Source organism: Paracoccus aminophilus JCM 7686, assembly GCF_000444995.1.
Taxonomy (GTDB): Bacteria; Pseudomonadota; Alphaproteobacteria; order Rhodobacterales; family Rhodobacteraceae; genus Paracoccus; species Paracoccus aminophilus.
On sequence record NC_022041.1, the window covers coordinates 2,456,522 to 2,512,532 of the forward strand.

Here is a 56,011-nt window from a genome sequence, read left to right on the forward strand (position 1 = left end):
ATCGCCGCCGTTGCCCAGACCGGGCGCAATGCCGCCCAGACCCAACTGACGCGCCAGATCGGCACCATGGGCGCGACCGCCGTGCGCTTCCTTTTCGGCCTGCCCTTCGCGCTCTTTTTTCTCGGCGCGGTCGCGCTTTTCGAGGAGATCCCCCTGCCCGGCGCGGCCACGCTTGGCTGGACCGCGCTGGGTGCGGTCGCCCAGATCGGCGCGACCGCCTTCATGCTTCAGGCGATGAACCTGCGCGGCTTTGGCGTCGTCACCGCGCTGACCAAGACCGAGCCGGTGACGCTCGCGCTGATGGGCGCGCTGATCTTTCACGAATATCTCGGGCCGATGCGGCTTGCGGCAATCGTCATCGCCACACTTGGCGTCGTGATGATGTCGGGGGCCACGCAATGGCGCGGCAATTGGTGGCCGATGTTTCTGGGCGTTCTGTCGGGCGCGCTCTTTGGCCTCTCCTCCATCGGCTTTCGCGGCGGCATCCTGAACCTGCCTTCGGGTGATTTTCTGGTGCGTGCAACCACGACGCTGGCGCTCAATCTGACGATGCAGACGGTGCTGGTGCTCTTGTGGCTGGGGCTCGCCAATCGCGCGGCCTTGCGCGGCATGGCCCAGCATTGGAAAAACTCACTCGGGGCCGGGTTCTTGGGCGCTTTCGCCTCGCAATTCTGGTTCATCGGCTTTGCGCTCGCCCCCGCCGCCAATGTCCGCACGCTGGCGCTGATCGAGGTGCCGATGGCGCAGCTCGTCTCGGGCCGGGTCTTCAAGCAAAAGACCTCGCCGCGCCAGCTCATTGGCATGGCGCTGATCGTGCTGGGCGTCGGGCTTCTGATCGCGGTCAGCGTCTAGGACGCGCTTTCGCTTTGCCCAATGGCCCGCGACAGGCTAACAGGGGCGGCATGAGCCTTCCCACCCTCTCCTCCGATCAGGCCGAAGCCTGGGACACCCTTGCCGCCGTGCTTGAAGAGGCCGGCATTGACCTGACCGCCGAAGAGATCCACCCGCCCGAGCCCGGCAAGGGCCGGGTCATCGCGGTGATCGGCAAGGCGGGCTCGGGCAAGACGCTTTTGCTGGCCGAACTGACCCGCGCGCTGAAAGACGCGGGCGTCGAGCTGATTTCGGGCGATTACGAGGGCAAGAAGAAAAAGGACCGCCGCACGGTCGCGGTTCTGGCCCCCACCAACAAGGCGGCTTTCGTTCTGCGGATGCGCGGCGTGCCCGCCACGACGATCCACCGCATCCTTTATACCCCGGTCTATGACCCCGAATATGAGCGGATCGCCGAATGGCTGGTCGGCGTCGGCGAGCGGCCGCAGATCCCCGAGCTGACCGAAGAGGCGCTCGACCGCGCCAAGGCCTCCTATGACCTCCATGCCTCGATCCCGGGCGCCTTGGCGGCGGCGGGCCTGCGCGGCTCGGACTTCATCCGGGGCTGGAAACGGCGCGAGGATCCTTTGGATGTCGGGCTGATCGACGAAAGCTCGATGCTCGACGAGCGTCAGTTCGAAGATCTGCGCGAGATCTTTCCGGTCCTGATCCTCTTTGGCGATCCGGCCCAGCTTGCTCCTGTGGGTCAGTCCGGCGAGATGGTCTTTGACCGGCTGGCGACAAGCCAAAAGCTGATCCTGCACCGCATCCACCGTCAGGCCGATGACAGCCCGATCCTTGATCTCGCCCATGCTTTGGCCGATCCCGCGCTGGATTTCGCCGGGTTCGAGCGCATGGTCCAAGACGCCGCCGCTCGCGATCCGCGCGTGGTCTGGGCCGAGCGCGTTGACAGCGATCTCATGGCGCAAAGCCCGGTTCTGGTCTGGCGCAATGCGACCCGCGTCAAGCTGATCCAGGCCTTCCGCACCGCTTACGGCGCGCCGCCCGATGCGCTTTTGCCGGGCGAGCCCTTGATTTGCGACGGGCTCGAGCTGCCCCTCAAGCACCGCAAGAAGCGCATTGATCTTGAGGCGCGCGGGCTGATCAAGGGCGCGCAGGTCGTCTATCTTGGGCCCGGCCGCAAGCCCGGCTTTTCGCGCCTCCATGTCATCGGCGCCGAGGATCCGCGCCTTTCCGCCGCCTCGATCGTCAAGATCGAAATGCCCGATGTCGAAGAGCCGTTCATCCCCTTCCCCGCACCCATGGGCGCGGCCTTCCTGCATGGGGCGGCGGTGACGATCCACAAGGCGCAGGGCAGTCAATGGCCCGATGTCCAGATCTTCGCCCCCGACATTTCCGCCGCCGCCTGGTCGAACCGGACCGAGGCCGGGATCCCCTTGTGGAAGCGTCTGGCCTATGTCGGCATCACCCGCGCACAAGAGCGGCTTTTCTGGGTCGTGCGCTCGCGGCTGGCGCGGCCCTCGGGACCGCTCTCGATCGAGCATCTGCCGCAGGCGGCGCCGCTGCTGGAACTCAAGGCGCAGAGCGACGAGGACTAGCGCCCCCGGCCCTACGGCCCCGATCAGCGCCGCGCTTCGGCCTTGGTGAGTTGGCGTTTCAGCCGGATCTGATCGACGCGCACGGCAAAGGCCTCGTTCAGGGCCTCACGCGGCAGCCCGGTCTCATGGGAAAGCCGCATCAGCCCGAAATGGACCCGCGCCAGCTCTTGATAGAAGCGGGTGAAGGCATAGTTGATCGAGGCCCCGGCGACGGCGCCAATGATCGGCGTCGCCTGCGCCGCAAGCTTCTGGCCAAGCGAGATCGAGAGCTTCGGCGCGACTTTCGAGATCAGCCCCTGCAGGCTCGGCCCGGTGATCGAGAGCCGCGCGGCCAGTAGACCTAGATCGGTGCCGTCATCCTCGGCCAAGGGCCCGGCTTGGGCAAAGATGCGCAAAGCCTCGTAACGGACCTCGTCGGAATGGGGATCAAAGCCATGCTCGACGGCGATTTCCATAATGGCGCGCAGCAGAAGCGTGATGGTGATCGGCAGCTCGACCATCGCGCCGGGCAAGCCCGCGATGCCGCCCGCCGCGCCCGAAGCCGTCGAGATCAGCCGGTTGAACCATTCGCCGCGATCCCCGATCAGCCGACGCGAGCGGAAGGCCGCGTCGAAGGCGCGCGAGAGCCCGGCCAGAACGATCCGGTCCATGCGCTTCCGAACCGGCCCGGGCAGGCGGTCGAGCAAAACCTCGGCCTTGCCACCGACGGCGCTCATCACCTCCATGGCAAGCCCGCCCGCTGCGAGATAGCGGCGCGCCAGCCGGTCGATTTCGGCGTGAACGGTCGGATCGGTGATCGGCGGCAGAATCGCCGGGTCAGGCCTTGCGGGTCTTGTCTCGGTCATGGGTTGCGGCCTCGGTCCTTTGTCTCTCGGCAGCTGTCTCAGAGCGCAGCGCGGCGCGAGGCTCTCCCTCGATGAAGGCGACCGGCTTGCAAGAGGCGCGCAGACTGGGCGTCTGACCGATCTCGGCAAGCCCGGCGAGCACGTCGGGATGGGTCTCTCGCGTCACGGCGCCCCGCACATCAACCCATGCGCCGGGCTGAAGTTCCAGACCAAGCACACGGTCGGGGTTGGTGGGGGGCGGCATTTCGACGCCCTCGAGCTTGGTAAAGCCGAAACGCTTGTAATAGGGCGCGTCGCCGACAAGCATCACCCGCGCCCAGCCCATCGCTTCCGCGCGGTGCAGGCTTTCGCGCATCAGATAGCCGCCGAGCCCCTCGCCCTGCGCGATCGGATGGACCGCAACCGGCCCGAGAAGCAGCACCAGCGCGTCACCCACGCGCACCGGCCAGTAGCGGATGGCGGCGGTGACGGCGTCGGCTTCATTGCGCAACATCAGGCAGAGTTCGGACACCGGCGGCACGCCGTCCCGAAGACGATAGGAGGACAGCGCCGTCCGGCCCGGCGCGAAGCACAGGTCATAAAGAGCCTCCACCTCCGGCGTATCAGCCGGTGTCTCGGGGCAAAGTTCGTACATTGCGCCTCCCGCTTGGATCGACCCGCCCTATCATGCAATATGCAGCGCGAAAACCGGCGCGGGTCGGCTTGCGCGAATGAATGAACCCCGGCCCAAACGACTTTGGACGCGGTTTGTCAAGCGATGATGCCAAGCCCTAGGCCAGCAAGGAGAAAAGAGGCCATGTTCTACAAACCTCAAGACGGTCACGGCCTGCCTCACAATCCGTTCAACGCGATCGTGGCGCCCCGTCCGATCGGCTGGATCTCGACCCGCAGCCTGCTTGGCGACAATCTCGCCCCCTATTCTTTCTTCAATGCGACGGCCTATACGCCGCCTCAGGTGATGTTCGCCTCGACCGGGCAGAAATCCGACCGCGACGGCAGCAAGGACAGCGTTTCCCAGATCGCAGAGTCGCGTGTCTTTTGCGTGAATATCGCCGATGGCGAGATGCGCGATCAGGTCAATGCGAGCTCGGCCGCCTTTGCGGCGGGGACCGATGAATTCGCGGCCTGCGGCATCGAGAAGGCCGAATGCGAGACCATTGATTGCCCGCGCGTGGCGCGTGCGGCGGCCAATCTCGAATGCCGCATGACGCGAATCATCCGGCAGGCGGGCGAGGCGAATTTCCTCGTCCTCGGCGTTGTCACCGGCATTCATCTGCGCGAAGACTGCATTCGTGACGGCAGGTTCGACCTTTCCGCAAAAGGTTGGCTGGCGCGTCTGGGCTACAAGGATTACACCGCCGTCCGCGAAACCTTCGAAATGGAGCGCCCATGAGCCCCCGCCACGCGCAAAAGAGCGTCAAGGATTACATCCGCACGATTGTCGATTTCCCGAAAGAGGGAATCATCTTCCGCGATGTGACGACCCTGTTTCAAGATGCCCGCGGCTTCCGCATGGCGGTCGATCAGCTGCTTTCACCCTATGCGGGCGAGCAGATCGACAAGGTCGTGGGGCTTGAGGCGCGCGGCTTTATTCTCGGCGGGGCCGTGGCCCATCAGCTGACCGTGGGCTTCGTGCCGATCCGAAAGAAGGGCAAGCTGCCGGGCGCGGTTCTGAGCGAGGCCTATCAGCTCGAATATGGCGAGGCGGTCATGGAGATCCATGACGATGCGATCAAACCGGGCGAGCGCGTGCTGATCGTCGACGACCTGCTGGCCACCGGCGGCACCGCCAAGGCCGCGATCAAGCTGTGCGAGCGTCTGGGCGCCGAGGTCATCGGCTGCGCTTTCGTGATCGACTTGCCCGATCTCGGCGGGCGCAAGCTGCTGGAAGACGGCGGGGTCGATGTGTTCTCGCTGGTCTCTTACGACGGCGCATGATCACAGTTCGGGGCCCGTCCCTTGTGGCGCGGCCCTGACGCAGCTAGGGACAGGGCATGACCGAGAAACCGAAGCTCACCCTCTATCTCGCGGCGCCGCGCGGCTTTTGCGCCGGCGTCGACCGGGCGATCAAGATCGTCGAACTCGCGCTCAGCAAATGGGGCGCGCCGGTCTATGTGCGCCACGAGATCGTCCATAACAAATTCGTCGTCGACAGCCTGCGCGACAAAGGCGCGGTCTTTGTCGAGGAATTGTCGGAATGTCCCGATGACCGCCCGGTGATCTTTTCGGCGCATGGCGTGCCGAAATCGGTCCCGGCCGAGGCGCGTGCGCGCGAGATGGTCTTTGTCGATGCGACCTGCCCTCTGGTCAGCAAGGTCCATGTCGAGGCCGAGCGCCATCATCAGGCCGGGCTTCAGATGGTGATGATCGGCCATATCGGTCACCCGGAAGTGCTGGGCACCATGGGCCAATTGCCCGAGGGCGAGGTCATTCTGGTCGAGACCGTCGAGGATGTGGCGACACTGGCGCCGCGCGATCCCGAGCGTCTGGCCTTCATCACCCAGACCACCCTGTCGGTCGATGACACCGCCGCCATTGTCGCGGCCCTGCAAGCGCGCTTTCCCGCGATCATCGGCCCGGCCAAGGAAGACATCTGCTACGCCACCACCAACCGACAGGCGGCGGTCAAGGCGATCGCGCCGAAAATCGAGGCGCTTTTGGTGATCGGCGCGCCGAATTCCTCGAATTCGCGGCGTCTGGTCGAGGTCGGAAAGGCCTCGGGCTGCGCCTATAGCCAGCTCGTGCAGCGTGCTGAACATATCGACTGGCGTGCACTCTCGGGGATCCGCAGCGTTGGCGTCACCGCCGGGGCGAGCGCGCCCGAAGTGCTGATCACTGAGGTGCTCGATGCCTTCCGCGAGCGCTTCGACGTGACCATCGACATCGTCGAGACCGCGCGCGAGAATGTCGAATTCAAGGTGCCCCGCGTCCTGCGCGAGGCGTGATCGCAACCGATGGGGGCGCTGCCCCCGTCCTTCGGACTCCCCCGGGATATTTCGACATGAAAGAGATGACGCTCTATTCGATGCCCTCCTCGGGCAACAGCTACAAGGTCCGGCTGCTTCTGGCGCTGATTGGCCGCGATTGCGCGATCGTCGATGTCGAGGACAGCTCGCCCGAGATTGCCGCGGCCAAGGCGGCGGGGCGGCTGCCTTTCGGCAAGGCTCCGGTGCTTGAGCTGGCCGATGGGCGGCTTTTGCCGGAATCGAATGCGATCCTGATGTGGCTTGGGCAAGGCACGGCGTTCATTCCGGGCGATGCCTATCAGCAGGCCGAGATGCTGAGCTGGATGTTCTGGGAGCAAAACCAGCATGAGGGCGTCATTGCCGTGCGCGGGGCCTTGCTGTTTTATCCCTCGCGCAAAACTCTGGCGACGCCCGAGCGGCTGGCCGAGCTGTTGGAGCGGGGTTACGGGCTTTTGCAGATCCTGGAGGATCGTTTGGCCGGGCGCGATTGGCTGGTGGGCGAGAGCCTGTCGCTCGCCGATCTGGCGCTTTACGGCTATACCCATACCGCCGGGTCGCGTGGGCAATATGACATGTCGCGCTTTCCCGCGATCAATCGTTGGTGCGACCGGATCGCGGCGCTGCCGGGCTATATCGGCCTTTATGACTGAGACGAGCTCGACATGAGCTTGGCCTGAGCTTGGCCTCGAATTTGGATTTTGACCGATGACGGATTGGCTGTGACTGAACTTTTCGCCTGGACCGATGGCGCTTGCTCGGGCAATCCCGGCCCCGGGGGCTGGGGCGTGTTGCTTCGCGCGATGAATGGCGCCGAGATCGTCAAGGAGCGCGAGCTCAAGGGCGGCGAGGCAGATACGACCAACAACCGCATGGAGCTGATGGCGGCGATTGCCGCGCTTGAAACCTTGGCGCGCCCGGCCGAGCTGACCATCACCACCGACAGCGCCTATGTCAAAAACGGCGTGACCCAGTGGATGTTCGGCTGGAAGAAAAAGGGCTGGCGCACGGCAGACAACAAGCCGGTGAAGAATATCGACCTGTGGCAGCGGCTCGAGGCGGCGCAGGCGCGCCACACGGTCACCTGGAAATGGATCAAGGGCCATGCCGGTCATGCCGAGAACGAACGCGCCGATGAGCTGGCGCGCGCCGGGATGACGCCCTTCAAGCCCGAGAAAGCCGCAGCCGAGCGAGGGGCGTGATGATCTCTGAGGTCGGGTTGTCGGAGGTCCAGATCTTCCTCGACTATGCCTCGGTCTTCATTTTCGCCCTGACCGGGGCACTGGTCGCGAGCCGGGGGCAACTCGATATCGTCGGCTTCATCTTCTTCGCCGTGCTGACCGCTGTCGGCGGCGGCACCGTCCGCGATCTGCTTTTGGGGCGTGAGGTCATCTTCTGGGTGGCGCGACCCAATCTGATTTTGGCGGCGGTTGCGGCGGCGCTTATCGTCTTTCTGACCGCCCATCGGCTCGAGAGCCGCTATCGCACCTTGCTGTGGCTGGATGCGCTGGCTTTGGCGGTCGCAGTCCCCGCAGGCGTCGATTTCGCGATCGGCGCGGGTTATGGCGCGATCATTGTCGCCATGGCCGGGGTCATTACCGCGAGCGCGGGCGGGCTGATGCGCGATGTGATTTCGAATGAGGTGCCGCTGGTTCTCAAGCAGGGCGAGCTTTATCTGACGGCGGCTTTCGGCGGCGCAATCACCGTGCTGGCGCTCGACCGGCTGGGCTTTCCCCATGGTTGGGGCCTGATCGCCTGCGGCGCGGTGACCTTTGGTCTGCGGGCGGGCAGTATGGTCTGGGGCTGGCAATTGCCGGTCTATAAGCGACGCGCGCCGAAGGTGCAGCCGGGCGTTGATCCGCGTGACCCTTAGAGCTGCCGGGGCAGCTCAGACCAGCCGGGGCGGCGCGCTGCCGCGTGCGTGGAAATCCTCGACCCCCATGCGCAGACCCGCGCCGATGCGATGGGCGAGCGCGGACCAGCCCTGCGCGGCCTCGGGCGGCAGGCAGCGGCGCAGGCTTTCATCAAAGAGCATGAGCCAGGGCGCGAAATGGGGCGCGCGGACATCGCCTGCCTGCATATGCGCGCGCATCGGGCTGCCGTCATAACCGCCTTCGCGCAGGATCGCATTACGCCAGAAGGCCGCGATCTTGGCCTCGTGCTCGGGCCAGTCGGTGATATGGCCGGCAAAGACCGGGCCAAGCGTCTCATGGCGGCGAATCGCGGCGTAAAAGACGGCGATGACGCGGTCGATCTCGGCGGGGGTGATGTCGAAACGAGGGGTAACCATGGGCCCTATCTGGGCAGAAAAACCGCTTTTGACAAGCCCGGCGGCGGAGGTCAGAGATTTCAATCTGCGGGGCGAAAGGATATGGTTGCGTCCATCGGCAGAGTGCTGCGGGAGCGCAAGATGGCAGACGGCAAGGCAAAGAAAAACAAGGACAATCCGAAGGCCGGTGCCGCAGCCGAGCCCAAGGCGGGCGCCGGAAAGGGCAAGGCCGCCAAAGCCGCCGCGCCCGAGCGCGCGGGTCAAAATGAGCGCGAGGCGCGCCGCGCCGCGAACCAGGCCGAGCGCGAGGCCAAAAAGGCCGGGCGTCAGGCCGAGCGCGCCGCCAAGAAGGCCGAGCGCGAGGCCCGTCAGGCCAAGGATCCAGCGGGAGAGGCTGCGCCCTCGACTGAGGAAAAGGTCGCGAAGAGCAAGCCCGCCAATGACAAATTCGCCGGGCTGAGCCCCGAAGAAAAGGCCCTGCGCCAGCGCGAATATGCGAAGCTTCGCTTCGAGGAGCAGGAGGCCAAACGCAAGGCGCGCCAGAACAAGCGCCGCGCCGAGCGGGCCAGCCTCGGTCCCAGCGCATCTGCGGCTCCGGTGGCGGGTTTTGCCGCGCCGAAGGCGGCGGCTGCCCCAGAGCCCGCCTCCGTGACGGTGAGCGAGCAGCCGACCCGGCCCACACGCCCGGCGGCTCCTGCGGTCTCGGCCGCCGCAACTCCCGCGCCCTCGGCACCCAAAGCGGCAAAGGCCGCCGCGCCGACGCCCGAGGCTGCTCCGGCCCCAGTTCAAGCCCCCGTTCAGGTTCAGGCTCAGGCCCAGGCGCAAGAACAGAGCTTCAACATCCTGATCGTCGCCCAGAATGGCACGCTTGCCCGTGAGGCGGTGCTGTTTGCGGCCAGCCTGCGGCGCAATTCGCCCAATTGGCAGGGACAGCTGATCGTGGCCGAACCGCTGCCGGAAGGCGCTTGGTCGGGCGCGCGCACCCGTATTCCCGATGCCGAGCGCGCGCTTCTGACCGGCTACGGCGCCGAAATCCTGCCCTTCACCGCGCGCCATTTTGGCCGCGCCTATCCCTATGGCAACAAGATCGAGGCGCTGGCCTTGCTGCCGGCGAAGGAGAATTTCATCTTCTTCGACACCGATACACTGATCCTCGGCCCGCTCGATCAGATCGCGTTCAACTTCGCGCGGCCCTCGGCTTCGATGCGGCGCGAGGGGACATGGCCCGAGCCGCCGCTTTACGGGCCGGGCTATGCCGAGATCTGGAAATCGCTTTATGACCGCTTCCAGCTGCCCTTTGAGACCTCGCTCGATCCGACGCGGTCCGAGGATGATTGGGAGCGCTATCTCTACTTCAACGCGGGCTGGTTCTTCGGCAGCGATCCCGATCTTTTCGGGCGCCGTTTCTTGGATGCCGCGCTGAAGGTTCAGGCCGATCCGGGCGAGGCCTTGGCCTGTCAAAGCCTCGATCCCTGGCTCGATCAGGCGACGCTGCCCTTGGTCATCCACTCGTTCCTGGGCGGGCGTCCGGGGCCAGAGCTCGATGGGCTTGATGGCGCGGTGACCTGCCATTACCGCAACCTCTCGCTGCTCTATGCCCGCGAACCCGAGGCGGCGCTAAGCGAGGTCGAGACGCTTCTCGCCGATCCGAAGATCGCGGCGCTTTTCGCCCAAGACGCGGGCGCACAGAAGCTGGTGGTGCAAGGGGAAGGCCGCAAGGTGCTGCGCCCGCTCTTTGCCGGAGGGCTGCCGCCCTCGGAAAAGGCGATGCGTCAGGTTCTCAAACGCAGCGAATTGTGGTTTCCGCAATAAGGACGCCAAAAAGAAAGGGGCCCGCGGGGCCCCTTTTTGCTGTGCGGGAAAGGTCTGGTGGGCTCAGCCGCCCGCCCCTTCCGAAGATTGCGCCCAGAGGTTCACATCGCCGCAATCGGCGACCAGTTGGTCGATGCGGGCGAGCTCGGCCGCCGAGAAATCGAGATTGCGGATCGCGCCCGCGCAATCGATGACCTGCTCGGGGCGCGAGGCGCCGATCAGCGCCGAGGTGACATGGCCACCGCGCAAAACCCAGGCAATCGCCATCTGCGCCAGCGTCTGCCCGCGCGCCTCGGCGAGATCGTTGAGCCCACGCAGCGCGCCCAAAGCCTTGTCGGTCAGCCATTCCGGGAAGAGCGATTTGCCCTGTGCCGCGCGGCTGCCATCGGGAATGCCGCGCAGATATTTGCCGGTAAGCATCCCCTGCGCCAGAGGCGTGAAGGCGATCGAGCCGACGCCGAGGCTTTCCAGCGTGTTCAGCAGCCCGTCGCCCTCGACCCAGCGATTCAGCATATTGTAGCTGGGCTGATGGATGATGCAGGGCGTGCCGAGCTCGCGCAGGATCGCGACCGCCTCGGCGGTGCGATGCGCATTATAGCTGGAAATGCCGACATAAAGTGCACGGCCCGAGCGCACGATGTGATCGAGCGCGCCCATGGTTTCCTCCAAGGGCGTTTCGGGATCGAAGCGGTGCGAATAGAAGATATCGACGTAATCGAGCCCGAGACGCTTCAGCGAAGCATCGCAAGACGCGATCAGATATTTCCGGCTGCCCCATTCGCCATAGGGACCGTCCCACATCCGGTAGCCCGCTTTCGAGCTGATGATCAGCTCGTCGCGCAGCCCCGCGAAATCGGTGCGCAGGATCTCGCCAAAGGCGGTTTCGGCACTGCCCGGAGGCGGGCCGTAATTGTTGGCGAGATCGAAATGGGTGATGCCGCAATCGAGCGCCGCGCGGCAGATCGCGCGCTTGACCTGATGGGGCGTGTCCTCGCCGAAATTGTGCCAGAGCCCCAGCGAGACCGCAGGCAGCATCAGCCCCGAGCGACCGGTGCGGCGATAGGTCATGCGCTCGTGACGCTCGGGATCGGGCTGCCAACCAGCGACGAGGGGTTTTGCGGGACGTTCAGCCATCAGCTCAAAACCTCATCGCAGCGGGCGCAGGTGCCCGGATGTTGGTGGGTGCCGACATCGGGCAGGATCCGCCAGCAACGCTCGCATTTCTCGCCCTCGGCAGGCTCAAAGACCACGCCGATGCCGGGCACTTCCGAGAGGCGGAAGGCCTCGGCAGGTGCGGGATCAGCGGTCAGCGACAGATCCGAGGTGATGCAGATATCGGCGAAATCGCTCGATTTCAGCGCAGAGAGCAGCGCCGCATCCTCGACGTGGACGACGGGCGCGGCCTCGAGGCTGGCACCGATGGTCTTGTCGGTGCGCTTGAGCTCCAGCGCGGCGGTGACAACGCGGCGGGCGCGGCGGACCTGATCCCATTTGCGCGCGAGATCCGCGTTCAGCCAATCATGCGGCGTTGCCACGAAATCCTGCAGATGGATCGAGCTGTCGTCGCCCGGGAAGCGCGAGAGCCAGACATCTTCCATCGTGAAGGGCAGAATCGGCGCGAGCCAAGTCGTCAGGCGGTGGAAGAGGATATCGAGCACCGTGCGCGCGGCGCGGCGGCGCAGGCTGTCGGGCCCGTCGCAGTAAAGCGCGTCCTTGCGGATGTCGAAATAGAAGGACGAGAGATCCAGCGTCGCGAATTGGAAGAGCGTCTGGAACACGCCTTGGAAGTCATAGACGTCATAGCCGTGACGGACCTGCGCGTCGATCTCGGCGAGACGATGCAGGACCCAACGCTCGAGTTCCGGCATCTCGGCCGGTTCGACCCGCTCGGCCTCGGTGAAACCGGCAAGGCTGCCCAGCATATAGCGCAGAGTGTTGCGCAGACGGCGATAGCTGTCGGCGGTGCCTTTGAGGATCTCTTTCCCGATGCGCTGATCGGCGGTGTAATCGGCCTGAGCCACCCAGAGACGCAGGATATCGGCGCCGTAATCCTTGATGACCTCGGCGGGCAGGATGACATTGCCGAGCGATTTGGACATTTTCATGCCCTTCTCGTCCAGCGTGAAGCCATGGGTCAGAACGCCCTTGTAGGGCGCGCGGCCCTTGGTGGCGCAGGCCTGCAGAAGCGAGGACTGGAACCAGCCGCGGTGCTGGTCGGTGCCTTCGAGATAGAGATCGGCGATGCCGTCGGGCGTGCCGTCGGCACGGTCGCGCAACACGAAAGCATGGGTCGAGCCAGAATCGAACCAGACGTCGAGCACATCGGTGACCTGATCGTGATCGTCCGGGTTCGCGATGCCCTCGAGCACCTGCGCCTTGAAGCCGTCGCGATACCAGGCATCGGCGCCGTCCTTTTCAAAGGCGGCAGTGATACGGTCGTTCAGACGCGCGTCTTTCAAGAGGAAATCGGCATCGGTCGGACGCGCGCCCTTCTTGGTGAAGACGGTCAGCGGCACGCCCCAGGCGCGTTGGCGCGAGAGCACCCAATCGGGGCGGTTCTCGACCATCGAATGGATGCGGTTGCGCCCGGTCTGGGGCGTCCAGCGCACCAGCTTGTCGATCGAGGTCAGTGCGCGGCTGCGGATGGTCGAGCCATATTCGTTCATCCCATCGCTCAGATCGGTGTCGATCGCGGCAAACCACTGGGGCGTGTTGCGATAGATCACCGGCGCTTTCGAGCGCCAGCTATGGGGATAGCTGTGCTTGATCTTGCCTTTGGCGAGCAGCGCCCCGGCATAGGCCAGTTGCTTGATATTGCTGACGTTCGCGCTGCCTTCGGCGCCGGTCGAGGTCAGGATCGCCTCGCCGCCGAAAACCGGCAGGTCCTTGCGATAGGAGCCATCGGGTTCGACGTTATAGGTCATCGGCAGCTTGTATTTCACGCCAAGCTGATAGTCGTCATCGCCGTGGCTGGGCGCGGTATGGACAAAGCCCGTGCCCGCATCTTCGGTCACATGATCGCCCGGCAGAAGCGGCACGTCAAAGTCCCACTCGCCTTGGCCATTCTCGATGCCGCGATAGGGATGGGCGAGGATCAGCCCTCTCAACTCGTCCGCGGTTACTTCGCGCAGTCGATTGAACCCAGTCACCTTAGCGGACTTCAAGACCCCTTCGGCAAGAGCATCCGCGAGAACTAGATACTCGCCAAGTACGGCCGTGGACTTATCTTCAACATCCGTCACCTCATAGAGACCGTAATCAATGTCAGGACCAAAAGCCACCGCGCGGTTTTGCGGAATAGTCCAGGGCGTTGTCGTCCAGATAACGATAGAGGCTTGGAGCAGCTCATCCTTCATATCTTGGAGAACTTCGGCCTCAATCTGGTCGCTCAAACCGGGATCGACTGTGAGACCAGCGCCTTTGGCAATATGAGAATCGCCGCTCGCTCCGACCGGCTTAAACCGCACCCAGATCGTGTGGCTGGTGTGGTCGTGATATTCGACCTCGGCCTCGGCCAAAGCGGTCTGCTCGACCGGAGACCACATGACCGGCTTCGAGCCCTGATAGAGCGAGCCGTTCATCAAAAGCTTCATAAACTCGGCCGCGATCACCGCCTCGGCGTGGTAGTTCATCGTCAGATAGGGATCTTCCCAATTGCCGATGACGCCCAGACGCTTGAACTGCTCGCGCTGGGTCTCGACCCAACCCTGCGCAAAAGCGCGGCATTCCTGACGGAATTCGACGATATCGACATCGTCCTTGCGCTGCTGGCGCTCGCGGTATTGCTCTTCGATCTTCCATTCGATCGGCAGGCCGTGGCAGTCCCAGCCCGGCACGTAACGCGCATCGCGGCCCATCATCTGCTGGCTGCGGGTGATGAAATCCTTCAGCACCTTGTTCAGCGCGTGCCCGATGTGAAGGTTGCCGTTCGCATAGGGAGGGCCGTCATGCAGGATGAAGGGCGCGCGGCCCGCCTCTTTGCCTTTGCGGCGCAGGCGGCCATAGATATCAAGCGCCTCCCAGCGGGCCAGCCAGTCCGGCTCGCGGGCGGGCAGGCCCGCGCGCATCGGAAATTCGGTTTCGGGCAGGAAAACGGTGTCGCGGTAATCGGGCGCGGTCGAAGTCGGTTCGCTCATCAGCGGGAATCCTTTGGCAGACAGTCAGGCAGCAATCATCCCGACGGCGAGGACCCCCTACGCCGTCGGGCGACTAATTCGAATGCTGTGCCCGGTCATATACATGGGTGTGGTTATAGAAACCGCCGGGGCGAGGTTCAAGCGCCGAGAGCAGCCCGCAGCGGAGCAGAGGACGACAGAACGGAAGACTTGGGCCGAATTTGATCTCGGTCAAAGCGCGCGGGGGCAAAGCCTGCGAATCTGTCCAAGACGCAAGCCAAAAACGCTTATGTCCGGCCCCCGTCCTGTTCGCGCAATTCACGGGGGCCGATCCTTTTCGAAAGACGCGGCCTTCCGTCCCAAGAGCCTCGCAGATTCAGCCTGTTGCTTGCGCAGCGGGCCCATTGTCCGTGACGGGACTGTCCCATTAGATATGTCGCAATGCTCCCGCCCTCAGGTTAAACCACCGGGGTGGTAACGAGTGTTTGGTTGGTTGGCCGGGAAGGCGAACAGGCTCGGCCGACATTTCCCTTTGCTTTGGTTGTGCGGCGCGCTTTGGGCGGGTCTTCCTTGCGGCGCTCTCTTGTGGCGCCCTGCCCGCCCCGATGTCGCGCGGCAGGACGGCGCGCGGGTTGCTTTCCGCGCGCCGCGCTTTTCGGGTCGATTCCTGCAAGCCAAATTCTGCGGCACCAACTGCGGATCAGATTCGTCAAACCGGTGCCCACAGGTGGCCAATCCGACGGATGACGGTCCACGACGCGCGCCAAAACACCCGTCCGGTCGCGCGTTTTTTCGCTCTGACGGCCGCTGTCTTCAGCCATAGGGTGGAGGCGACTGCGCAACTTCTTTGCCTTTGCCACTTTATGTTGCTTAACGACTGGTTTATCAGCCCTTGCGCGCGCGCAACTTTCCGCAACCCCTGCCCCTCTAGGGAGAACCATATTGACCATTCTCGACGACAAGCTCGAACCAATTTTCGATGAGGTCGTCCGGCGCAATGCCGGCGAGCCCGAATTCCACCAAGCGGTGCGTGAAGTCCTCGAAAGCCTCGGCCGAGTCGTCGCGAAGCGACCCGACTATCTCGAAGATGCGCTGATCGAGCGCATTTGCGAGCCCGAGCGTCAGATCATCTTCCGCGTGCCGTGGACCGATGACAAAGGCAAGGTCCACATCAACCGTGGTTTCCGCGTCCAGTTCTCCTCGGCTATGGGTCCCTATAAGGGCGGCTTGCGGTTCCACCCCTCGGTGAACGTCGGCATCATCAAATTCCTCGGCTTCGAGCAGATCTTCAAGAACGCGCTCACCGGTCTGCCGATCGGCGGCGGCAAGGGCGGTTCGGACTTTGACCCCAAGGGCAAGTCGGACGGCGAGATCATGCGTTTCTGCCAGAGCTTCATGACCGAGCTTTATCGCCACCTCGGCGAATATACCGACGTTCCGGCGGGCGACATCGGCGTCGGCGCGCGGGAAATCGGCTATATGTTCGGCCAATACAAGCGTCTGACCAACCGCTACGAGGCGGGCGTGCTGACCGGCAAGGGCCTCTTCTACGGCGGCTCGCTGGCGCGCAAGGAAGCGACCGGCTACGGCAACACCTATTTCACCCGCGCCATGCTGCAAGCCACCGGCACCGATTTCGACGGCAAGAAAGTCGTGGTTTCGGGTTCGGGCAACGTCGCGATCTACACCATTGAAAAGGTGCAGGAATTCGGCGGAAAAGTCATCGCATGTTCGGATAGCTCGGGCTATATCGTTGACGAAAACGGCATTGATCTGGCGCTGCTGCAAGAGATCAAGGAAGTTCGCCGTGGCCGCGTCGGCGAATATGCGCGCATCAAGGGCGAAGGCAATGGCGTCTATTTCGTCAAAGCTGCCGATGGCAACATTTGGGACGTGCCCTGCGAGGTCGCCATGCCCTCGGCCACCCAGAACGAGCTGACCGGCAAAGACGCCAAGAAGCTGGTGAAGAACGGCGTGATGGCGGTTGGCGAAGGCGCGAACATGCCCTCGACCCCGGAAGCGATCCGCACCTTCCAGCAGGCTGGCGTCAAATTCGGCCCGGGCAAGGCGGCAAACGCCGGTGGCGTTGCGACCTCGGCGCTCGAGATGCAGCAAAACGCCTCGCGCGACAAATGGACCTTCGACAAGACCGAGGCCCGTCTGGCCGACATCATGCGCGACATCCATGACAGCTGCTACCAGACCGCAGAAGAGTTCGGCGCGCCGGGCGATTACGTGATCGGCGCCAATATCGCGGGCTTCATCCGCGTGGCCGAGCCGATGCGCGCATTCGGCATCATCTGATCTGTGACGACATGACCAGAAAGGGCCGCCTTAGCGCGGCCCTTTTTCTTTGCGGGCAGGATGGGCGCGTTCTCCGGGCGTTCGCGGGTGAGGATGTCGCGGTGAGAGGCCGCCCGTCAGCGCAAGAGGCCAGCGCCTTGGACCCACGTCAAACGCGATCCGCCCAACCTTGGTCCGCGTCAGCGTCGGTCAGCACCAACCTCGGATAGCGGAAACGGGACCGAGAACGAGGGCCACTGGTCCTCAGGCGGGAGTTCCGAAATTGGGCTGAGCGAGCGTTCCTGACAGGTGTTGGCGACTTTGCGGACGAAGCTGCCGTTTGGAGGCGCAGCACCGATGTTGGCTGCATCTCCAACATAATCGGTCGAGCGGGCGGAGAGCTGACTTCCGCGATGCGGCTTGGCGTCCGGATCAGAACAGGCAGAGCGGTCACTCAAGCAGAGCGCGACGATTTGGCCGCGTCAGTGCAAAGAGGGGGCGGAAAGCGGTCCCCGTAGGTGCGGGGAACAGCTCAGCTTCGATAGCCTGCGCGACGACGAGCACGGTTCATCCCCGCGGGTGCGGGGAACCGTAGCCCGGACCCCACTGCACGATCCGCCCGTCCGGTTCATCCCCGCGGGTACGGGGAACAGGCCGCCTTTTTCAGCGCCCGGCGCATCACCGCCGGTTCATCCCCGCGGGTGCCGGGAACAGCTGGCCGCGTCTTTCAAGATCCGTTCGGTGCGCAGTTCATCCCCCGGGTGCGGGGAACAGCAGCGAGTGCGCAGATTTGTTGAAATAAGGGGCGGTTCATCCCCGCCGGTGCGGGGAACAGAGTGCGGTCATGGTGACGGCCGAGCGGTTTATCGGTTCATCCCCGCGGGTGCGGGGAACAGTCTTGTTGCAAGCACCTGTTCTACCAATGCTTTTCGTCTACCGCAAATCCTACCGATTATTCCCGTCATCGCGCGGGAAAAACGACACCAGCTTCAGGCCGTCGAAATCGACCGGCATTCGGCGGTTGCGGCCGGTGGTTTCGAAGGCATCGCCTTGGTCGGTCGGCGCGCTCCAGATCATGACGGCATCGCCCTGCTCGATCCCGCCGGTGACCTGGGACCAGATCATTTCGCGCGTGCGGGCCGAACAGTCGCCGACATAGACGCCGGCACGCACCTCGACCAGTCATGCGGCAAGGCGGCCGCGCAGACGGGGCGGCGGGCGAGGTCTCGGCGCTCAAGGGCGCGCGCTTCAGTTGGACCAGCCCCGAGATCGGCGCGCATTACGGCCTCGGCCCCGGCAAAATTGCCATCCATCTGGCCCTTGAAGGCGCCATCCGCGATGCCAGCGGCGCTGTCACCGGCATCCGCAATCTTGGCGGTGCGGGCGCGGTCTTTGACGCCACCCGCACCGGCCCGGCCAGTCCGCTCAGCGACGGCATGCTCGACTTCCGGGGCGAGGCTGCCACCCATTTTGCCACCGCTCTGCCCGCAGACCTCAATGATGTCACCCTGATGTCGGCCTTCCGATTGGCGGATTTTGCCGTCGCCAGCCGCTGGTTGGGGGCGAACGGTCTGGAGTTCCGTTCCAACCCCAGCGCACAGGGCTGGTTTATCCAGATCTGGTCGAACCTTGGCGGCGGCGGCGGTGCCGGTAATATCATCGGCTCACGTCTGCCCAATATCGACCAGGTGGTCATCGCTGAGCATGCCTTTGCCGCCGGGCGCGTCGTCACCCGCGTCAATGGTGTCCAGATCGGCAGTTCGCCAATCCCGAGCAGCGTGCCCCAGCCCGGCCCGCTCCCGCTGCAATTTGTCGGCAAAGGCTCGGGCAGCAATGGCTTCCGGGGCCTGATCGGCGATGTTCTGGGCATCACGCATGGCCCCAATCTCGCGGGCGTCGAGGCCGTCGCGCGCCGGACCCTTGCGGCAAAATTTGGGGTGGCGCTGTGATCGAGATCATCCGCGAACTTCTCACCCCCGAGGATCACACCGACCCCTATGTCTGGGCGGCCGTCTTCGTCGCCCATGCCGCAATCGGGGTCGCGCTCTGGGCGCTGCTGGCCGGGCTCACCCGCCGCCCGCTGCTCTGGGCTGCGGCTCTTTATGCCGCCTTCGAGGCGCTTCAGGCCACGGTCGCGGGCGAGCTCCTGTTCTGGGACAGCGCCCTCGACTGGACCGGCGTCATGCTCGGCGCGGCGCTCGCCTCGAGCCTCTGGGCCCAGCGCCTCGGCCGCGCTTCGGCCGCGATCATCGCGACCCTGGCCATCGCCGTCGCCGGGTGGCGGAAACGGGAATGAAAACGGGGGCCAAATGGCCCCCGCGCGGGTGTTAGGAAATTGGGCGGTATAGCTCTTCTAGAAGGGAGCCTAACGGCGACAGACTAGCGCGTATGATGGCATGGACTCGATCTGCGATCTTAGCAGCGCGGTGCGCAACTTCTCCAAATTGGTGTCAGACATCAGTTGGACGCTGCCTAATGCAGGGTCGTGCAGCAAGCGGTCTAACATCATATCGACTTCCCAACCGCCGTCCTGAAGCTGGTTGCTGTCAATTTCCGTAACCTGCTCAACACTCCAGCCAGCTTGAGAAAGCAGCGCTATCATCTCAGTTTGAGAAATTGGGGTGCGAATGTTGTCGTCAGGCAGCGGAACTGACAGAGCACGCCGCAGCAACACCGTCAGCAAATGAGGAATCTGCGAAGGGCTCTCGGCCCTAATATCCCACTCCGATAGCAGGAGCTGTCTCGTTCGTCCTGCAAGGCACGAAAAAGTTTCCACGAGGCTGTCCTGAGATGCGAAGTACCAACTGCAATGTGCCATTACAGCCGCGTCGTAGTGTTCAAATGGCAGTGCCAGAGTTGGCGACGATAGGCCGGTGCCCAACTGGACGTTGAGGCGACCACCGAGCGGACCGGCGGTTAGTCGTGCGATAGCCTCGCCCAATGTAACGGGAGCGCCGTAGTCCGGAGATCCCGGATCAATTGCAGTGACATGCCCCGAGGATCCAACCATTGCCGCGAGTACAGCAGTCATATCTCCCTGCCCGCAGCCGAGTTCCAGCAAGCGCTGTCCTTCGCGCACATCCCAAGCTAGGGCGATACGCGCCCGGTGTTGGCTCTGCACCAGTTGGGACTGAAGCGCAGCTTCGCTGAGTTGGAGGCCGGCGACCGCAATTTGAGCGATCTCATCGGGACATCGGGACAGCTCAACCGCTTCGGGCTTCATCATATTTCTCCTCCACTGAACACGTCACCATACCCAGCTGGCTGAATGGACGCCGCGAGCAAGAAGGTGAAAAATTGGCTTTGGATGGGTGTTAGGAAGATTCTGAAATGAAGGCAATTTCAATGCCAGTTGGAACGTCGCCGATCCCGCGGGCAGCGCCGCTAGGCAATAGCCCGAAAACCTTCTCTGACAAAGGCGGCGCCCTTCTAAAGAAGCGCTTCTGGCCACAGTCGCATGCGAGCTGCTCGCCCGGGACAGCGCCCTCGACTGGACCGGCGTCATGCTCGGCGCGGTGCTCGCCTCGAGCCTCTGGACCCAGCGCCTGGGCCGCGCTTCAGCCGCGATCATCGCGGCCTTGGCCATCGCCACAGCCGGGTGGCGGAAGCGGGAATGAAAACGGGGGCCAAATCGCCCCCGCGCGGATGTTAGGAAATTGGGCTGAGAGGGCATTCCTGACGCCTATCGAGTAAAATCCGTCCGGTCCGTTCAGAAATTAACGCCCAGCAACGCTCTCCAGCGAGTAATTACTTGCGTTATACACGCATAGGATGTTCTCATTATCAAAAAAAACAGATGTCAAATGCCGTAAATCGTCTCGAATCGCGAATCCAACGGACGCAGCGATACCTTCCTGCGTCTTGCTAAGGGAAGGGAGAGCTTATGCCTACTTCTGTTACGTTAAACGTTTGGAAATTCGACCCTGCATTCCAGTACTACCCCGACTTGAGACCTGACGATTGGACGGGAGCCCTCCATGGCGGCCCAAACAATGATGGTAATCCTCCCCATGGTTAAGGGGCTGCATAAGTAGAATTTTCTCGTAGCGTGAGCTGAGGAGATTCGAATGAGAAAGAGCCGTTTCACCGAGCCGCAGATCATGGCCGTGCTTCGTCAGGCCGAGAGCGGCGTGGCCGTGCCTGAACTTTGCCGCGAGCATGGGATCAGCACAGCGAGCTTTTACAAATGGCGCTCGAAGTATGGCGGCATGGACGCGTCCATGATGAGCCAGATGAAGACGCTTGAGGACGAGAACCGGCGGTTGAAGCGCATGTTTGCGGACCTGAGCATGCAGGCCGAACTGCTCAAGGAAGCACTAGGAAAAAAATGACACGGCCAGTTCAACGCCGGGAGCTGGCCGAGAAGGCTGTGGCGACGAAGGGGGTCAGCATCGCGCTGGCCTGCCGGGCCTTTGGCGTGAGCGAGACCTGCTTTCGCTACAGCCCGAAGCGCGATGCCGAGAACGAGTTTATCGCGGACCTGTTGGAAGGGCTGACCAAGGTGCACCGGACCTGGGGCTTTGGGCTATGTTTCCTGCACATGCGCAACGTCCAAGGGCATCCTTGGAACCACAAGCGCGTCCATCGGATCTATTGCGAGTTGGAACTGAACCTGCGGATCAAGCCGCGGCGGCGGATCAAGCGTGACAAGCCTGAAGAGCTTAGCGTCCCTGACGCGCCGAACACGGTCTGGTCAATGGACTTCATGGCTGATCGATTGGCCGATGGCCGTCAATTCCGCCTCTTGAACGTGCTGGACGACTTCAACCGTGAGGGCCTCGGCATTGAGGTCGACTTCTCGCTCCCGGCCGAGCGGGTGGTCCGGTCCCTCAATCAGATCATCGAGTGGCGCGGAAAGCCCCTGGCCATCAGGGTAGACAATGGCCCTGAATACATCAGCTCCACGCTGATGATCTGGGCCGAGAAGCAGGGCATTGCCCACAACCACATCCAGCCTGGGAAACCACAGCAGAACGCCTACGTCGAGCGTTACAACAGGACAGTCCGCAATGAATGGCTGGACCTATACATCTTTGAAACCATCGAGGAGGCGCAGGAGATCGCAACCGACTGGCTATGGACTTACAACAATGAGCGCCCCAACATGGGCATCGGCGGCATCACACCCGCCCAGAAACTGAAGATGGCTGCCTGAAGTCTACTTCTGCACCCCGTTAAAACGGGGAGGATTACCGCCGCAGACCGCCTGCGGTGACGGCAGCGATGCGGCTAGCCGCCGTTCGCCTCATCTGTATCATCGAGTTTTTGATCGTGGTGTTGAGATCGCGATATTATGAAGGTTGGTATCGATGATGAAAGCGCGCACTCTGGCTGTTATGTCTCTCGCGATCTTGGCAGGCTGCTCGTCTGAAGACGCAAAGCTGCATAGTAAGACGATTGCCGGCGGCGGTCGTGCGATCTCGGTGCTGGGCAGCACAACATATGAGATGTCTGGAGAGGATTTCGGCAACGGTAACGTCGGGTTGTACAATATTCGATCAGCCGACAAGGGGCCTGTGTCTGGGCGATTCTCTCTGATTAACTGCCAAACAGCAAAGATTACTCGCGTGGAGCTTGTCGAACCTCCTGGAGATATTCGCGATATAATTGAAAAAATAAGAAAAGCAGGGGGACTCTCATCGCCAGCTCGTCTGGCGGCAGACGCGATGAGCTACGGGCTGGCTGCAACTACCGGTCAGGTCAAGCGTGGCGAATATTCACAGGGAACACGGGCGGCCAACGCCTGTACCCTCTTCTACGGTTCGGAGTAGTATAGCCGTGGGTTCCGAAAAGGCTTCGTTCCACCAGGGCCTACCGAAATCACCCTCATTGAGCCGCCTCTGAACCATGCCTCCGCACCTGGAGATCGATAAGTCGATACAACCCTAGGAGCTGAAGGAGATCGTCTCGGGCATCTGAGAGAGATGGGTTCAGAATGTAGGTGGCGATATGTCAATCGGCAGGCAAACTGCCCCCTTATCGGCGTGCAATATTGACCCCGTTGATGCGGTTTGCGGCGGGGCCTGAGCCGACGGAACTGATCAGTGGTGGAGGCGGGTCAGGCCCCGGTCATGCGCGGTTCTTGAAGCGCCATGACTCGTTGCCGGTCTCGATGATCTCGCAATGATGGGTGAGCCGGTCGAGGAGTACCGTGGTCATCTTGGCATCGCCGAAGACGGTCGGCCATTCCCCGAAGGCAAGGTTCGTGGTGACGATGATCGAGGTGCGCTCGTAGAGCCGGCTAATGAGGTGGAACAGCAGCTGGCCGCCTGACTGGGCGAAGGGCAGATAGCCCAGTTCGTCCAGGATGACGAAGTCTAGGCGTGTCAGGTAGTCGGCCATGCGACCCTGCTTGCCATTGCGCGTCTCGGTTTCCAAACGGTTCACCAGATCGACGACGTTGAAGAAGCGTCCGCGGGTGCCGCCCCGGATCAGGGCGCGTGCTATGGCAATGGCGAGGTGGGTCTTGCCAGTGCCTGCGCCGCCGATCAGCACGACGTTGCGCTGGTCAGAGACGAAGCTGCCGGTGCTGAGGTCGCGCACTAGGCCCTCATTGATCGGCGTGCCGGTGAAGTCGAACTCTTCGATGTCCTTCGCCAATGGCAGCTTGGCGACGGTCAGTTGATAGCGGATGGATCGTGCCAGCTTCTCGGCAATCTCCGACTGCAGCAGATCGCCGACGATCCGGGGCGGCTCGTGCTGACGCTTGATGCCGGCGGCCATGACCTCGTCATAGGCGCTGCGCATTCCGTAAAGCTTCAGCGTCCCCATCAGATCGAGGATTTGGGTGCGTTCCATAGTGGCTTGTCCTCTTGAGGTTATCGTGAGCCGCGCGCAGTCGGCCACGGGCTCATGGGTCAGGCGCAGCGCGGTTGGTGTGAGCAGCAAGGGTGGTGGCGCGGGGTCGCGCTGGCGGGCGAGGATGTTGATGACGACCGGCGCGGAATGGACGCCGTGATCGAGCGCTTCGCGGCAAGCGGCCTCGACAGCCTGAAGGCCGTCCTCCGGCACGCAGGCCAGGATCTGGACCATTTGCCGATCGCCATCATCGCTGCCCTTCAACTTGCGGCGGATCGCGGACATGGCGGCGGGCAAGGCCCAGTCCCTGAAGGGCGCGCCATTGCGCAGCGCTCCGGGTTTGCGCGCCAGAACAGGCACATAATGCCAAGGATCATATACGGTTTGGCCTCGTCCGAAGACGCGGGCATGCTCGCCGACCACTACCCCGTCCTGCCGGATAGTGATGCGATCGGCATAGGCATGCACCTCGACCGGACGGCCAACAGCGGTGGCCAGCACCGAGTATTCGTTCCTCAGGAAAACGATCCCCGGATCGTTTTCTGATCTTCGTCACTGTCGAACCGCACTGTGCAGGTCTTCGAGACCGATGCAGGCACACTGTGGAAGCCGTCGAAGGGCCCGGCATAGGGCACGAGATGCTGGCGTTCCGCTTCGAACATCTCCCAGACCGTCTTCTCGCTTACCTCGGGATGACGATGGGTCTTGGCATAGGTCACGCATTTGTCGAGCAACCATGCGTTCAGCTCATTGAGGCTCTTTACCCGCAGGCGCGGCGTGAAGAAGCGCTCCCGCACCAGCCCGACCTGGTTCTCGACCTGGCCCTTCTCCCAACCTGAGGCCGGGGTGCAGGCGACCGGCTGTACCAGGTAATGGCTGCACATCTGCAGGAAACGGCGGTTGTCTTGGCGTTCTTTGCCGCTGAAGATCGCCTCCACAGCCGTCTTCCCTCGCCATGGCCTTGAACCAGTGGCGGCTCATGGCTCGATGTCATAGATCCCGCGTGTGCAGGCCCCCTTCAGGAAGGTGAAGGCACGGTCATGGGCATCGAAGACCATCTCCTGCCTCTCGCGCATATAGGCGCGGGCAAACATCATCCGGCTGTGGCAAAGCCGGAGATGGGCGACCTTCGCCGTGACGGTCACGCCCGAGATCAGCACGACCTCATGGCTCCAGTCGAACTGGTAAGCTTCGCCGGGGGCATAATAGAGCGGCACATAGGCCTCGGCCGTCACCGCCCCGCGGGACTGTGACCAGGTTCGCGCAAACCGGCGCACGGCATCGTATCCGCCCTCATATCCGAGGGCCTGTAATTCCTCGAAGACGCGGATCAGCGTCAGCCGCTCGCGAGAGGCCTTCGACGCATTCGAGGACAGAAACTGTTCCAGCTGCCCCTGCCACGGCCCGATCCGGGGCAACGGCTGGTGACTGCGTTCATAACTGAAATCTGTCTCATCCGACCGCAGGATCTTCCGCACCCCTCAGCCATTGCTCGGACCAATGGCGCAATGGCTTCGATCCGCGACACGTGCAGTTCCCGAACGATCGTCTTCACCGACCAGCCATGAACGTAAAAGGCTCGCCGGACCCGCGCGATCGTATCCACCCGCTTCATCTCCCCCTCCGCTCGCTGACCCTCCAGCGAACGGTCTGACAAAACTTAAGGGGGGTCAAAATTGGGTGCCGAAACCCCCATCTAAGGGGGCAAGATTGCACGCCGAAACACAGATGGGATCCCGGCCTCGTGCCGCTGGCGGGCACCCCGGCCCCGGATTCGGTGCCCGGCGCGCTCGCCTTCCGGGGCACGGTTCTCGGCGCAGCTCATGCGGGCAGCGGGCCGCGCTATGGCATTGTCGCGATCCGGCTGCTCGCCCCAGCCGTCAACACCTCGCGCCCGGTGCTGCAATGGGTCAATGACTTGGCCACGAGCTGGAACGCGCCGTGCATCCTCTTCGAGCTCAATGCCTGGACCGCGCGTTATGCCCTGAGCGACGGCGGCCAAGAGGCCACCCAGGCGGCCTATGCCATCGGCAGCTGGCAGGTGGTCGAGTTCTGGATCACGCCCGAGGCGCTCGGCACGGCAGTCGCGGGGGGCCCGAGCTCGACCGTCGCGCGCGCGGCCCCGATCCCGGCCACAACCGGCCTCATGCTCGGCGGCGGCACCTCCTTCGGAGGCCCCGACAACCCGGCTGACTTCGACCTCGCCGGGCTCTTCCTCTGCGACGGCGTTCCGACCTCGGACCAGCGCGCCCGCCTGCGCGCCTGGGCCCGGGCGCAGATCCCGGAGGTCACATGATCCGCGAGCTCCTCACTCCCGAGGATCACGCCGACCCCTATGCCTGGGCGGCCGTCTTCGTCGCCCATGCCGCGATCGGGGTCGCGCTCTGGGCGCTGCTGGCCGGGCTCACCCGCCGTCCGCTGCTCTGGGCCGGGCTTCTCTATGCCGCCTTCGAGGCGCTTCAGGCCACGGTCGCGGGCGAGCTCCTGTTCTGGGACAGCGCCCTCGACTGGACCGGCGTCATGCTCGGCGCGGCGCTCGCCTCGAGCCTCTGGGCCCAGCGCTTGGGCCGCGCTTCAGCCGCGATCATCGCGGCCTTGGCCATCGCCGTCGCCGGGTGGCGAAAGCGGGAATGAAAACGGGGGCCAAATGGCCCCCGCGCGGGTGTTAGGAAATTGGGAGTAGAGGGCATTCCTGACAGATGGCGGTTGTGATGCGGGACGAAGCTGACATTCAGCCACTGATCGCGATAAAAATATTCCTCTTCGGATCGAACAGCGCAACATTTCCTGCGTGGTCGAAAGAGTTCGTCGGCTTCGCCGCATCAAGATATTCCCATGGATCAGCAGCTTCAGTTGCTCTTTGTATATCTTCGTCCCAGCACTCATTTGATATGGCACGCATTTCGATTGCCTCAGCATGAACCCGTTCCGAAAGCGGAATTGTGCTCCAAGGCTCAAAATTTCCCGTCAGTTCAGGGGGATCTGAAAGTGGAGATGTGCTGTAAACCGCGACCGCGCAGAAAAAGATTCGTGACTCAGCCGCTAGAGGGGACAGCGAGCGCAGGCTTTCATCTGCCAAAAATCTGTCGGCCAGATCCTCGTCCAAGCAGCCTGTTAGGAAGATGATCACAGCAATCGGCCAAAATCTCATGCGACATCCTAAGCTCGATTACATGAACAGACTAGCTGTCAGGCGACCGTCCGCAAGGGGCTCAAAGCGTCTATGACCTGATCCGGCCTCAGAGCCGATTGGGTAAGAAATCTGACGGAAAGCCATCAATACCTGACAGAACATACAGAGGGTGTCAGGTTTCAGAGATTTTTGACTCACGGAGAGAGGCATTGCTGTGCCTGACGGCCGGGACCGCCAGGCACTTCCACCCCAATCGTCAAGCAACGCTGACCCAGTGTGCCGGAGGCACGGCATCTGCTATGCGGCCATTCCGGGCAGTCAGGGAAGCTTTTCGTCGGGGTCATAGTCCTCGGCGCGCAAGGCCAGCTTGGGCTTTGGCGACCCTCCGCCATCCTGCAGAAGCGCTTCGACTGCATGCAACAGACCAACCATGGCTTTGGATACCTCGTAGCCCATTGCATCCTTCAAAGCGCTCTCGATTCCAGCGTCTAGCGCCCAATGAACGTAAGCCCAACGCACTGCCCTTGCGCTTTCAGCATAGGCATTTTCGACAGCTACGTAGAACTCGTCGCGAACTTCCACCGTTGCGGCCTCTTCATCGTATTCGCTGAATACTGGCCGACACTGGCAATGACCGCAATGGGCTCTTAGCGACCAACAGCCTCGCTCAAGAAAATTTCTGTCCGGAAGTTAGTCCACTTTTGTCCGGAAGCTGGCGCCCCGCAACAAGTGTTGCGGGGCGCCAGCTTCGGCAGAAAAGTGCACTAGCTAATGCAGTAGAATTTTTCTGACGGTGTAGAGCGGTGGGCAGCGGCACAGTCTGCTTTGCGGACGAAGCTGCCGTTCATCGTGAGCGCTTGGAAACGCTATTCGTATCGGTCCAGAAGCTTCCGGCCCTCATCGGTCCAGTTTGCGAAGCGCACGTCGTCATTCAGCCAAGTCGCGAGTCCGTGTTCGACCAATACCTCCAATGCGAGTTCACCCGAACTCATGGCCATGTTGTCCAGGACGCCTTCGTCGCGCCCCAAGTATAGATCGGCCATCCAAGCCAAGGCCCTCAATGCTTTCTGTTCCGCGCTCTCTCCCTCGAAGGTCTTCCTCGGGCCTGCCTGCCGCGATCCCGCCATGGGCCTCACCGTCATTTCCAAGTCTGGGTCAGTCTTGGATCAAGAATAGCACGCCCTCGACCGTCAGCTAAGGGCTCTTCGCGTTGATGCTAGCATCCTGCCCCCGCCAGCGGCGCGGGACCAGACTGGAGGCGGCAGCTATGAGGGACGCAGCTGCCGGTCATCTTGATGAGGCAGGGCGCTCGCCCAGGTCTTGGAAGAACCGCAACAGGTAGCCATCAGGATCAGCCACGACGAACTGCCTGTTTCCCTCTTCGACATCGCCAACCCGATACCACCGATCTTCCAGCGGCAAAAATAGCGGATATTTCGCCGCTTCGAGGCGATCCAGCAGCGCGGCTACGTTTGAAACCATGATCTGAACATTCAGGCCCCTGCCAAAGGGATAAGCGTCAGGCAGGTGCCCGCCGTCAAACGTCCGCCCGATCCCGATCTCGTCAATCATGAGTTCAGCACCCTCTACCGACAGATAGCTGAAACCATCTTCTGGGCGCTCATACTCACACTTGAACGCGAGGATATCGCAATAAAATTGCCTTGATTTCCGCCAGTCTTTGACCGCGAACTCAGGAACCAACGCATTTGCCATGGCTTTCGTCCTCTCTGGTGGCTGACAGACAACACGGGGGCGACCGTCCGCTAAGGGCTCTTAGCGACCAACAGCCTCGCTCAAGAAAATTTCTGTCCGGAAGTTAGTCCACTTTTGTCCGGAAGCTGGCGCCCCGCAACACAAGTCGGCCGACCGTCGTCGTGCAGTTCGCTGAACAGAACAAGGCCAGAACGTTGGAAAACTTTCGGGCGCAGGTGGGAAACCTGCGGAATTCTAATTAAATTCAATCACTTAAGAGATGAATGGCGGACAGTGAGGACTTACAATAAATCTCACATCATTATGTTTTTACAATATAATTCACATCTCAAATGCACCTCCCCTTCCCGCAACCCTAGCGCTAGGAAAACTGCATCCCCCGGCATTCCTTGCGGCACTTTTGCTGACGAAGATCGGTCTGCTAGGATCACGCGAGAATCAAGGTGGGGATGACGTGGCCGACGGCCGAGAGATTTCGCAAACCTATGCGGCCCAGCAGCAGGGCCATGACACGCGGTGGACCGCGAGAGGCGGCCTAGGGTCGAACTGCCTAAGAATCAGATCTGCTCAAGCTTGCTGCTTTTCATCGGAATTTCGAACATAGCGCCCCCGCCGACAAGATCGGCCTGCTTTTCGATGGTTTCCCAAAGCGCCATAAGGCGTTCCATCTGCTTGGTCAGCTTGGCTTTTTGGAGCCCTGACGCGAGGAAAAATCCGACCAGCTTCGAACTCTTGAATGCCTGTTGTTCGGCCTTGTTCTTCGAGATCCGGCGGTCTCCAGAGATGATCACCCAGTGGCCTTCAGCGTTCAACGCCCCGATCCACTCGGTATCCTTGACCCCCGCGCCGAACTTTTCTCTCAGGTGAACGACCTCGTGCTTGCCAGCGAAAAGCGCTGCGAGCGCTTTCGCCATGGCCGGAGGCAGGTTTTCATCAACCATCACCTTCAAGCGGCCATTAGCTCCTCATGGAACTTTACTGCATCGTGGACGACCGCCTTCTCGACCTCGTAAAGTGCCGCCACACGCGACATAGATCCTTCGGCCTTTACGGCTTCCGCCAGCACAATCGTCGGAACTCCGGAGACGGATGCGACCGGCTGACCAAAAGATCGTGTTGGGTCGACGACAATGCTGTCCTTGCCTCGATACGGACGCCAGCGCGTTACGATGTCGCCTTCCAAGTCCAGATCCTTGAAGCTCTGCTCGACCACCTGCTTGAAAACATATTGCTTTTCTTTGAGATCGAGCAGCTTCGGTTCTCCAGCGGCTTCAAGGCTCTCGAGAAAGATTGTCTTCCCATCAGTCCGGAAGCGCCCTGACGAAAACGGGCGGTCTGTGTGCATGCACTGCCGCGCATAGTCGAGGCAGTTTCGCACAGCCTTGAGCCCTATGCCCTTCGCCAGAAATGCCCGGACAAATCGAAGCTCGATCAGATCACGGAAGCTCAATTCGATCTGATCGTCAATTTTCGGGATATCGGGCACCCATAGGGGGGGACGTGGCGAATACCGTCGTCCTCCTTGTAGTCATAGCCATCCATCCACCGCCGGAGCTTCCGCGGCGGGGCCTTAAGGAGCTGTGCAGCATCGACCAACGAGTAGAGGCCGACTCCAACAAACTCATGCATGGGCTTTTGATGGTTCATGGTCCCGTTTGTAGCTGGGTTGCGGCTGGAAGCAACAAGAATGGTCTCATCCAATAAGCCTATTCCGATCAAATTTGTATCCGATCAGCGCGATGCGACTGTCTGCGCATTACTTTTCCGCCCACGTTGGCAGCCCCCATCATGGGCGGGCACCGGATTAACCGATCAGGCGATCAGGAGAGCTCTCGCCTCAGCCCAGAGCGCTCCCGAGCCATCGTCCTCGAGGTCGTGGCTGCCCCATGACGTCGAAACCACGATCTTCGCCAAATGGTCCCGAGCATCGGTCGACGGGAGCGCGAGAATCGCGTCGCGCAACGTCCATTTCCGTTCGGCGCCCGCATTGAGTTCCTCCGTCGTCGCGGGCTCGGTGCCGTCGACCCAGGCGGCGGTTTCCTTCCAGAGGGAAAACAGCGTCATGATGGGGCTGGGCGCCGGTCTGGGCTCGGGCGCGGTTCGGAGATCAAATTGAGTCGAGTTGGTCATGGTACATCCTCCTGATGGACTATCGACTACCACAACCGGAAATATTGTAAACTATTGTTTTGTTTGATTTAATCCAACTTTGAGGGAATAGTTGGATACAATCCAACTGGTTAACGCCGAGGCGGCGCGCGAGATCCTCCAGATCCTGATCGAGATGAACGCGCCGCACGACGGCCGCTGAGGCCGCCTAGTCGTCCGCCAGCCCTTCGGGGCGCGGAACCGGCACACGGTCCCTGTGCAGGCCCTGAGCGATCATAGAGAGGCCCCTATCGCGCAACCTGAACCCATGAGATCGGGAAAAACCCCGGCTCGACATGGCGGCATCGAAGCTTCGATGATCGATTTTGCAGCGCAGCCAATCGCCGAGGCCGTGAGCTGTTTCGATGGATCCGAGCGCGATGTACTGGCCCTGCCAGTGCAGCGCGGCGCTGAAAAGCCGGATCTGCGCGAGCGACCAGCCCAAGCGCATCCGCCGCCCTGGTTCATCGTCTGCTACCTCAGGTAGGCCCCAGCCTTCGCGAAGATGATCTTCAAGCGACGGCAAGAACCGAGTGCGCTCTGTGCTGGTGACAAAGCCCGAGGGCCCAACCCGACCTGCAGTTGACCGCGCCCATTCGAGCGCGGCCAGCAAGGTTTCGCCAACGAGTTTTGGCGTCCAGCCCGCGTGCGAAGTCATCGCGCGCGATAGGTCGGATCGAGTTTGAGACGTGAATGGGCACCCGACCCACCGAGTTCCTTATGAACTTCCCTTACTTTCGCGATGTCTCTGGCCCACTTTTCTCGAGCGCGCGCATCTAAGCCGGTGTAGCTGTACAGGTCAGTCGCGGCCTCTTCGACCGGCATGTCGGCCATAAATGCTGCGGCAGCCTCGGCCGGCAGATCGGTTTCGAGCGCCAGCTTCCTTGCCAGCTCGGGGCGATCTTTCGCCTCATCGCTGCCCAGAATTGTGAGAATCCGCGTGCGCTCCAACTGGACGCCTTCGGCGTAGGCCTCAGCAAAGGAATCAGCATAAGCTTCGGGTGCAGTGCAGCCCTCGGGAATTTCGATTTTCATATCTCGCTCCGTTTTTCATTGAGACGTTTGACCGCACCGCGCATCAAGGCCGAGCCCTGCGCATGTGCATCGGGAAGTTTCGCGCTTGCGGGCGGCGATACCGCCGCCGCCGGCCGGATGGCCCGCTCAAGGGTGATGCCGCTTGAGCGAGAGCCCCCGAGTTTGTTCGCCCGCTTGTCGGCTTGGAACTGTGCAAGCACCTCCGGAAAGCTCGCGATCCGATCAGCCAGGCCCGCGGCAACTGCGGCCCTTCCGGTAAACATCCGCGCCTCGGTGGCGCGGACAGATTTTGGCGTCAGTCGCCCAGCCCGGTTTGCGGCCACGCCGTTGACGAAAGTCTTATAGAGATCGTCGACCGAGGCCTGCACATCCGCGCGAACCTCATCGGGCATAGGCCCGAGGCTGTTACCGTCGACCTTGTGGGCCCCGGCGAAGATGAAGGTCGGCTGCCAACCCTTTTGCTGCAGCTCGCCAGACCGGTTGACGTGCAGCACGACGACCCCGATCGATCCGACGATCCCGGTTTCGCTCACGACGATCTCGTCGCAGGCCGAGGCGATCCAATAGCCAGCGCTTGCCGCCATATCGTTCACCACCGCGACCACGCGCTTCGTTTTCCGAAGCTCGACGATCTGATTGACCAGCGACGTGATGCCGCCCGCCTCCCCGCCGCCCGTGTCGATATCGAGGACGACCGTGTGAACGTCCTGATCTGCGGCGGCCTCGCGAAGCTGCGCGGCAATGCCCTCGTAGGACACCAGCCCGGAGCTCGCGCCGATCCACGCCCCCCGGTTTACGAGAGAACCGACGATCGGGATCGCCGCGACACCGCCAGCCGCCCGGTTCATCTTATAGGAACCGTCGTCCCGCTTCTCCGAACCGAAGAATCGGCTCGCTTCAGGGGTCAGCGGACCCGGCCCAGAGCCGTCCACGCCGATCCGGCCCGCCAAGACATCGAGGATGATCGCGGCTTTGTCAGGATGCAGCAGCAGCGGACGGTTCAGTGCGCGGTCGGCAATTTGATACAGGTTCATCGTGCGCTTACTCCACTGCCAGATCGGCCATAGAGGCGCGTAGCGACGCGCCGACATCACGATCAAAGAGCTGCTTCACCCGGCGCGCGATTGTTTCTGCGCTTTCAGACGGGAGCGCAGGAACATTGATCGTCGCGTTGACCGTGATCGGCGCGGCGCCGCCCCCAGAGCCGTTCGGATTGACATAGCCGGAGCGGCTCGGGGTGATGACTTCCGGGCCCTCTTCGCCGACGAGGTAGGTCCCGCCTGCGCTGATCGGCCCGCCCTTGGCGCGCGCACCGTCGAGCTTGAACCCGCCGACACCGTCGCTGACATAGTTGCCCTGAGCACCGCCCCCACCTTGCGATGTGAACTTTGCGCCCGTGCCCTCGGCCGCGACGCCTCCGGTGATCAGGGACGTGAGATTAATGTTGCCGATGGCGCTCTTGATCTTCCCGGGAATTTCACCGCACCACGCGAGGAACTCGTCGAACTTAGCGATTGCCCCATCCCAGAGCGATTGCAGGAGGTCTTTGCCAGCCTGCAAGAGCTCAGCCGCGCCCTCACGGATCTTGGCAGGCAGCTCCTTTAGTTTGGAGATGACCCCCGCAACCAGATCGTGCGCGCGCTGCTTGATCGCCGCGACCTCCTCGGGCGTGAGCACCTCCTTGGAAAAGATGCTCCCGCCGATCGACCTGACGTAATCGACCGCTCCGCTGATCGCGGCTTTAACCCGATCCCACGCCGCGCCGAATGCATCGAGGACGGGCCGGAGCGGTTCGAGCAGCGGCTTAAGCCCCTCGACGACCGGCGACAAAGCCTCACCAATCGCAGAGGCAACACCACTGACGATCGCCGAGATCCTGTCCCAATATTTCCAAGCGGCCCCGACCGCCGCAACCGCTGCGGCGATGCCGACCCAGACGGGCGCGCTGATCGCGCCGATCGCGGACACGACCGCGCCGACGACGCTCGCAACCGTGCGCATGCCCGGCACCGCGCCGATCATGCCGCGCATCCCGGTAGAGATGGTTTGCAGGCCGGTCATTTTCGCGCCCGACATGGCCGCCAGTGAGCGCTGCAGCGCGATTGATGCGCTGGCCGCGCTGAGAAGGCCTCTGCCCGTTCCGGCTATCGAATTTAGGCCGAAGGACAGAAGCGAGAGGACACCGCTTTTTCCGAACAGCCCAACATAGCGAAGGGTCGCCAGCGCAACCCGAAGTCCGATAACACCGCCCGCCACGGCAACAATTGACGCCAGTAGCTTTGGGTTCTTCTGGGCCCAATCGGCGATGGCTGCAAGCACCGGCGCGACGGCTTCAAGAATCTGCTTCATGGCGGGAAGAAGCGACTGGCCGATCGAAATTGCGAGATCCCGCATGACGTTGCGGAAGCGTTGCAGCGCATAGCGCCCTGTTTTTGAACGGATCTCGAACTCCTTTTGAACAGAACCCAGATAGTTCGTCTGATCCGCGAGCTCGCCTGTCGATTTCCGGACTTCATCAAGGTTTGACAAGAGGGGCATAAGAGCTCGTGCCTCGTCGCCGAACAGATCCGACATGGTCGAAATCTGCTCGTGCTGATCGAGGTCCTTGATCTTCTGAAGCACCATCAGCATCTGGCCGAGCGCGTCGTTGGGCATCGCCTTGGCGACCTCCTCCGCGGTGAGCCCGAGCTTGGCAAAGGCGATGTCCTGACGCTTCGTCGCGCTTGCACCGCGGGTTAGAGCCTTACCCGCGTTCCGGAGCGAGGTCGCGGCTACATCAGCCTGCGCCCCCATTGAGATCATGGCCGATCCAAGCGCCAACGTCTGTTCGTTCGTGAAACCCGCAATCTTTCCATCGGTAGCGACGCGGCGAGCAAACTCGACAAGGTCTTCGGCCGACGACGACGAGCTGTCGTCAAGGTAGTTGATCGCGTCAGCGTAACGAGCCGTTTCGTCGATCGTCATGCCGAGGGCTGTCTTGATCTTCGCCAGGCTCTCGCCAGCGTATTGCCCGGATACACCCCATGCGACCGCTGATTTCGCAACCTGTTTTGTGAAAGCCTCAAGGTCCTCATTCGCGATACCGGATTGCGAAGCCGCGGCAGCCAGATCGGCAAGCTCCTCGACCGCGAGCGGGATCTCCGACCGGGCTAAGTTCCGAATGATGCCTTCAAAGCTGCGGAGCTCGTCAGAGCTCATGCCCGAGACCTTGGCGATGTCGGCCATCTCATCTTCGAGGTCCATGGCCGCGCCCATAGTCAGGCCAAAGGCACCCTTGAGCACGATCGCCCCGGCCGCCGCATCGATCATCCCGGCCCGCGCCTTTGCGAGCGACGCATTGTTGCGGGCCATTGCCGCGTCAAGGCGGGTCCGGGCGTTGTCGCCAAGTTCGCCGTAGCCGCCGCTCATTGACCGGAGAGCGGCACCGACGCGCTTTGCCGGGCCGGACACACGGTCCATGAGTTCGACGACTAGCGCGGATCTGAAGGTTCTGGCCATCGCGCAATCCTCAGTTGAGCGAGCGCAGCGGCGGCAAAGGACACGCCGGGGCTGGAAGGGAGGGAGGCGCGGCCGCCGCGATGGCCGCCCAAGCGGCCTCGACCTGCACAGTGACGGCCTGCATCAGAGCGCAAAGATCTGCGGCGGGAAGAGCGGCAACCCGATCGATACTGAGGTCAGCGAGGAGCGCGGACACGGCTTCCATCGCCCGGGCGGCTTCGTCCGGCGAAGCAAGGTCGGCTGCAATCTTCTCGATCGCTTCGAGGTCGCGAAGCGTCGGCTGGCGAATGGTGACGAAGCGAGTTTTGCGCCCGGCGCGTTCTATGGGTTGCGAGAGTTTGACTTTCAACGCGGTGGCTCCAGTCCGGTGCAGGGGGAGAAATCGCCCCCGCCCACCGGTTGGCGGGGACGACCAGAAGCGAGAGCGTGGTCGGCGGGGTCGTTGTCCAAACAGGCCCCGAGTTGCGGATCGTTAGCGCGACCCGTGACCCCCTGACCGGGGGCCAATCCTCCCAGATTTGACCAAGTCAAAACCGGAAAGATTTTTTCAAAAAAACGCACGAAACCCGGGGGCTGCGGACCCCGCCCGCCGTGACCTCCCCTACGGTCCCTACCGGGGGCCCATCCCGGCCCTCGCGCGCCCGCGAGGCCGCGCCCAGGCACGGTGCAGGCGACGCGCGGCGCGGCAGCGAGGAGGCGACGGGTCACGATCTGCGCCTCTCGAAGATGCGGCGCAGCTCGTAAAGAGCTCGGTCGACGATCTCGCCGGATGCATAGTCGAACGCTGCGATCGCTGCGGGGCGCATCAGTTCAGCGGGCACGCTTGGACCCCAGAGCTGGCGGATCGGCAGACGCCCGCTGCCCTCCCGCACAAAGACGTGGCCGCCGAGACTCGCGGAGACGAACGCATGGGGAAAGCGCTGCCACTGCCCCCAAGGTTTAGCGCGGACGCCGAAGGAGAATTGCTTTGCCCCGAAGTATTTGAGGGGGAATGCCTCGCCGCGAGCGACGATAGAGGCGGACAAATTATTGACCGTGGCCCGCGTCCGGCGGATTTGTTTCTGCACGTCGCCAGCGCGAATTCCCGTCGACGACGCAATCACGCGTTTGACGGCGGTCTGCGCTTTTGCCGTTTCGTGGTTGATTGCCCGAGAGAAGGCGCGCGTGGCATGGCCACCGCCGACGCGGTGGACCATTGCCTCGAAGATGATGCGTTGATCGTCAAGCTCGCGAACGCGGAGCACTGTGGTCTTTTCGCGTGCCATTTTGCCCTACTGGTTTCGTGTCTGTTTGGACGCCGCGCCGCAAAGGAGGAGCGGCCGCGTCCTGTCGGGGTTTTGCCCACTCGCCGACTAACGGGGGCTGCCGATGGGCGTACGGGCCAGCCCAGCCCGCGGGGCGCGCGCGGCGCGCCCGAACGTCATACCGGCGGAAGAGCGTGATCGGGTGCCAAAACTGCAGCCGGGTGCGCATCGGGGCGCCGATCGATCACGAGGCCTGCGACGGCGGCGGATCTGATCAGTGCTTCCTCTGCCAGCTCCAGGTCGAAGAGTTCCCGGTGCAGGATAGTCAGCTCCTGCTCGCGTTCGTCCTCGGTAAGGCCCAGGTCGTCGCCCCAGAGAGCGGAAGCCTCGGTTTCAAATGCTGCCAGAAGCTGCGGAGCGGCCACGAGCGCAAGGAGAGCCCGAGCGTCGCGAGCGTCGGTCACCCGGTCAAGGAGATCCCCGCCCACGCCGCTGCGGGCAGCCCGAGCGTGCACGCGTAGGATCGTCTGTCCGATCTCTGCAGCCTCTGCCAGATCACGACGCGCCTTATCGAGGGCAACGGCTTTCGATTGTGGCCGGTTCTTCGCCCGCTCAAGTCGGTCCTCGGTCGCTACGATCTCGGCGCGCAAATCCGCGACGGCGGTTTGTCCGGTGGTCAGGCCGTCAGCGATCCGACGGAAGCGTTTCGACAGCGTGGTAATCATCGGATTTCTCCCGTGGTGGTCGACCACTGCGACCGGTCAAACCGTGCGAGGTCGGGAAGCCGAACGCCGGCTTCGATTGCGTAATCGACACAGCGATCCCGGAGGGCGGCAGCGACCCGATGCGGTGCTTTCGCGATCTCGATGCGGGCGGTTTCAGCTTTGATTTCATCCTGAAGCCGGGCAATCGCGGCCTTAATTCTCGAGATGACGTCGGCGTTGCGGCGCGAATCCGCGTCTTCCCAGCGCAAGAGCTCGCCTTGTTTCGCCAGTAGCTGCTCACGAAGCTGGCCGAGGTGACCGGCGTCAAGCCGACCGTGTGCCACCTCTGCAAGGATGCGATTATTTTCGGCGTGCAGCCCGACATCAGCAACATCGCCCGCTGAAATTATTTCGCGCAGGCGCGCGATGTCGACTTCGATTCCAGGGTGCGAAAACTTTCGTCTTACATTCGGGATTTTCATGGCGCGGCTCCTTTTCACAAAAGATGCCGCGCCACAATTTACCGGGCAATTTGAAAATCAAAGCCGAATTGAAATTCACGCCTCGCCGGATTGACCCAGGTAGCGTGCAACCGTTTTAACGTCGATCAGCTTTCCGGAGCGCTCAAGGGATTTCGTCAATAGGCACCAGTGGCAAAAGTATTCAATCGGGCAATTTGGATATTTTCCAATACTGCGATTAGCAACGAAGCCCTCGGATTGATATCGGCACAGCCGGGCAATTATCGAAGCGGCCGCCTGATGATTGCTGAGATCGGCGAGGTGATCGCGTCGAATCTTTCGCATCCAGGCGACGGCACGGGCGAGGCGCTGGCCTCGCCCATGATCGCCACCTCGGGCCGCTGGCGGGATCAGCAAGGCAGCACCGCGGCGTGTGGCGCCACCGTCCAGCCAGCCCGTAATGCAACCACGAAGATCCTCGAGTTCCGGATGCGTCTCGGCGAGAGCGATCAGCTTTTGCCAATCCCGCAGCCGCTTCGAACGGTTGGAACTCGACATCAGCGAACCTCGCTGCGCTGCCACCGCACGCTAGACGAACGCAGGCCCGTGGTGGCCTTGCGACCGTCATCGGACAGCCAGGTCAGCAGGAAGGACGCCGCGCCGTCGCTCTTGCGCGTGTAAGGCTCCGCGGCAACAAGCACAAACCCAAGTCCATCACGCCGCACAATGCGTGTGCCGATCTCCGGGCAGTGGGTAAACTCGCAAAACCAAGCGCCGCGTGCCGTTGTCGGTGCTTCGAGGCTTCGGGGAAGGTTGTGCAGGAGCGGCCGGAATGCGCCGCTATCGTCTTTGACGGCGAGCCCGCAGGCAACCGCCCGTTCGAGCAGCCACGCAGCCCCAGCGCAGCGCTGCTTGCGGGTCGGCTTTTTGAGGATTTCCGCGCGGTGACCGATCTCTGCGGCCTGCTCCGGAGAGACGCCTCGATCCCCGATGGCACGCAGCAGGTTCACCAACACGATGAGGGTTTCTCGGCGCGTCGTCGGCTGCGGCAACACCCCATCCCCCTCCCCTAAAGGGGAGAGGGGGTGTGTTGCCATGCAAGCACCGTTAGGTGTTTCTGGGTGTTTCCTTGACTGTTGCTCCGCCTGTTTCTCGGCTGTTGCCGCAGACTTCAGGTCTGTTGCGGATCCCGATTCCCGGGTGTTGCGAGTGTTTCCGCCAGAGGTGTTCATGATTTATCACCTAATTTCATACACTTGCCGTCGATCTCGGAAATCATGCCTTGCTCCGCGAGTCGGCGAAGGAGCCGGGCCACGATGGTGGCTCGGCTCTTGTCGCTCGAGCCCTGTTCGACGATCCCCGCGACGGCTGCGATTTCGGCGGCACGCTTACGATCGAACTGATCTGGGCAGGCATTATAGAGCTGCATCGCGCGGGCCAGTCCGTCTGCCCGACTGCGATCATTCTTTGCCCCAAGAACCGCTGTTGCTCGCACGGAATCGCCGCCGGTCTGCATTCCAACGGCCACAGCCTCGTCGTCGACCACGGTAAGCGTGAAAGCCAGCTCTTGACCCTCGACCACGTCATTGGCGCCGGTCACGCGAGCCGTCCTCGCCTTGCCACCCTTCGAAGCCTCTACCCGGAGTTCGAGGTCAGCAGCTGCGAGGATCGCGCTCGATCCGCGCATGTCTCCGCCGCCCTTGACCAGATGATGCAGCACAACAATCGCGGCATTGGGCAGCCGCTGTCGCAGTGCCTCAAGCCCGCGCATGGCGGTTCCCATGTCTCTTGAGCTGTTCTCGTCGAGACCGACCATCGCGCGTGCCCCGGTATCAATGACCACCAGTCTTGCCGCAATGGGAGCGATCGCATCCGCCAGCTCGCGCATGAGAGCTTCATCGCCCAGCGAGATCAGCTCTCCGTCGACGTCAAACACCTGCGTCAGATCGGCTCCGGCCGCTTTGATGCGACGCTTCTGGAGCTCATGCCGTTCGAGGGACAGATAGACAACGGGGCCCCGCGCGACAGTGCGTCCGCAAAACGGATCGTCTCGGGTCACACATGCGGCGAGATGTGCAGCAAGGACGCTTTTACCGGCCTTGGGGTGGCCGGTAAGGAACATGACTTCGCCCTCGGCCAATAGGCCAGCAATGATCTCCCGCCTCGGAGGAGGAGGCGGTAAATCGGCGTATGCAGTCAAAACGAAGCGTGACTTCGGATCATCGAAGAAGCCACTTGTATCAGATTTGGATTTGGCCCAATATCCCTTTGACCTCAAGAAATCAGAGCCGTCCTGCCGCCCCGGTTGGGCGGCTTTTTCGTTTCGCATGAAGGCCCCTCTATTGGGTCGCCTGACGAATAAAGCGATCGTACTCCAACGTGGAAACGAGCGACCTTGATCCGATCTTCGTGATTTTCAGCTTATTTTGACGGGCAAGCTTATGAACCATCGCTCTGCTTACGCGCAATGTGTCTGCGATCTCCTGCACGGTAAAAAATGCATGAGTGTCGGGAGTTTCTATTTGTTTCTGCATGGCACCAACGTTACCTGTATTAATTACAGTCACATATTACCATAGACGCCACGCGGCGCTAATGTGGTATCCGCAAAGACACATTTAAAAATCGAGAAGCGAGTACTTAATCCCCCGGAAAACAGTTGGATTTTACCCAACTGCAGTGGTTCAAATCTGGCAGACCACTTGCGTTATGCTTTCTCGATGGAGAGTTAGTCGTGCTGGATTATCCAGCAGCTGGTGCCTGCAAAGTAAGGAAATTCGCCCAGCGATCAAGCAGCTCTCGCCTTTGTTCGAAAAGATCGGCCCGCAGGTAAGCCTGCACCGTCTGGTTTCCGACGACGTGCGCCAAGCACATCTCCGCCGCCTCGAAAGAAGCACTCCCGTCCGATGCCGCCCAATCCCGGAAAGAGCTTCTGAAACCATGCGGGGTGGCACTCGCAACATTCATGCGCTTGATTACCGCGCTTAACGTCATGTCCGATAATGGCGCGCGCCGCAGGCCGGGGAAGACAAGCGCACCAGAGATATCCTCTGCCCTACGCGGTCGAAGCGGCAACATAGTCTGAACGGCCGCAACCGCAGACGGGCTCAAAGGGACGCGATGCTCGCGACCGGCCTTCATTCTATCCGCCGGTACGATCCACAGACCGCGTTCAAGGTCGATTTCGGACCAGCGCGCGCCGCGCACTTCTCCGCTGCGGCCGGCAGTGAAAATCAAGAACTCTAGCGCGCGCGCCGCAACACCTTCGCGCTCGGACAGCGCGGACACAAAATCGGGCATCTCGGCCCAAGGAAGCGCGGCATGGTGGCCTTTCGCGCCGCGCGCCTGCTTGGGCAGGAGCAAAGCGAGATGACCTTTCCATCTCGCGGGATTGAGCCCGGGCGACCGCCGCCCATCGACCACCGCCGCATCCAGAACGGTCTCGATCCGTTGACGGATGCGATTTGCAGTTTCACGCCGGTCGAGCCACAACGGTCGGATGACATCCAAAACATCCTCGGTCTCGACTTGCGAGATCGGCTTCTTTCGCAGCTGAGAGCAATAGCTGTCGCCCAAGGTCGAGCGCCACTGCGCGCGATGCTTCGGATTGCGCCAGGCGGCCTCGTGAAGATCGACGAATGCATCAGCGAACTCGCCGAATGTCGTACCACGAGCTTCTTCGACCCGGGCCTCTTTCTTGCTTGCACTCCGCGCGTCGAGAGGATCGCCTCCACTTGCCAGGATGCGGCGGGCAGCCGCCGCGGCTTCGCGGGCTTCAGCAAGCGAGACGGCGCCCGGCGCAGCCGACCCCAGTCCCATTTCGCGCTGGCGACCGTCGCGCTTGTAGAGGAAGACCCAGCTGCGCGATCCGGCTTTTGAAATGTTCAGATACAGATTTTGGCCGTCTGCATGGCGGCCCGGCACTGAAATTGCAGCTGCGCCGCGCGCCGTCAGTCGGTTGATGATTCCTGCCATATCCACTCTTCCCTAGCGGGGGAAGGATTAGGTCCGTTCCATCCCTAGCGAAGACCCTACCCGAAAACGGTTCTTCAGGTAACCATCGGCGAACTCGCATCAACTCGCATCATCAAAAAACTGCGCTAAGTTGCTGAATTCAGTAACTTCTGTGTATCTCGGTGAACGTCTGTGAATATGATTTTGGCGGACAGTGAGGGATTCGAACCCTCGAGACGGTTCCCCGCCTACACACTTTCCAGGCGTGCGCCTTCGACCACTCGGCCAACTGTCCGTTCTGCACCGTCTAGCCTGATGGCGAGCCGGGTGCAAGCGCTCCGCGTCAGAGCTTTGAAATTCGTTTCTGCAACTCGGCAAGCTGGCGCTTGATCTCGGTCATATCCTCGGAAGCACCGGGTTTTGCAGCGGAATCTGCTGTAGATTCTTCCTGCTCGGGGCCGCTGGACCCTGCCCAGCCCGAGGTCATCGCCTTGAGGAAAAGCTCTTGCTGGCGGCGCAGGGCCTCGAAACCCGGCATCGAGGACATCGGGTTGGGGAAGGTTGAAAGGTTCTCCATCACCTTCGACTGACCTTCGCGCAGCATCTCGAAACTGGCGGCAAGGAACTGCGGCACCACCGACTGCGCTTGCGTCGTATAGCTGCGCACGAGATCGGTCAGCACATCGAGCGGCAGGACATTCTCGCCGCGGCTTTCATGCTCTGCGATGATTTGCAGAAGATATTGCCGCGTCAGATCATCTCCGGATTTCAGATCGACGATCTGCACCTGACGCCCCGCGCGAATGAAGCCAGCGATATCCTCAAGCGTCACATAATCGCTGGTCTCGGTGTTGTAGAGCCTGCGGCTGGCGTAGCGCTTGATCAACAGTGGCGTGGCTTTTTCGGCTTCGGACATCGACCTCTCCCGAGATTGCATTTGCAGCATGATGAGAAAACGGCCGCAGAAATGCAAAGGAAAACAGCGCGATTTCGCCGCGATCCCGCTTGCGCCTTGTCCAGACATGAAAAAGGGGCGGTTGCCCGCCCCTTTTGCGAAAAGATGTCGTAGGCTCAGGCCTTCGGCGTGGCAGCGGCGGTGGCTTTCGACACGGCGGCTTGAGTGTCACGCGCAGCTTTCTCGGCAACCTTCTGGGTTTCCGACGCAATGTCTTTGCCAGCGGTCAGCATCAGATCGACGGTGTCCATCTGCACTTTCTTGGCGATTTCGGCGAAGGAGGCCAGGTGCTCGGCGGCAGCTTCAGCAGCCGACGAAGCGAAATCGCTGATCGCCTTGGCGTAATCCGAAGGCTCTTCCTTGCCAGCAGCCAGCTCACCGACGCGCGCGATGGTGTCTTTCGCCCATTGCGCCGAAATCTCGGTCGAACGCTCGGCAGCCGAAAGCGAGATCTTGGTCAGTTTCTCGCCCAGAGCCGACTGGGTTTTGAAAGCCTCTTGGATCGACGAGGTGTCGATCGGCAGTTTGGCGAGAACTTCTTGGAAATTCTTGGTGAAATCGGGGGTCTTGGCCATTGTTGCTACTCCGTCAGGGCGGCGGCTCGAATGGTGGAGCTGCCAGTTGCTATATCTTCCACTTGGCAAGCATATACATGCTGCACTGCAGCATTTCAAGATTTTTCTATGCTGCAGTGCAGAAAAATACCATTGCCGAACCGAAGACGAGAAAAGGCGCGGAAGATCCGCGCCTTTCGCGGGCAACTCAGGGCCGTTCGTGGACGAACTGCCCGGGCGCCGGGCCAAAGCCCTCCCCGGGATCGCGCGCCTCGACCCAGCCGCCCGAGCGTGGCGCGAGCCATTGATCCCACCTGCCCCACCAGCTTCCGGGGTGGAAACTTGCGGCATCGAGCCAGCTTTGGCTGTCTCCCTCGAACCCGGCTTCAGAGGTGTAATGACCATACTTCTTCTTGCTCGGCGGATTGACGATGCCGGCGATATGGCCCGATTCCGACATGATGAAGGTGCGGTCGGTCGATCCCATCTGCGCCACGCCGCGCCAGGAATCACGCCAAGGCGCGATATGGTCAGTCTCGCAGGCGATAGCGCAGATCGGCACGGTCACATCCGAGATCTGCACGTTCTGACCCAAGACCGTATAGCCCTCTTTGACGAAGGTATTGGCCTGACACAGCCCGCGCAGATATTCGATTGCCATCTTGCCGGGCAGGTTGGTGCCGTCGCCGTTCCAGTAGAGCAGATCGAAGGCGGGCGGCGCTTCACCCAGCATATAGCTGCGGATCGCCGGTGCCCAAACCAGATCATTCGCGCGCAAAAAGCTGAAGGTCCGCGTCATCAGCTGCGAGGAGAGCACGCCATGGCGTTGGACCTCGGCCTCGATCCCGTCGACGAAATCGTTCTGGAGATAGGTGGTGAACTCGCCCTGCTCTTCGAAATCGGTCAGCGTGGTAAAGAGCGTCGCCGAATTCACGCGATCCTTGCCCTGCTGCTTGAGCAGCGCGAGCGTTAGCGACAGCGTCGTGCCCGCGATGCAATAGCCGATCGCATTGACCTTTTCCTCGCCGGTCAGGTCCTGAATCCGATCCATCACCTCAAGATAGGCGCTGACGTAATCATCAAGCCCGGTTTCGGCATAGCTCACATCCGGGTTCTTCCAGGCGACAACGAAAAGCGTATAGCCCTGATCGACGATCCATTTCACCAAAGAGTTCTGCGGTTTCAGATCGAGGATGTAGAATTTGTTGATCCAAGGCGGAAAGATCACCAGCGGGATCGCATGGACCTGCGCTGTGCTGGGCTTATACTGAATGAGCTCGTAAAGATGGGTCCGGGCAACCACGCTGCCTTCGCTGGTGCCGATATTCTCGCCGACCCGGAACGCGTCGCGATCGGCCAGCGAGACGATCATCTCGCCACCATTCATCTCGACATCGCGCACGAGGTTCTCAAGCCCCTGCACCAGACTTTCGCCCTCGGTCGCCACGGCTTTTTCCAAAGCGTCGGGGTTGGTCGCCAGAAAGTTCGTCGGCGCCATCATATCGATGATCTGGCGGGTGAACCAGTCGATGCGGCGCCGCTCGATATGATCCTCGATATCCAGATCCGAAGCGGCTTTCTGCATCGCCTTGGCATTGATCTGATACTGGCGTTTGACGAAGCTGAAGAAGGGATGGTTGTCCCAAAGCGGATTGGCGAAGCGACGATCCTTCGCGCCGTCCTCGGGCTCGGGCGCCGCCATCAGCCCTTTCGACAGGGCCGCCTGGGTCTCGGCGAAATGGCGCAAGGTCTCGCCCCAATAGCTGACCTGTTGCCCGATGATGCGCGAGGGCTGCTCGGCCAGTTGCTTGAGCCAGGCCGCAGCGGTCGAGGCAAAGAAATCGGGACCCGGAGCCTCAACGCCGGGATTGGGCGCACGGCGCTGCGAGAGCGCAGCCAAGAGGCGCTGATTCAACCCTTCGATGCGCTCGATATTTTGCATCAACTGTTCGGGCAGGTGGCTGTTCGGACCGAACGCGGCTTCCATGAAGGCGGCGGTGCCGCGCGGCGTCGGCTCGGTGTCCGCGGGCTGATCCGCGCGATGCGGCGCGGATTTGGCGGTGTTGGGCGCTTCCGAACGGGCCTGAACGGCGGGGCTTCGCGGCAAAGCGGGCTCGACCAGCGGGGCGACGGGCTCCTTCAGCGCGGCGCTTTCAGCATCTGCCGAGACCTTGCGCGGCGCGGCCTTCTTGCGCGTGGTGGTGCGGGTATCGGCCCGGCTGGCGGTGCGCGCCCGGCTTGTGCTCGGACGGGGCTTGGCCTTGGCCTCCTCGGGCGCCGCGCGCGGGGATGCGCGTTTATCCGCCCGCGCCTCATCACGCGGCTCGTCGCTGGCAGCGGCGGAGGCCCGCGCAGAGGTCGGGGTGGAGGCCTTCGCGGGGGCCGCTTTCTTCGCAGCGGTTCGGCGGGCGGGTTGCGCATCGCTTGCGGGCTTTGCCGCTGCCGCCGCAGGCTTTTTTGCAGCCTCGACAGGCTTTGCGGCAGCGCGATTGCGGCTGCGCGCCGGTTTGGGCGTGGCATCAGATGCGGCGGCGGGCACAGAATCACGCGTGACCGGCTCAGCGGCCACAGCCTCGGTCACCGCAGCCGCCGGAGCCGCGCTTTTATTCTGCGAGCCACGCGATTGCGGGGAAACAGTTGCGGATTCGACGCGATCCGAGGAGTTTTCGCCGCCCTTTTGGCCATCTGTCGCAATGTCCGGCTTGCCCTCACGGCTTGTCATGCGCTCAAATCCTCCCTAACTACCAAATCTATTATGCCTGAGCCCATCGGCAGGTAAAGTGAGTCCGGCCAATCGCGAGGTCAGCCCGACCTTCATAGCGAGGAAAGTTAACGTTTCATGATGTACAAAGGCATGCGTGGCATCATCTCCTATGATGCGATGGAGACGATCCGGAACACGAATGAATGGATGGGCGCAAGCGCGCGGGCTCTGGCCTCTTACCCGGCCTTCGCTCTGTCACCGAACCCGATGTTCAAGCTGATCTCGGCCTGGGGCCGCGTGACCGAGCGCAGCTTCGCGCGCATGGTCATCAAGCCCGATTGGAAGATCCCGGCCATCGCCGGTGAAGGCGGTCAGGACCATATCGTCTATGTCGAGCCGGTGCTGGAAAAGCCCTTCGGCGATCTGGTCCATTTCCGCGTCGCCCGCCGCGATCCGATGCCGCGCAAGGTTTTGGTGGTCGCGCCGATGTCGGGCCATTACGCGACGCTCGCGCGCTCGACCGTGGCCTCGCTGCTGCCCGATTGCGATGTCTATGTCACCGATTGGCACAATGCGCGCGACATTCCGGTCAGCGCGGGCAAGTTCGACATCGAGGATTACACGAAATATCTGGTCGAGTTCATCCGCTTCCTCGGCCCCGATATCAACGTGATCGCGATCTGCCAGCCGGCGCCGCTGACGCTCGCAGCCGCTGCGATCCTTGCCGAAGAAGAACCGGCCGCGCAGCCGCGCACGCTGACGCTGATCGGCGGGCCGATTGATCCCGATGCCGCGCCGACCGAGGTCACCGATTTCGGCAACCGCATGACCATGGGCGAGCTCGAAGAGCTGATGATCCAGCAGGTCGGCTTCAAATATGGCGGGGCGGGCCGCATGGTCTATCCGGGGCTGGCGCAATTGGCCTCCTTCATCGCGATGAATGCCGAAACCCACACCAGCGCCTTCATCGACAAGATCTATTCCGAAGCGCGCGGCGACGGCTCGGAGCATGATCGCCACAACAAATTCTACGATGAATATCTCGCCGTCATGGATATGACCGCGGAATTCTATCTCTCGACCGTGTCGCGCATCTTCAAGGGGCTCGAGATCGCGAAGAACACCTTCACCGTCGATGGCAAGCCGGTCGATCTCGGCAAGATCAAGGATGTCGCGGTGATGACCGTCGAGGGCGCGAATGACGACATCTCAGCCCCCGGCCAATGCGTCGCGGCGCTGCGCCTGCTCACGGGCCTGCCCGACAGCAAGAAGGCCAGCCATCTTGAGCCGGGCGCCGGTCACTATGGCATCTTCGCAGGCAAGAGCTGGCGTCTGAACATCCGCCCGCTGGTGCTCGACTTCATCGACGAACATATGCTCGACCAGCAGCACAGCCGCCGCCGTCGCACCCGTTCGACGCCGAGCCTCGTCGCCAGCAAGGCCGAGGAAACGCCGCCGAAAATCGACAGCTCGCGGATGCCCGTCTAAGCGCGATGCGTTTGACTTGATAAAGAAAACCCCCGCCACGGTGGGGGTTTTCTTTTGTAGCGTGGTGATCCGAACCGTGATCCGCGTGCTTAGCCCGCGACCCGCGCCAGCACCTCTTCAACCTGAGCCTCGATCAGCGCGAGGCAATCGGGCGAGGAAAAGCGGTGATCGGCACCCTTCACCAAGGTCAGGCGCAGATCCGGGCTCGCGGCATGATGCAAGAGCCGCAGCGCCCACTCCTGCGGCACCTCGGCATCGGCGGTGCCCTGAAGCAGCCGCACCGGGAAGGGCAGCGGCAAATGCTGGTCGAAAATCAGGTTCTTGCGCCCATCCTCGATCAGCCGAGCCGTGATGATATACGGGAAATCCTCGTATTCGGTCGGGATGACGATGCGGCCATCGCGCAAAAGCGTCTCGCGCTCGACCGGGCCGAACCCGGCCCAGAAGCCGTTTTCGGTGAAATCGGGCGCAGCGGCGATGGTAACCAACCCCGCGACCTTTTCGGGCATACGCCGCGCCAGCAGCAGCGAGATCCAGCCGCCCATCGACGAACCCACGAGAACCTGCGGCCCCTCGGTCAAGGTCTCGATCGCGGCGGCGGCATCCTCGGCCCAGTCGCTGATCGCGCCCTCTTCAAAGCTGCCCGAGCTTTCGCCATGGCCGGAATAGTCAAAGCGCAGGAAGGGGCGATCCGCGCGCGCGGCCCAGTTTTCAAGCGCCAGCGCCTTGGTGCCCTGCATGTCCGATTTGAAGCCGCCGAGGAACACCACCCCCACGCCCTGCCCGGCCCTGCGGTTATAGGCGATATGGCGGCCCGTTGCCGTCTCGATCATCTTTGTCATGCTTTGCTCCCAATCTGGCGCCCAAGTCTGGACCCTGCTTTGGCCTCGGTGTCGCGCGCCCCAGCACTAGCCGCATTGACACCAGCGGTCAAAGTGTCCAAATCACCGCACGACATAACCCGCAACCGGGCGTTCCGTGGGCGCCAAACCGACGAGGAGCCGATATGGCCGATCTCATTTCCCTTTCATTTCCTGATGGCAGCATCCGCGACTATCCCGCGGGCACGACGGCTGGCGAAGTCGCGGCCTCGATTGCGCCGTCTCTGGCCAAGGCCGCCATTTCGGCCAATCTCGATGGCCATCACATCGACCTGCAATGGCCGATCAAGGCCTCGGGCGCGCTGCGCATCAATACGATGAAGGACGAGGCCCCCGCTCTCGAACTCATCCGCCACGATCTCGCCCATATCATGGCCCGCGCCGTGCAAGAGCTGTGGCCCGATGTCAAAGTCACCATCGGCCCGGTCCGCGATGCCGGCTGGTTCTATGACTTCGACCGCGCCGAGCCCTTCACGCCCGAAGATCTGGGCGCGATCGAGCAGAAGATGAAGCAGATCATCGCCGCCAAAGATCCGGTCAAGACCGAGGTCTGGGACCGCGCCCGCGCGCTGGCCTATTATGAAGAGCGCGGCGAGCCCTTCAAGGTCGAGCTGGTAAACCGCATCCCCGAGGGCGAGGATCTGCGGATGTATTGGCATGGCGATTGGCAAGACCTCTGCCGTGGCCCGCATCTGCAATCGACGGGTCAGGTGCCCGCCGATGCCTTCAAACTGACGCATGTCGCAGGCGCTTACTGGCTGGGCGATGCCTCGCGTCCGATGCTCCAGCGCATCTATGGCATTGCCTTCCGCAACCGCGATGACCTCAAGGCGCATCTGACGATGCTGGAAGAGGCCGCGAAACGCGACCACCGCAAGCTCGGCCGCGAGATGAACCTCTTCCACATGCAGGAAGAAGCGCCCGGTCAGGTCTTCTGGCATCCGAATGGCTGGACGATCTACACCGTCTTGCAAGATTACATGCGCCGCCAGCAGCGTCGCGGCGGCTATGTCGAGGTCAACACGCCTCAGGTCGTGAACCGCAAGCTCTGGGAAGCTTCGGGCCATTGGGAAAACTATCAGGAAAACATGTTCATCGTCGAAGTCGACGAGGATCATGCCCGCGAAAAGACCATCAATGCGCTCAAGCCGATGAACTGCCCCTGCCATGTGCAGGTCTTCAACGTCGGGCTGAAAAGCTATCGCGACCTGCCTTTGCGCATGGCCGAATTCGGCTCGTGCAACCGCTACGAGCCCTCGGGCGCGCTGCATGGCATCATGCGTGTGCGTGGCTTTACGCAAGACGATGCGCATATCTTCTGCACCGAGGCTCAGATCGAGCCGGAAACCAAGAAATTCATCGAATTCCTCTCGGCGATCTACAAGGATCTCGGCTTTGATGATTTCCGCATCAAACTGTCGACGCGCCCTGAAAACCGCATCGGCTCGGAAGAAAGCTGGGACATCGTCGAGGGCGCGCTGGCGGCAGCCGTGACCAAAGCGGGCTATAGCTACGAGCTCAATCCGGGCGAAGGCGCGTTCTACGGGCCGAAGCTTGAATTCGTGCTGCGCGATGCGATTGGCCGCGATTGGCAATGCGGCACGCTGCAGGTTGACCCGAACCTGCCCGAGCGTCTCGACGCCAATTACATCGGCGAAGACGGTGCCAAACATCGGCCCTATATGCTGCACCGCGCGGTCTTGGGCAGCTTCGAGCGCTTCATTGGTATCCTGATCGAATCAAGCGCCGGGAAACTGCCACTCTGGCTTGCACCGCGGCAGGTCGTGGTCGCCTCGATTGTCTCGGATGCTGATGATTTCGTGCAAGAAGTCGTCGAAACTCTGCGTGCTCAGGGAATCAGGGCCGAGGCCGATGTCCGCAACGAAAAGATCAACTACAAGGTGCGCGAGCATTCCGTCGGCAAGGTTCCGGTCATCATGGCAATCGGGATGAAAGAGGTTGCCGAACGCAGCGTCTCCCTGCGCAGACTGGACAAACAGGGCAGCGAAAGCCTGTCCCTCGACGAAGCGGTTGCGCAACTCAAGGCAGAAGCACTCGCGCCCGATCAGCGCTGATCCGCCGATCTCAAAAAATCGACCTGCGCCGGATCACAATTCCCGGCGCAATTTTACTTGTTTTTTTTGGTAGATCGGGCAACATTTCACGCGTGAGCATGACTTTCTACCGCCTCCCTTTACGGGCAGCCGGGCAAAAAACGGAAAGGGCTGCACGGCCTGGGCTGCAATCTCGCACCCGGGAACTACTGAGGAGAGACGGTAATGGCTACCGGCACCGTAAAATGGTTCAACGCCACCAAGGGCTTTGGTTTCATCGCACCCGATGATGGCGGCAAAGATGTGTTCGTTCACATTTCGGCAGTTGAACGCGCTGGCCTGACCGGCCTGAACGACAATCAGAAAATCAGCTACGAGCTGCAGGCTGGCCGTGACGGTCGTTCGTCTGCCTCGGATCTGCAACTGATCTGATCTCATATTTCTCATACGATCGGAGCGGCCCGCTTCGCGGGCCGTTTTCCCTTTCGCGCATCCGTCATAAGCTCCTGAAAGGCTTGCCCGGCAGGAAGGACATAGGCACGGATGACCCTCTACCCCACACAGATGAACCTTGCGCGACATGTGCTTGCCGCAGGTGAGGCCACGCCCGACAAAGCCGCTCTTGCCGTAATCGGCCTTAGTCGGGCCGAGCGTTGGTCCTATGCCCGGCTGATCGCGGCGGTGCGCGGCACGGCGACGGGGCTTCTGCGCGCCGGGCTGGTTCCGGGCGACAGGCTGCTGTTGCGGCTGGGCAATCGCCCGGCCTTTCCGGTGGCCTATCTGGGGGCGATTGCGGCGGGGATCGTGCCGATTCCGACTTCGGCGCTGCTCACCCGCAGCGAGATCACGAGAATCGCGCAGGAAACCAACCCGGCGCTGGTGGTTGCAGGCGCGGGCGTCGCTTTGCCCGACCATCCGGCCCGGGTGATGGATGAGACCGAGCTCAGCGCCTTTGAAACCCTGCCCCCCGCGCCTTGGGACATGGGCGATCCCGAGCGGCTTGCCTATATCATCTACACCTCCGGCAGTTCGGGTCAGCCGCGCGCGGTCATGCATGCCCATCGCGCGATTCTGGCGCGGGCCGCGATGTTTGAGGGCTGGTATGGCCTGCGCGCCGAGGACCGGCTGCTTCACGCCGGCGCCTTCAACTGGACCTTCACGCTTGGCACCGGGCTGATGGATCCCTGGACGCTTGGCGCCACCGCGCTCATTCCCGCCGATGGCACCGAGCCCCAGCAGATCCCGCTGCTGGCCGCGCGTCATGGCGCAAGCCTGATTGCCGCAGCGCCCGGCGTCTTTCGCAAGATGCTTCAGACCGAATGGAGGCCTTGGACGGCCCTGCGCCACGGGCTGGCGGCGGGCGAAAGGCTGGATCCGGCCCTGCGCGCCGCCTGGCACGCGCGCACCGGGACCGAACTGCACGAGGCCATGGGCATGTCGGAATGCTCGACTTTCCTGTCGGGTAGCCCGGCCCGGCCCGCGCCGGATGGCACGGCGGGCTTTGCGCAACCCGGCCGCCGCATTGCCATTCTGGATGAGGCGGGAGCCGAACTTCCCCCCGGCACGCCCGGGCGGCTCGCGGTTCATGAAAGCGATCCGGGGCTCTTTCTCGGCTATCTCGACCAGCCAGAGGAAACCGCCTCCCGGCGCGCCGGGGCGTGGTTTTTAACCGGAGATCTGGCCGAGGCCACATCCGAGGGCGCGATCGCCATGCTCGGGCGCACCGACGATGTGATGAACGCTGGCGGCTACCGCGTCGCCCCAGCAGAGATCGAAGAGCCGCTCGCCCGGGTCGAAGCCGCGGGCGAAGTCGCCGCCGCCGAAATCGCCGTGCGCCCCGGCGTCACCGTGATCGCGGCCTTCTGGACCGGCACCGCCTCGCGCGAGGCACTCGAGCTGGCCGCAAAAGAGCATCTTGCCCGCTACAAACAACCGCGCGATTACCTACATCTTGACCAGTTGCCGCGCACCGCGACCGGCAAGATCAATCGCCGCGCTTTGCGCGACCGCTATTCCAAGGACCACCTATGACCTCCGCGCCGACCTCTTCCATCCGACTCGACATCTTCGCCGATCCGGTCTGCCCCTGGTGCATGATCGGCAAGGCCGAGCTCGACCGCGCGCTGGAAAGCCGGCCGAATCATCCCTTTGCCATCGCCTGGCACCCGTTCCGGCTTGACCCGCAAATGCCGCCTGCGGGGATGCCTTACGTCGATTACATGAAGATGAAGTTCGAGGATGAGAAGGGCATTCTCGCCGCGATGAAGCCGGTGATGGAGGCTTCTGAACGCCTGGGCCTCTGGATCAACCCTTCGCTGATCGAGCGCGTGCCGAACACCTTGAACGCCCATCGCCTGATGCATTGGGCAGGCGTCGAAGGCGGCGCGCAGACCAAGGTCATGTCGGCTTTGATGCGGGCCTATTGGCGCGAGGGCCGCAATATCGCCAATCCCGATGTGCTGGTCGAAATCGCGACCGTTGCCGGGCTCGACGGCGAAATGGTGCGGCGTTTGCTGAAAACCGATGCCGATGTCGAGCAGGTCATTGGCCGCGAAGTCCATGCCCGCGAGCGCGGCGTGTCCTCGGTTCCGACCTTCATCATCGCCGATCAACACGCGATTTCGGGCGCCCAGCCTGCGAGCCTTTGGCAGAATGTGATCGACGAGATCACCGGCGCCGCCTGATCTGCCCGCCTGATCTGCCCCGCGATCCGGGCGCGCACGCCGCGCCCGGACCTGAAGCCGCGCTCAGCCCCCGCTTTGGCAAACTGGAAAAACGCGCGATGAGCGTCTATCCTTCTCTCCAGCCGCCGCGCTTTGGAGACCGCTATGAGCCGTTTCTCTGCCCCCATCGCCGAACAGATCTGGGATATGAAATACCGCCTGAAAGCGGCGGATGGCACGCCGCTTGACCAAAGCGTCGAGGACAGCTGGCGCCGCGTCGCCCGCGATCTTGCCAGCGTCGAGGCCGATCCCGCACTCTGGGAGCCGCGCTTTTACGAGGCGTTCGAGGATTTCAAATTCCTGCCCGCCGGGCGCATTCTGGCGAGTGCGGGGACCAATCGGACGGTGACGCTTTTCAACTGCTTCGTCATGGGCACGATCCCCGACAGTATGGAGGGGATTTTCGAATCGCTCAAAGAGGCCGCGCTGACCATGCAGCAGGGCGGCGGCATCGGTTACGATTTCTCGACCATCCGGCCCAAGGGCGCCGAGGTGAGGGGCGTCGCCGCCGATGCCTCGGGGCCGCTTTCCTTCATGGATGTCTGGGACGCGATGTGCCGCACGATCATGTCGGCGGGCTCGCGCCGTGGCGCGATGATGGCGACGATGCGCTGCGATCACCCCGATATCGAGGCCTTCATCGCCGCGAAATCCGACAGCCAGCGTCTGCGCATGTTCAACCTTTCCGTGCTCGTCACCGATGCCTTCATGGAGGCGGTGCGGGCCGAGGCCGCCTGGCCGCTGGTCTTCGCTGGCAAGACCTATCGCACGGTCCGCGCCCGCGATCTCTGGGACCGGATCATGCGCGCCACCTATGATTATGCCGAGCCGGGCGTGATCTTCATCGACCGCATCAATCAGATGAACAATCTGCATTACGCCGAAAGGATCGCTGCGACCAATCCCTGCGGCGAGCAGCCCCTGCCGCCCTATGGTGCCTGCCTGCTCGGCTCGGTCAATCTGGCGCGGCTGGTGCGGCGGCCTTTCGAGGCCGAGGCGGCGCTCGATCTGGACGCACTTGGGACCTTGGTGCGCACGGCGGTGCGGATGATGGACAATGTCGTCGACGCCAGCCGCTTCCCCCTGCCCGAGCAGGAAACCGAGGCTTTGGCCAAGCGTCGGATCGGGCTGGGGGTGACCGGGCTCGCCGATGCGCTTCTGATGACCGGGCTGCGCTATGGCGCGCCCGAGGCCGTCGAGGCGACCCGGGTTTGGCTCCATCATATCGCGCGCGAGGCCTATCTCGCCTCGGCCGATCTCGCCCGCGAAAAGGGTGCCTTTCCGCTCTTCAAGCCCGAGCCCTTTCTCGCCTCGGGCTTCATGGCGCGGATGGATGCCGATGTCCGCGAGGCGGTTGCGACCCATGGCATCCGCAATGCGCTCTTGACCTCGATCGCACCGACCGGGACGATTTCGCTTTACGCGGGCAATGTCAGCTCGGGGATCGAGCCGGTCTTTGCCTATGCCTATAGCCGCAAGGTGCTGCAAAAGGACGGCAGCACGCTGGAGGAAGAGGTCACCGATTACGCGGTCCAGCTTTGGCACAAGCTGCATGGCGATGCGCCTTTGCCGGATTACTTCGTCAATGCCCAGACGCTTGCTCCGCTCGATCATGTCGCCATGCAGGCGGTGGCGCAGGATTGGGTCGACAGCTCGATTTCAAAGACGATCAACTGCCCGCAAGAGATTGATTTTGAAAGCTTTCAGAATGTCTATCTTGCCGCATGGGAGCTCGGTTGCAAAGGCTGCACCACCTATCGCCCGAATGCGGTGACGGGCTCGGTCCTGTCGGTCGGCGCGCCGCCCGCGCCCACCGCGCCGGATCTGAGCACGCCGCTCGAGCGGCCGCGCGCGCTCGAAGGCGCGACCTACAAGCTCAAATTTCCCGGCAGCGAACATGCGATTTATATCACGATCAATGACATCGTGCAGGCCGGTCGTCGCCGGCCCTTCGAGGTCTTCATCAATTCGAAGAATATGGAGCATTACGCGTGGACGGTCGCACTGACGCGGATGATCTCGGCGGTTTTCCGACGCGGCGGCGATGTCAGCTTTGTCGTCGAAGAGTTGAAATCGGTCTTTGACCCGCGCGGCGGCGCCTGGATCGAGGGCCGCTATTACCCCTCGATCCTCGCCGCCATTGGTGCCGCGATCGAGCGTCATATGATCGCGATCGGCTTTCTGGCGGGCGAAGGCATGAGCCTGAAATCCGACCCGCAAAGCCCCGCCGATCAGGGCGTCACCGCGCTCTCCGGGCCGTTTTGCCCCAATTGCGGCCAGCCGGGGATGCATATGGCCGAGGGCTGCATGACCTGCCCGCATTGCGGCTATTCGCAATGCGGCTGAGGGGCCGCGCCGCGCCCTCCCGCCTCTGACGGCTCAGGCCGCGGCGGTTTCCTTTTCGGCCTGCTGGATCGCGGCCGTGATCCGACGACAGACACGCTGCTCGATCAGCGCGCTATATTCCGCGCTTTTCGCGGGGTCGATCGTCGCCTCGGCATTGAGCCCCAGCGTGACCTGCATCCGGCGCTTTTCGAGATCAGCCCAGCTTGGCGAGACATTCTTGATCTCGACTTCGCGCGGCACGAAACTGCAATCAACCGCGCGCATGAAAGCCGGGATCAGGCTGCCATCCTGATGCGCGTCGAAGTCGATGGTGCGGACCTCGCCGAAGATCTCTGCCCAGGCGGCGCGCTGTTTGACCAGATTGGACCGATAGATCTCGTGGCGCAGGAAATCGGCCAGCATCTCGTCGATCGAGATCGACGGGCGTTTGAAGATCTTGAGATGCTGCTTGAAGAGCGATTTGAGATAAGAGGCCCGCTCGCGCATGCACATGACGATCTTCACATCCTCGGCAGCAAGCGCGGCCCGCAATTTCACGAGCGCCGCGCGCTTGCGCTGCCAATAGACGCTTTCGGCTTCCTGCGGGCGCAGGCGCGGCCAATTGCTGAGCGCCTCGGCCGAAATCAGGACATTGCCCTTCAGCTTGTTGATGCGCTGGACGAAAGGATTGAGCGCTGCGCTTTCAACGTCGGATTGGCTGAAGAAACTGCGCAGCGAGTTGTAATGGCTGACTTTATTCGGATCGTTTTCCTCGACCTCGGGATAGATCAGACCATGCGCCTGCAAGGCCTCACGATTGGCGGCCAAGGCGGCCTGGATCGTGGTTGAACCGGTTTTCTGCGCACCGATGTGAATGTAAAGGGTCATCTCTTGCTGGCTCTCTCACGAGGACTTGGCTG

Annotated in this window: 53 protein-coding genes, 1 tRNA gene and 2 pseudogenes (1 of these 56 only partly in view); 22 read left to right on the forward strand and 34 right to left on the reverse strand. The window is 62.4% G+C overall.

Annotated elements, in window-relative coordinates; genetic code table 11:
- Both JCM7686_RS11920 and JCM7686_RS11925 read left to right on the forward strand, forming a co-directional pair.
- A protein-coding gene (locus tag JCM7686_RS11920; RefSeq protein WP_020951076.1) for a DMT family transporter crosses the window boundary here: on the forward strand, positions 1–852 show its 3' portion. It extends 24 nt beyond the left edge of the window; 852 of the gene's 876 nt are visible here — the last part of the coding sequence; the start codon falls outside the window, past its left edge; the stop codon is at positions 850–852.
- A gap of 50 nt (positions 853–902) precedes the next feature.
- Positions 903–2,429, forward strand: a complete 1,527-nt coding sequence (locus tag JCM7686_RS11925) for an ATP-dependent DNA helicase (protein ID WP_020951077.1) — start codon at positions 903–905, stop codon at positions 2,427–2,429.
- Positions 2,430–2,452: 23 nt separating this feature from the next.
- Here the strand turns inward: JCM7686_RS11925 and JCM7686_RS11930 are convergent, their stop codons facing one another.
- Entirely contained in the window at positions 2,453–3,274 is an 822-nt protein-coding gene (locus JCM7686_RS11930; protein ID WP_020951078.1) for an EcsC family protein, read from the reverse strand.
- Between the two features lie 154 nt (positions 3,275–3,428).
- Positions 3,429–3,908 (reverse strand): annotated as a pseudogene (locus JCM7686_RS11935) (GNAT family N-acetyltransferase); the annotation flags it as partial.
- 162 nt (positions 3,909–4,070) lie between these two features.
- On the opposite strand from JCM7686_RS11935, the gene JCM7686_RS11940 reads away from it, so the two are divergent.
- The 6 genes from JCM7686_RS11940 to JCM7686_RS11965 all read left to right on the forward strand — a co-directional run bounded on the left by JCM7686_RS11940 (position 4,071) and on the right by JCM7686_RS11965 (position 8,110).
- Complete coding sequence (locus tag JCM7686_RS11940) at positions 4,071–4,667, forward strand: flavin reductase family protein (protein ID WP_020951080.1); 597 nt, start codon at positions 4,071–4,073, stop codon at positions 4,665–4,667.
- The gene (locus JCM7686_RS11945) at positions 4,664–5,212 is read left to right on the forward strand and encodes an adenine phosphoribosyltransferase (RefSeq protein ID WP_020951081.1); all 549 of its coding nucleotides are present in this window, start codon (positions 4,664–4,666) and stop codon (positions 5,210–5,212) included. Before JCM7686_RS11940 ends, JCM7686_RS11945 begins: the two co-directional genes overlap by 4 nt.
- A 56-nt stretch (positions 5,213–5,268) precedes the next feature.
- Positions 5,269–6,219, forward strand: coding sequence for a 4-hydroxy-3-methylbut-2-enyl diphosphate reductase (gene ispH, locus JCM7686_RS11950; RefSeq protein ID WP_020951082.1), 951 nt, complete (start codon positions 5,269–5,271; stop codon positions 6,217–6,219).
- 56 nt (positions 6,220–6,275) lie between these two features.
- On the forward strand, positions 6,276–6,890 hold the full coding sequence (locus JCM7686_RS11955) for a glutathione S-transferase family protein (protein WP_020951083.1): 615 nt from the start codon (positions 6,276–6,278) through the stop codon (positions 6,888–6,890).
- Between the two features lie 69 nt (positions 6,891–6,959).
- Entirely contained in the window at positions 6,960–7,439 is a 480-nt protein-coding gene (rnhA, locus tag JCM7686_RS11960) for a ribonuclease HI (RefSeq protein ID WP_020951084.1), read from the forward strand.
- On the forward strand, positions 7,439–8,110 hold the full coding sequence (locus tag JCM7686_RS11965; protein WP_020951085.1) for a trimeric intracellular cation channel family protein: 672 nt from the start codon (positions 7,439–7,441) through the stop codon (positions 8,108–8,110). The genes rnhA and JCM7686_RS11965 overlap by 1 nt, the downstream gene beginning before the upstream one ends.
- A gap of 15 nt (positions 8,111–8,125) precedes the next feature.
- Here JCM7686_RS11965 and JCM7686_RS11970 read toward each other — a convergent pair whose 3' ends face one another.
- On the reverse strand, positions 8,126–8,527 hold the full coding sequence (locus JCM7686_RS11970) for a group III truncated hemoglobin (protein WP_041527326.1): 402 nt from the start codon (positions 8,525–8,527) through the stop codon (positions 8,126–8,128).
- A 120-nt stretch (positions 8,528–8,647) separates the two neighbouring features.
- On the opposite strand from JCM7686_RS11970, the gene JCM7686_RS25125 reads away from it, so the two are divergent.
- Positions 8,648–10,318, forward strand: a complete 1,671-nt coding sequence (locus tag JCM7686_RS25125) for a hypothetical protein (RefSeq protein WP_328286674.1) — start codon at positions 8,648–8,650, stop codon at positions 10,316–10,318.
- Positions 10,319–10,381: 63 nt separating this feature from the next.
- Here JCM7686_RS25125 and mgrA read toward each other — a convergent pair whose 3' ends face one another.
- Together mgrA and ileS are read right to left on the reverse strand one after the other, a co-directional pair.
- On the reverse strand, positions 10,382–11,452 hold the full coding sequence (mgrA, locus tag JCM7686_RS11980; RefSeq protein ID WP_020951088.1) for an L-glyceraldehyde 3-phosphate reductase: 1,071 nt from the start codon (positions 11,450–11,452) through the stop codon (positions 10,382–10,384).
- Complete coding sequence (gene ileS / locus JCM7686_RS11985; RefSeq protein ID WP_020951089.1) at positions 11,452–14,454, reverse strand: isoleucine--tRNA ligase; 3,003 nt, start codon at positions 14,452–14,454, stop codon at positions 11,452–11,454. Before ileS ends, mgrA begins: the two co-directional genes overlap by 1 nt.
- 921 nt (positions 14,455–15,375) lie before the next feature.
- Between ileS and gdhA the strand changes: the two genes are divergently transcribed.
- Entirely contained in the window at positions 15,376–16,737 is a 1,362-nt protein-coding gene (gene gdhA, locus JCM7686_RS11990; protein WP_020951090.1) for an NADP-specific glutamate dehydrogenase, read from the forward strand.
- Between the two features lie 924 nt (positions 16,738–17,661).
- Here the strand turns inward: gdhA and cas2e are convergent.
- Complete coding sequence (cas2e, locus tag JCM7686_RS11995) at positions 17,662–17,889, reverse strand: type I-E CRISPR-associated endoribonuclease Cas2e (RefSeq protein WP_020951091.1); 228 nt, start codon at positions 17,887–17,889, stop codon at positions 17,662–17,664.
- An 11-nt stretch (positions 17,890–17,900) separates the two neighbouring features.
- Between cas2e and JCM7686_RS12000 the strand changes: the two genes are divergently transcribed.
- Together JCM7686_RS12000 and JCM7686_RS12005 are read left to right on the forward strand one after the other, a co-directional pair.
- Positions 17,901–18,665, forward strand: a complete 765-nt coding sequence (locus JCM7686_RS12000; RefSeq protein ID WP_020951092.1) for a hypothetical protein — start codon at positions 17,901–17,903, stop codon at positions 18,663–18,665.
- Positions 18,662–19,012, forward strand: a complete 351-nt coding sequence (locus JCM7686_RS12005; protein ID WP_020951093.1) for a hypothetical protein — start codon at positions 18,662–18,664, stop codon at positions 19,010–19,012. Before JCM7686_RS12000 ends, JCM7686_RS12005 begins: the two co-directional genes overlap by 4 nt.
- 69 nt (positions 19,013–19,081) lie before the next feature.
- On the opposite strand, the gene JCM7686_RS12010 is transcribed toward JCM7686_RS12005, so the two are convergent.
- Positions 19,082–19,939: a methyltransferase domain-containing protein gene (locus JCM7686_RS12010; RefSeq protein ID WP_020951094.1), complete on the reverse strand. Its 858-nt coding sequence runs from the start codon at positions 19,937–19,939 to the stop codon at positions 19,082–19,084.
- Between the two features lie 844 nt (positions 19,940–20,783).
- Between JCM7686_RS12010 and JCM7686_RS12020 the strand changes: the two genes are divergently transcribed.
- Positions 20,784–21,871 (forward strand): IS3 family transposase gene (locus tag JCM7686_RS12020; protein ID WP_148292561.1). Its coding sequence is split into 2 segments (ribosomal slippage): positions 20,784–21,045 and positions 21,045–21,871, totalling 1,089 coding nucleotides; the frame shifts between segments, so codons are not numbered across the junction.
- Positions 21,872–22,025: 154 nt separating this feature from the next.
- Entirely contained in the window at positions 22,026–22,487 is a 462-nt protein-coding gene (locus JCM7686_RS12025) for a hypothetical protein (protein ID WP_041527328.1), read from the forward strand.
- Between the two features lie 298 nt (positions 22,488–22,785).
- Here the strand turns inward: JCM7686_RS12025 and istB are convergent, their stop codons facing one another.
- Together istB and istA are read right to left on the reverse strand one after the other, a co-directional pair.
- A complete protein-coding gene (gene istB, locus JCM7686_RS12030) occupies positions 22,786–23,514 on the reverse strand; it encodes an IS21-like element helper ATPase IstB (protein ID WP_020952479.1) in 729 nt (242 codons plus the stop codon).
- Positions 23,447–25,129, reverse strand: a pseudogene (gene istA / locus JCM7686_RS12035) (IS21 family transposase). The gene istB and the pseudogene istA overlap by 68 nt, the downstream one beginning before the upstream one ends.
- A 129-nt stretch (positions 25,130–25,258) precedes the next feature.
- On the opposite strand from istA, the gene JCM7686_RS12040 reads away from it, so the two are divergent.
- Both JCM7686_RS12040 and JCM7686_RS12045 read left to right on the forward strand, forming a co-directional pair.
- Positions 25,259–25,810, forward strand: coding sequence for a hypothetical protein (locus tag JCM7686_RS12040; protein ID WP_020951098.1), 552 nt, complete (start codon positions 25,259–25,261; stop codon positions 25,808–25,810).
- On the forward strand, positions 25,807–26,148 hold the full coding sequence (locus JCM7686_RS12045) for a hypothetical protein (protein WP_020951099.1): 342 nt from the start codon (positions 25,807–25,809) through the stop codon (positions 26,146–26,148). The genes JCM7686_RS12040 and JCM7686_RS12045 overlap by 4 nt, the downstream gene beginning before the upstream one ends.
- A gap of 97 nt (positions 26,149–26,245) precedes the next feature.
- On the opposite strand, the gene JCM7686_RS24445 is transcribed toward JCM7686_RS12045, so the two are convergent.
- From JCM7686_RS24445 to phaC, 23 genes are all read right to left on the reverse strand, one after another.
- Positions 26,246–26,665, reverse strand: coding sequence for a hypothetical protein (locus JCM7686_RS24445; protein ID WP_148292620.1), 420 nt, complete (start codon positions 26,663–26,665; stop codon positions 26,246–26,248).
- Positions 26,666–26,965: 300 nt separating this feature from the next.
- Entirely contained in the window at positions 26,966–27,229 is a 264-nt protein-coding gene (locus JCM7686_RS12050) for a hypothetical protein (protein ID WP_041527329.1), read from the reverse strand.
- Positions 27,230–27,934: 705 nt separating this feature from the next.
- Positions 27,935–28,363, reverse strand: coding sequence for a bleomycin resistance protein (locus JCM7686_RS12060; RefSeq protein WP_020951100.1), 429 nt, complete (start codon positions 28,361–28,363; stop codon positions 27,935–27,937).
- Between the two features lie 557 nt (positions 28,364–28,920).
- The gene (locus JCM7686_RS12065) at positions 28,921–29,304 is read right to left on the reverse strand and encodes a PIN-like domain-containing protein (RefSeq protein ID WP_041527881.1); all 384 of its coding nucleotides are present in this window, start codon (positions 29,302–29,304) and stop codon (positions 28,921–28,923) included.
- Between the two features lie 5 nt (positions 29,305–29,309).
- A complete protein-coding gene (locus JCM7686_RS12070) occupies positions 29,310–29,849 on the reverse strand; it encodes a hypothetical protein (RefSeq protein ID WP_201769409.1) in 540 nt (179 codons plus the stop codon).
- Positions 29,850–30,175: 326 nt separating this feature from the next.
- On the reverse strand, positions 30,176–30,493 hold the full coding sequence (locus JCM7686_RS12075) for a hypothetical protein (RefSeq protein WP_020951103.1): 318 nt from the start codon (positions 30,491–30,493) through the stop codon (positions 30,176–30,178).
- Between the two features lie 187 nt (positions 30,494–30,680).
- The gene (locus JCM7686_RS24715; protein WP_041527882.1) at positions 30,681–30,962 is read right to left on the reverse strand and encodes a hypothetical protein; all 282 of its coding nucleotides are present in this window, start codon (positions 30,960–30,962) and stop codon (positions 30,681–30,683) included.
- A 203-nt stretch (positions 30,963–31,165) separates the two neighbouring features.
- Complete coding sequence (locus JCM7686_RS12085; protein ID WP_020951105.1) at positions 31,166–31,546, reverse strand: hypothetical protein; 381 nt, start codon at positions 31,544–31,546, stop codon at positions 31,166–31,168.
- Positions 31,543–32,580, reverse strand: a complete 1,038-nt coding sequence (locus JCM7686_RS12090) for a S49 family peptidase (RefSeq protein WP_020951106.1) — start codon at positions 32,578–32,580, stop codon at positions 31,543–31,545. The genes JCM7686_RS12085 and JCM7686_RS12090 overlap by 4 nt, the downstream gene beginning before the upstream one ends.
- Before the next feature lie 7 nt (positions 32,581–32,587).
- Positions 32,588–35,044, reverse strand: a complete 2,457-nt coding sequence (locus tag JCM7686_RS12095; RefSeq protein WP_020951107.1) for a phage tail tape measure protein — start codon at positions 35,042–35,044, stop codon at positions 32,588–32,590.
- A 10-nt stretch (positions 35,045–35,054) separates the two neighbouring features.
- Positions 35,055–35,393, reverse strand: coding sequence for a phage tail assembly protein (locus JCM7686_RS12100; RefSeq protein WP_020951108.1), 339 nt, complete (start codon positions 35,391–35,393; stop codon positions 35,055–35,057).
- A 355-nt stretch (positions 35,394–35,748) separates the two neighbouring features.
- Positions 35,749–36,309 carry a phage tail protein gene (locus JCM7686_RS12105; protein ID WP_020951109.1) on the reverse strand — a complete coding sequence of 187 codons (561 nt, stop codon included), beginning with the start codon at positions 36,307–36,309 and terminating at the stop codon, positions 35,749–35,751.
- 155 nt (positions 36,310–36,464) lie between these two features.
- Positions 36,465–37,013, reverse strand: a complete 549-nt coding sequence (locus JCM7686_RS12110) for a hypothetical protein (RefSeq protein WP_041527331.1) — start codon at positions 37,011–37,013, stop codon at positions 36,465–36,467.
- Positions 37,010–37,474, reverse strand: coding sequence for a hypothetical protein (locus tag JCM7686_RS12115; RefSeq protein ID WP_041527332.1), 465 nt, complete (start codon positions 37,472–37,474; stop codon positions 37,010–37,012). Before JCM7686_RS12115 ends, JCM7686_RS12110 begins: the two co-directional genes overlap by 4 nt.
- Positions 37,475–37,549: 75 nt before the next feature.
- Entirely contained in the window at positions 37,550–38,011 is a 462-nt protein-coding gene (locus tag JCM7686_RS24450; protein WP_148292622.1) for a GNAT family N-acetyltransferase, read from the reverse strand.
- A complete protein-coding gene (locus tag JCM7686_RS24455) occupies positions 38,011–38,505 on the reverse strand; it encodes a hypothetical protein (RefSeq protein ID WP_148292623.1) in 495 nt (164 codons plus the stop codon). Before JCM7686_RS24455 ends, JCM7686_RS24450 begins: the two co-directional genes overlap by 1 nt.
- 176 nt (positions 38,506–38,681) lie before the next feature.
- On the reverse strand, positions 38,682–39,782 hold the full coding sequence (locus JCM7686_RS12130) for an AAA family ATPase (protein ID WP_020951112.1): 1,101 nt from the start codon (positions 39,780–39,782) through the stop codon (positions 38,682–38,684).
- Positions 39,783–39,792: 10 nt separating this feature from the next.
- Positions 39,793–39,987 carry a helix-turn-helix domain-containing protein gene (locus JCM7686_RS25175; RefSeq protein WP_084621074.1) on the reverse strand — a complete coding sequence of 65 codons (195 nt, stop codon included), beginning with the start codon at positions 39,985–39,987 and terminating at the stop codon, positions 39,793–39,795.
- Between the two features lie 208 nt (positions 39,988–40,195).
- Positions 40,196–41,428: a tyrosine-type recombinase/integrase gene (locus JCM7686_RS12140; protein ID WP_020951113.1), complete on the reverse strand. Its 1,233-nt coding sequence runs from the start codon at positions 41,426–41,428 to the stop codon at positions 40,196–40,198.
- 184 nt (positions 41,429–41,612) lie between these two features.
- Positions 41,613–41,702 (reverse strand) — tRNA-Ser (locus JCM7686_RS12145).
- Between the two features lie 48 nt (positions 41,703–41,750).
- Positions 41,751–42,323: a polyhydroxyalkanoate synthesis repressor PhaR gene (gene phaR / locus JCM7686_RS12150; protein ID WP_020951114.1), complete on the reverse strand. Its 573-nt coding sequence runs from the start codon at positions 42,321–42,323 to the stop codon at positions 41,751–41,753.
- Positions 42,324–42,478: 155 nt separating this feature from the next.
- Entirely contained in the window at positions 42,479–42,937 is a 459-nt protein-coding gene (locus JCM7686_RS12155) for a phasin family protein (RefSeq protein WP_020951115.1), read from the reverse strand.
- Between the two features lie 187 nt (positions 42,938–43,124).
- Positions 43,125–45,638, reverse strand: a complete 2,514-nt coding sequence (gene phaC / locus JCM7686_RS12160) for a class I poly(R)-hydroxyalkanoic acid synthase (protein ID WP_020951116.1) — start codon at positions 45,636–45,638, stop codon at positions 43,125–43,127.
- Between the two features lie 132 nt (positions 45,639–45,770).
- On the opposite strand from phaC, the gene phaZ reads away from it, so the two are divergent.
- Positions 45,771–47,108 (forward strand): polyhydroxyalkanoate depolymerase, encoded by a 1,338-nt coding sequence (gene phaZ, locus JCM7686_RS12165; RefSeq protein ID WP_051201656.1) that lies wholly within the window; start codon positions 45,771–45,773, stop codon positions 47,106–47,108.
- A gap of 89 nt (positions 47,109–47,197) precedes the next feature.
- Here phaZ and JCM7686_RS12170 read toward each other — a convergent pair whose 3' ends face one another.
- The gene (locus JCM7686_RS12170) at positions 47,198–47,950 is read right to left on the reverse strand and encodes an alpha/beta hydrolase (RefSeq protein ID WP_020951118.1); all 753 of its coding nucleotides are present in this window, start codon (positions 47,948–47,950) and stop codon (positions 47,198–47,200) included.
- 164 nt (positions 47,951–48,114) lie between these two features.
- Between JCM7686_RS12170 and thrS the strand changes: the two genes are divergently transcribed.
- The 5 genes from thrS to JCM7686_RS12195 all read left to right on the forward strand — a co-directional run bounded on the left by thrS (position 48,115) and on the right by JCM7686_RS12195 (position 55,112).
- Positions 48,115–50,064: a threonine--tRNA ligase gene (thrS, locus tag JCM7686_RS12175; RefSeq protein WP_020951119.1), complete on the forward strand. Its 1,950-nt coding sequence runs from the start codon at positions 48,115–48,117 to the stop codon at positions 50,062–50,064.
- A gap of 204 nt (positions 50,065–50,268) precedes the next feature.
- Positions 50,269–50,475 (forward strand): cold-shock protein, encoded by a 207-nt coding sequence (locus tag JCM7686_RS12180; protein ID WP_020951120.1) that lies wholly within the window; start codon positions 50,269–50,271, stop codon positions 50,473–50,475.
- Positions 50,476–50,586: 111 nt separating this feature from the next.
- Positions 50,587–52,074: a class I adenylate-forming enzyme family protein gene (locus tag JCM7686_RS12185; protein WP_020951121.1), complete on the forward strand. Its 1,488-nt coding sequence runs from the start codon at positions 50,587–50,589 to the stop codon at positions 52,072–52,074.
- Positions 52,071–52,727 carry a DsbA family oxidoreductase gene (locus JCM7686_RS12190; protein WP_020951122.1) on the forward strand — a complete coding sequence of 219 codons (657 nt, stop codon included), beginning with the start codon at positions 52,071–52,073 and terminating at the stop codon, positions 52,725–52,727. The genes JCM7686_RS12185 and JCM7686_RS12190 overlap by 4 nt, the downstream gene beginning before the upstream one ends.
- A 144-nt stretch (positions 52,728–52,871) precedes the next feature.
- Complete coding sequence (locus JCM7686_RS12195; protein WP_020951123.1) at positions 52,872–55,112, forward strand: adenosylcobalamin-dependent ribonucleoside-diphosphate reductase; 2,241 nt, start codon at positions 52,872–52,874, stop codon at positions 55,110–55,112.
- Between the two features lie 33 nt (positions 55,113–55,145).
- On the opposite strand, the gene JCM7686_RS12200 is transcribed toward JCM7686_RS12195, so the two are convergent.
- Complete coding sequence (locus tag JCM7686_RS12200) at positions 55,146–55,979, reverse strand: hypothetical protein (protein ID WP_020951124.1); 834 nt, start codon at positions 55,977–55,979, stop codon at positions 55,146–55,148.
- Between the last annotated feature and the right edge of the window lie 32 nt (positions 55,980–56,011).

What these genes read in the sequence shown, in the direction of transcription:
- JCM7686_RS11925 (WP_020951077.1), top strand. Translation starts at nt 903, where the DNA reads ATGAGCCTTCCCACCCTCTCCTCCGATCAGGCCGAAGCCTGGGACACC.
- JCM7686_RS11930 (WP_020951078.1), bottom strand. Translation starts at nt 3,274, where the DNA reads ATGACCGAGACAAGACCCGCAAGGCCTGACCCGGCGATTCTGCCGCCG.
- JCM7686_RS11940 (WP_020951080.1), top strand. Translation starts at nt 4,071, where the DNA reads ATGTTCTACAAACCTCAAGACGGTCACGGCCTGCCTCACAATCCGTTC.
- JCM7686_RS11945 (WP_020951081.1), top strand. Translation starts at nt 4,664, where the DNA reads ATGAGCCCCCGCCACGCGCAAAAGAGCGTCAAGGATTACATCCGCACG.
- ispH (WP_020951082.1), top strand. Translation starts at nt 5,269, where the DNA reads ATGACCGAGAAACCGAAGCTCACCCTCTATCTCGCGGCGCCGCGCGGC.
- JCM7686_RS11955 (WP_020951083.1), top strand. Translation starts at nt 6,276, where the DNA reads ATGAAAGAGATGACGCTCTATTCGATGCCCTCCTCGGGCAACAGCTAC.
- JCM7686_RS11965 (WP_020951085.1), top strand. Translation starts at nt 7,439, where the DNA reads ATGATCTCTGAGGTCGGGTTGTCGGAGGTCCAGATCTTCCTCGACTAT.
- JCM7686_RS11970 (WP_041527326.1), bottom strand. Translation starts at nt 8,527, where the DNA reads ATGGTTACCCCTCGTTTCGACATCACCCCCGCCGAGATCGACCGCGTC.
- JCM7686_RS25125 (WP_328286674.1), top strand. Translation starts at nt 8,648, where the DNA reads ATGGCAGACGGCAAGGCAAAGAAAAACAAGGACAATCCGAAGGCCGGT.
- mgrA (WP_020951088.1), bottom strand. Translation starts at nt 11,452, where the DNA reads ATGGCTGAACGTCCCGCAAAACCCCTCGTCGCTGGTTGGCAGCCCGAT.
- ileS (WP_020951089.1), bottom strand. Translation starts at nt 14,454, where the DNA reads ATGAGCGAACCGACTTCGACCGCGCCCGATTACCGCGACACCGTTTTC.
- JCM7686_RS12000 (WP_020951092.1), top strand. Translation starts at nt 17,901, where the DNA reads ATGCGGCAAGGCGGCCGCGCAGACGGGGCGGCGGGCGAGGTCTCGGCG.
- JCM7686_RS12010 (WP_020951094.1), bottom strand. Translation starts at nt 19,939, where the DNA reads ATGAAGCCCGAAGCGGTTGAGCTGTCCCGATGTCCCGATGAGATCGCT.
- JCM7686_RS12025 (WP_041527328.1), top strand. Translation starts at nt 22,026, where the DNA reads ATGATGAAAGCGCGCACTCTGGCTGTTATGTCTCTCGCGATCTTGGCA.
- istB (WP_020952479.1), bottom strand. Translation starts at nt 23,514, where the DNA reads ATGGAACGCACCCAAATCCTCGATCTGATGGGGACGCTGAAGCTTTAC.
- JCM7686_RS12045 (WP_020951099.1), top strand. Translation starts at nt 25,807, where the DNA reads ATGATCCGCGAGCTCCTCACTCCCGAGGATCACGCCGACCCCTATGCC.
- JCM7686_RS24445 (WP_148292620.1), bottom strand. Translation starts at nt 26,665, where the DNA reads ATGAGATTTTGGCCGATTGCTGTGATCATCTTCCTAACAGGCTGCTTG.
- JCM7686_RS12060 (WP_020951100.1), bottom strand. Translation starts at nt 28,363, where the DNA reads ATGGCAAATGCGTTGGTTCCTGAGTTCGCGGTCAAAGACTGGCGGAAA.
- JCM7686_RS12065 (WP_041527881.1), bottom strand. Translation starts at nt 29,304, where the DNA reads ATGGTTGATGAAAACCTGCCTCCGGCCATGGCGAAAGCGCTCGCAGCG.
- JCM7686_RS12075 (WP_020951103.1), bottom strand. Translation starts at nt 30,493, where the DNA reads ATGACCAACTCGACTCAATTTGATCTCCGAACCGCGCCCGAGCCCAGA.
- JCM7686_RS24715 (WP_041527882.1), bottom strand. Translation starts at nt 30,962, where the DNA reads ATGCGCTTGGGCTGGTCGCTCGCGCAGATCCGGCTTTTCAGCGCCGCG.
- JCM7686_RS12085 (WP_020951105.1), bottom strand. Translation starts at nt 31,546, where the DNA reads ATGAAAATCGAAATTCCCGAGGGCTGCACTGCACCCGAAGCTTATGCT.
- JCM7686_RS12090 (WP_020951106.1), bottom strand. Translation starts at nt 32,580, where the DNA reads ATGAACCTGTATCAAATTGCCGACCGCGCACTGAACCGTCCGCTGCTG.
- JCM7686_RS12095 (WP_020951107.1), bottom strand. Translation starts at nt 35,044, where the DNA reads ATGGCCAGAACCTTCAGATCCGCGCTAGTCGTCGAACTCATGGACCGT.
- JCM7686_RS12105 (WP_020951109.1), bottom strand. Translation starts at nt 36,309, where the DNA reads ATGGCACGCGAAAAGACCACAGTGCTCCGCGTTCGCGAGCTTGACGAT.
- JCM7686_RS12110 (WP_041527331.1), bottom strand. Translation starts at nt 37,013, where the DNA reads ATGATTACCACGCTGTCGAAACGCTTCCGTCGGATCGCTGACGGCCTG.
- JCM7686_RS12115 (WP_041527332.1), bottom strand. Translation starts at nt 37,474, where the DNA reads ATGAAAATCCCGAATGTAAGACGAAAGTTTTCGCACCCTGGAATCGAA.
- JCM7686_RS24450 (WP_148292622.1), bottom strand. Translation starts at nt 38,011, where the DNA reads ATGTCGAGTTCCAACCGTTCGAAGCGGCTGCGGGATTGGCAAAAGCTG.
- JCM7686_RS12130 (WP_020951112.1), bottom strand. Translation starts at nt 39,782, where the DNA reads ATGCGAAACGAAAAAGCCGCCCAACCGGGGCGGCAGGACGGCTCTGAT.
- JCM7686_RS25175 (WP_084621074.1), bottom strand. Translation starts at nt 39,987, where the DNA reads ATGCAGAAACAAATAGAAACTCCCGACACTCATGCATTTTTTACCGTG.
- JCM7686_RS12140 (WP_020951113.1), bottom strand. Translation starts at nt 41,428, where the DNA reads ATGGCAGGAATCATCAACCGACTGACGGCGCGCGGCGCAGCTGCAATT.
- phaR (WP_020951114.1), bottom strand. Translation starts at nt 42,323, where the DNA reads ATGTCCGAAGCCGAAAAAGCCACGCCACTGTTGATCAAGCGCTACGCC.
- JCM7686_RS12155 (WP_020951115.1), bottom strand. Translation starts at nt 42,937, where the DNA reads ATGGCCAAGACCCCCGATTTCACCAAGAATTTCCAAGAAGTTCTCGCC.
- phaC (WP_020951116.1), bottom strand. Translation starts at nt 45,638, where the DNA reads ATGACAAGCCGTGAGGGCAAGCCGGACATTGCGACAGATGGCCAAAAG.
- phaZ (WP_051201656.1), top strand. Translation starts at nt 45,771, where the DNA reads ATGCGTGGCATCATCTCCTATGATGCGATGGAGACGATCCGGAACACG.
- JCM7686_RS12170 (WP_020951118.1), bottom strand. Translation starts at nt 47,950, where the DNA reads ATGACAAAGATGATCGAGACGGCAACGGGCCGCCATATCGCCTATAAC.
- thrS (WP_020951119.1), top strand. Translation starts at nt 48,115, where the DNA reads ATGGCCGATCTCATTTCCCTTTCATTTCCTGATGGCAGCATCCGCGAC.
- JCM7686_RS12180 (WP_020951120.1), top strand. Translation starts at nt 50,269, where the DNA reads ATGGCTACCGGCACCGTAAAATGGTTCAACGCCACCAAGGGCTTTGGT.
- JCM7686_RS12185 (WP_020951121.1), top strand. Translation starts at nt 50,587, where the DNA reads ATGACCCTCTACCCCACACAGATGAACCTTGCGCGACATGTGCTTGCC.
- JCM7686_RS12190 (WP_020951122.1), top strand. Translation starts at nt 52,071, where the DNA reads ATGACCTCCGCGCCGACCTCTTCCATCCGACTCGACATCTTCGCCGAT.
- JCM7686_RS12195 (WP_020951123.1), top strand. Translation starts at nt 52,872, where the DNA reads ATGAGCCGTTTCTCTGCCCCCATCGCCGAACAGATCTGGGATATGAAA.
- JCM7686_RS12200 (WP_020951124.1), bottom strand. Translation starts at nt 55,979, where the DNA reads ATGACCCTTTACATTCACATCGGTGCGCAGAAAACCGGTTCAACCACG.